This is a genomic window from Azospirillum sp. Sh1, from assembly GCF_008365135.1.
GTDB lineage: Bacteria > Pseudomonadota > Alphaproteobacteria > Azospirillales > Azospirillaceae > Azospirillum > Azospirillum oryzae.
Map to the genome: position 1 here is coordinate 222,638 of NZ_VTTK01000003.1, position 57,671 is coordinate 280,308.

The 57,671-nt window shown below is 65.1% G+C and carries 51 protein-coding genes (1 of these 51 cut by a window edge); 27 read left to right on the plus strand and 24 right to left on the minus strand.

The annotated features are described in order from the left end of the window. Positions 1–110: 110 nt before the first annotated feature. The 3 genes from FZ029_RS05550 to FZ029_RS05560 are packed head-to-tail and all read left to right on the plus strand — an operon-like array spanning position 111 to position 4,837. Entirely contained in the window at positions 111–1,142 is a 1,032-nt protein-coding gene (locus FZ029_RS05550; protein WP_211104095.1) for a hypothetical protein, read from the plus strand. A gap of 17 nt (positions 1,143–1,159) precedes the next feature. Further along, positions 1,160–2,053, plus strand: coding sequence for a hypothetical protein (locus FZ029_RS05555; RefSeq protein ID WP_149268321.1), 894 nt, complete (start codon positions 1,160–1,162; stop codon positions 2,051–2,053). 12 nt (positions 2,054–2,065) lie between these two features. Further along, positions 2,066–4,837 (plus strand): hypothetical protein, encoded by a 2,772-nt coding sequence (locus FZ029_RS05560; protein ID WP_149268322.1) that lies wholly within the window; start codon positions 2,066–2,068, stop codon positions 4,835–4,837. Positions 4,838–4,880: 43 nt separating this feature from the next. Here the strand turns inward: FZ029_RS05560 and lipA are convergent, their stop codons facing one another. From lipA to FZ029_RS05600, 8 genes are all read right to left on the minus strand, one after another. After that, complete coding sequence (lipA, locus tag FZ029_RS05565; protein WP_149268323.1) at positions 4,881–5,801, minus strand: lipoyl synthase; 921 nt, start codon at positions 5,799–5,801, stop codon at positions 4,881–4,883. Further along, positions 5,801–6,913 carry a 2,3-butanediol dehydrogenase gene (locus FZ029_RS05570; protein ID WP_247892157.1) on the minus strand — a complete coding sequence of 371 codons (1,113 nt, stop codon included), beginning with the start codon at positions 6,911–6,913 and terminating at the stop codon, positions 5,801–5,803. Before FZ029_RS05570 ends, lipA begins: the two co-directional genes overlap by 1 nt. Positions 6,914–6,960: 47 nt before the next feature. Then, the gene (locus FZ029_RS05575; protein ID WP_149268324.1) at positions 6,961–7,746 is read right to left on the minus strand and encodes a glucose 1-dehydrogenase; all 786 of its coding nucleotides are present in this window, start codon (positions 7,744–7,746) and stop codon (positions 6,961–6,963) included. 106 nt (positions 7,747–7,852) lie between these two features. Next, a complete protein-coding gene (locus FZ029_RS05580) occupies positions 7,853–8,977 on the minus strand; it encodes an acetoin dehydrogenase dihydrolipoyllysine-residue acetyltransferase subunit (protein ID WP_149268325.1) in 1,125 nt (374 codons plus the stop codon). A 166-nt stretch (positions 8,978–9,143) separates the two neighbouring features. Beyond that, a complete protein-coding gene (locus FZ029_RS05585; RefSeq protein ID WP_149268326.1) occupies positions 9,144–10,175 on the minus strand; it encodes an alpha-ketoacid dehydrogenase subunit beta in 1,032 nt (343 codons plus the stop codon). A 35-nt stretch (positions 10,176–10,210) separates the two neighbouring features. Then, entirely contained in the window at positions 10,211–11,194 is a 984-nt protein-coding gene (locus FZ029_RS05590; protein WP_149268327.1) for a thiamine pyrophosphate-dependent dehydrogenase E1 component subunit alpha, read from the minus strand. A gap of 37 nt (positions 11,195–11,231) precedes the next feature. Next, entirely contained in the window at positions 11,232–12,296 is a 1,065-nt protein-coding gene (locus FZ029_RS05595) for an NAD(+)/NADH kinase (RefSeq protein WP_149268328.1), read from the minus strand. A 192-nt stretch (positions 12,297–12,488) separates the two neighbouring features. Next, on the minus strand, positions 12,489–12,791 hold the full coding sequence (locus tag FZ029_RS05600; protein WP_149268329.1) for a hypothetical protein: 303 nt from the start codon (positions 12,789–12,791) through the stop codon (positions 12,489–12,491). A gap of 192 nt (positions 12,792–12,983) precedes the next feature. Between FZ029_RS05600 and FZ029_RS05605 the strand changes: the two genes are divergently transcribed. Then, a complete protein-coding gene (locus FZ029_RS05605) occupies positions 12,984–14,387 on the plus strand; it encodes an FAD-linked oxidase C-terminal domain-containing protein (RefSeq protein ID WP_149268330.1) in 1,404 nt (467 codons plus the stop codon). Positions 14,388–14,542: 155 nt separating this feature from the next. Continuing rightward, positions 14,543–14,815: a hypothetical protein gene (locus FZ029_RS05610; RefSeq protein WP_149268331.1), complete on the plus strand. Its 273-nt coding sequence runs from the start codon at positions 14,543–14,545 to the stop codon at positions 14,813–14,815. Positions 14,816–14,898: 83 nt separating this feature from the next. Here FZ029_RS05610 and FZ029_RS05615 read toward each other — a convergent pair whose 3' ends face one another. Then, a complete protein-coding gene (locus FZ029_RS05615; protein WP_149268332.1) occupies positions 14,899–15,378 on the minus strand; it encodes a YaiI/YqxD family protein in 480 nt (159 codons plus the stop codon). A 176-nt stretch (positions 15,379–15,554) separates the two neighbouring features. On the opposite strand from FZ029_RS05615, the gene ettA reads away from it, so the two are divergent. Next, on the plus strand, positions 15,555–17,231 hold the full coding sequence (ettA, locus tag FZ029_RS05620; RefSeq protein WP_149268333.1) for an energy-dependent translational throttle protein EttA: 1,677 nt from the start codon (positions 15,555–15,557) through the stop codon (positions 17,229–17,231). A 92-nt stretch (positions 17,232–17,323) separates the two neighbouring features. On the opposite strand, the gene FZ029_RS05625 is transcribed toward ettA, so the two are convergent. From FZ029_RS05625 to FZ029_RS05645, 6 genes are all read right to left on the minus strand, one after another. After that, complete coding sequence (locus tag FZ029_RS05625) at positions 17,324–18,484, minus strand: YsnF/AvaK domain-containing protein (protein WP_149268334.1); 1,161 nt, start codon at positions 18,482–18,484, stop codon at positions 17,324–17,326. A 5-nt stretch (positions 18,485–18,489) separates the two neighbouring features. Then, entirely contained in the window at positions 18,490–18,972 is a 483-nt protein-coding gene (locus FZ029_RS05630) for a YsnF/AvaK domain-containing protein (RefSeq protein WP_149268335.1), read from the minus strand. A gap of 19 nt (positions 18,973–18,991) precedes the next feature. After that, positions 18,992–19,129 carry a hypothetical protein gene (locus FZ029_RS32910; protein ID WP_174757320.1) on the minus strand — a complete coding sequence of 46 codons (138 nt, stop codon included), beginning with the start codon at positions 19,127–19,129 and terminating at the stop codon, positions 18,992–18,994. 159 nt (positions 19,130–19,288) lie between these two features. Next, positions 19,289–20,791: a pentapeptide repeat-containing protein gene (locus FZ029_RS05635; RefSeq protein ID WP_149268336.1), complete on the minus strand. Its 1,503-nt coding sequence runs from the start codon at positions 20,789–20,791 to the stop codon at positions 19,289–19,291. Positions 20,792–21,000: 209 nt separating this feature from the next. Further along, positions 21,001–21,630 carry an ABC transporter substrate-binding protein gene (locus tag FZ029_RS05640; RefSeq protein WP_149268337.1) on the minus strand — a complete coding sequence of 210 codons (630 nt, stop codon included), beginning with the start codon at positions 21,628–21,630 and terminating at the stop codon, positions 21,001–21,003. 172 nt (positions 21,631–21,802) lie between these two features. Further along, positions 21,803–22,591, minus strand: a complete 789-nt coding sequence (locus FZ029_RS05645; RefSeq protein ID WP_149268338.1) for a VacJ family lipoprotein — start codon at positions 22,589–22,591, stop codon at positions 21,803–21,805. Positions 22,592–23,059: 468 nt separating this feature from the next. Here FZ029_RS05645 and FZ029_RS05650 point away from each other — a divergent pair, with 468 nt between their 5' ends. The 13 genes from FZ029_RS05650 (at position 23,060) to FZ029_RS05715 (ending at position 35,150) form a co-directional block, all read left to right on the plus strand. Further along, entirely contained in the window at positions 23,060–24,055 is a 996-nt protein-coding gene (locus FZ029_RS05650) for a metalloregulator ArsR/SmtB family transcription factor (protein ID WP_149268339.1), read from the plus strand. Next, complete coding sequence (gene metF, locus FZ029_RS05655; RefSeq protein WP_149197370.1) at positions 24,052–24,957, plus strand: methylenetetrahydrofolate reductase [NAD(P)H]; 906 nt, start codon at positions 24,052–24,054, stop codon at positions 24,955–24,957. The genes FZ029_RS05650 and metF overlap by 4 nt, the downstream gene beginning before the upstream one ends. A 60-nt stretch (positions 24,958–25,017) precedes the next feature. After that, the gene (locus FZ029_RS05660; RefSeq protein ID WP_149268340.1) at positions 25,018–25,491 is read left to right on the plus strand and encodes a DUF29 domain-containing protein; all 474 of its coding nucleotides are present in this window, start codon (positions 25,018–25,020) and stop codon (positions 25,489–25,491) included. A 4-nt stretch (positions 25,492–25,495) separates the two neighbouring features. Continuing rightward, entirely contained in the window at positions 25,496–25,966 is a 471-nt protein-coding gene (locus FZ029_RS05665) for a DUF29 domain-containing protein (RefSeq protein WP_188051822.1), read from the plus strand. 5 nt (positions 25,967–25,971) lie between these two features. Further along, a complete protein-coding gene (locus FZ029_RS05670; protein ID WP_188051823.1) occupies positions 25,972–27,204 on the plus strand; it encodes an ATP-binding protein in 1,233 nt (410 codons plus the stop codon). A 4-nt stretch (positions 27,205–27,208) separates the two neighbouring features. Next, entirely contained in the window at positions 27,209–27,856 is a 648-nt protein-coding gene (locus FZ029_RS05675) for an RloB family protein (protein WP_149268343.1), read from the plus strand. 28 nt (positions 27,857–27,884) lie between these two features. Beyond that, complete coding sequence (gene metH, locus FZ029_RS05680; RefSeq protein WP_149268344.1) at positions 27,885–31,391, plus strand: methionine synthase; 3,507 nt, start codon at positions 27,885–27,887, stop codon at positions 31,389–31,391. Between the two features lie 67 nt (positions 31,392–31,458). Next, positions 31,459–31,791 (plus strand): nucleotidyltransferase domain-containing protein, encoded by a 333-nt coding sequence (locus tag FZ029_RS05685; protein ID WP_149268345.1) that lies wholly within the window; start codon positions 31,459–31,461, stop codon positions 31,789–31,791. After that, on the plus strand, positions 31,781–32,182 hold the full coding sequence (locus FZ029_RS05690; protein ID WP_149268346.1) for a HEPN domain-containing protein: 402 nt from the start codon (positions 31,781–31,783) through the stop codon (positions 32,180–32,182). The genes FZ029_RS05685 and FZ029_RS05690 overlap by 11 nt, the downstream gene beginning before the upstream one ends. 3 nt (positions 32,183–32,185) lie before the next feature. Further along, positions 32,186–32,518 carry a nucleotidyltransferase domain-containing protein gene (locus FZ029_RS05695; RefSeq protein ID WP_149268347.1) on the plus strand — a complete coding sequence of 111 codons (333 nt, stop codon included), beginning with the start codon at positions 32,186–32,188 and terminating at the stop codon, positions 32,516–32,518. Positions 32,519–32,920: 402 nt separating this feature from the next. Then, positions 32,921–33,406, plus strand: a complete 486-nt coding sequence (locus FZ029_RS05705) for a thioesterase family protein (RefSeq protein WP_149268349.1) — start codon at positions 32,921–32,923, stop codon at positions 33,404–33,406. 58 nt (positions 33,407–33,464) lie between these two features. Then, positions 33,465–34,001 carry a pentapeptide repeat-containing protein gene (locus tag FZ029_RS05710; RefSeq protein ID WP_149268350.1) on the plus strand — a complete coding sequence of 179 codons (537 nt, stop codon included), beginning with the start codon at positions 33,465–33,467 and terminating at the stop codon, positions 33,999–34,001. 120 nt (positions 34,002–34,121) lie between these two features. Continuing rightward, a complete protein-coding gene (locus FZ029_RS05715; protein WP_149268351.1) occupies positions 34,122–35,150 on the plus strand; it encodes a GGDEF domain-containing protein in 1,029 nt (342 codons plus the stop codon). Positions 35,151–35,171: 21 nt separating this feature from the next. Here FZ029_RS05715 and FZ029_RS05720 read toward each other — a convergent pair whose 3' ends face one another. Further along, a complete protein-coding gene (locus tag FZ029_RS05720; RefSeq protein WP_149268352.1) occupies positions 35,172–36,263 on the minus strand; it encodes a nitronate monooxygenase in 1,092 nt (363 codons plus the stop codon). A gap of 294 nt (positions 36,264–36,557) precedes the next feature. On the opposite strand from FZ029_RS05720, the gene FZ029_RS05725 reads away from it, so the two are divergent. Then, the gene (locus FZ029_RS05725) at positions 36,558–37,601 is read left to right on the plus strand and encodes a lipase family protein (protein ID WP_149268353.1); all 1,044 of its coding nucleotides are present in this window, start codon (positions 36,558–36,560) and stop codon (positions 37,599–37,601) included. 269 nt (positions 37,602–37,870) lie between these two features. Here FZ029_RS05725 and FZ029_RS05730 read toward each other — a convergent pair whose 3' ends face one another. After that, positions 37,871–39,493 (minus strand): ABC-F family ATP-binding cassette domain-containing protein, encoded by a 1,623-nt coding sequence (locus tag FZ029_RS05730; RefSeq protein WP_149268354.1) that lies wholly within the window; start codon positions 39,491–39,493, stop codon positions 37,871–37,873. A gap of 299 nt (positions 39,494–39,792) precedes the next feature. On the opposite strand from FZ029_RS05730, the gene FZ029_RS05735 reads away from it, so the two are divergent. After that, positions 39,793–41,022, plus strand: coding sequence for an MFS transporter (locus FZ029_RS05735; protein ID WP_149268355.1), 1,230 nt, complete (start codon positions 39,793–39,795; stop codon positions 41,020–41,022). 60 nt (positions 41,023–41,082) lie between these two features. On the opposite strand, the gene cysC is transcribed toward FZ029_RS05735, so the two are convergent. Genes cysC through FZ029_RS05750 form a run of 3 tightly spaced genes read right to left on the minus strand, consistent with a single transcriptional unit; the run spans position 41,083 to position 44,454 of the window. Beyond that, complete coding sequence (cysC, locus tag FZ029_RS05740) at positions 41,083–42,951, minus strand: adenylyl-sulfate kinase (RefSeq protein ID WP_149268356.1); 1,869 nt, start codon at positions 42,949–42,951, stop codon at positions 41,083–41,085. 1 nt (position 42,952) lies between these two features. Next, positions 42,953–43,750 carry a sulfate adenylyltransferase subunit CysD gene (gene cysD / locus FZ029_RS05745; protein WP_149268357.1) on the minus strand — a complete coding sequence of 266 codons (798 nt, stop codon included), beginning with the start codon at positions 43,748–43,750 and terminating at the stop codon, positions 42,953–42,955. Next, on the minus strand, positions 43,747–44,454 hold the full coding sequence (locus tag FZ029_RS05750; protein ID WP_149268391.1) for a phosphoadenylyl-sulfate reductase: 708 nt from the start codon (positions 44,452–44,454) through the stop codon (positions 43,747–43,749). The genes cysD and FZ029_RS05750 overlap by 4 nt, the downstream gene beginning before the upstream one ends. A gap of 263 nt (positions 44,455–44,717) precedes the next feature. On the opposite strand from FZ029_RS05750, the gene FZ029_RS05755 reads away from it, so the two are divergent. The 5 genes from FZ029_RS05755 to FZ029_RS05775 all read left to right on the plus strand — a co-directional run bounded on the left by FZ029_RS05755 (position 44,718) and on the right by FZ029_RS05775 (position 50,672). Beyond that, complete coding sequence (locus FZ029_RS05755; RefSeq protein WP_149268358.1) at positions 44,718–45,275, plus strand: NAD(P)-dependent oxidoreductase; 558 nt, start codon at positions 44,718–44,720, stop codon at positions 45,273–45,275. A 129-nt stretch (positions 45,276–45,404) separates the two neighbouring features. Beyond that, entirely contained in the window at positions 45,405–45,692 is a 288-nt protein-coding gene (locus FZ029_RS05760; RefSeq protein ID WP_085090623.1) for a DUF2849 domain-containing protein, read from the plus strand. A gap of 57 nt (positions 45,693–45,749) precedes the next feature. Further along, the gene (locus tag FZ029_RS05765) at positions 45,750–47,441 is read left to right on the plus strand and encodes a nitrite/sulfite reductase (protein WP_149268359.1); all 1,692 of its coding nucleotides are present in this window, start codon (positions 45,750–45,752) and stop codon (positions 47,439–47,441) included. After that, positions 47,428–47,928 (plus strand): DUF934 domain-containing protein, encoded by a 501-nt coding sequence (locus tag FZ029_RS05770; RefSeq protein ID WP_149197354.1) that lies wholly within the window; start codon positions 47,428–47,430, stop codon positions 47,926–47,928. The genes FZ029_RS05765 and FZ029_RS05770 overlap by 14 nt, the downstream gene beginning before the upstream one ends. 278 nt (positions 47,929–48,206) lie before the next feature. After that, on the plus strand, positions 48,207–50,672 hold the full coding sequence (locus FZ029_RS05775) for a hypothetical protein (protein WP_149268360.1): 2,466 nt from the start codon (positions 48,207–48,209) through the stop codon (positions 50,670–50,672). 70 nt (positions 50,673–50,742) lie between these two features. Here FZ029_RS05775 and FZ029_RS05780 read toward each other — a convergent pair whose 3' ends face one another. Beyond that, positions 50,743–51,378 carry a DUF882 domain-containing protein gene (locus FZ029_RS05780; RefSeq protein ID WP_247892158.1) on the minus strand — a complete coding sequence of 212 codons (636 nt, stop codon included), beginning with the start codon at positions 51,376–51,378 and terminating at the stop codon, positions 50,743–50,745. Positions 51,379–51,939: 561 nt separating this feature from the next. Between FZ029_RS05780 and FZ029_RS05785 the strand changes: the two genes are divergently transcribed. After that, entirely contained in the window at positions 51,940–53,244 is a 1,305-nt protein-coding gene (locus tag FZ029_RS05785) for a pentapeptide repeat-containing protein (protein ID WP_149268361.1), read from the plus strand. 41 nt (positions 53,245–53,285) lie between these two features. Here FZ029_RS05785 and FZ029_RS05790 read toward each other — a convergent pair whose 3' ends face one another. The 3 genes from FZ029_RS05790 to FZ029_RS05800 form a co-directional block, all read right to left on the minus strand. Further along, positions 53,286–55,004: a sensor histidine kinase gene (locus FZ029_RS05790; RefSeq protein ID WP_149268362.1), complete on the minus strand. Its 1,719-nt coding sequence runs from the start codon at positions 55,002–55,004 to the stop codon at positions 53,286–53,288. Positions 55,005–55,141: 137 nt separating this feature from the next. Then, positions 55,142–55,738, minus strand: coding sequence for a response regulator (locus FZ029_RS05795; protein WP_149268363.1), 597 nt, complete (start codon positions 55,736–55,738; stop codon positions 55,142–55,144). Beyond that, positions 55,735–57,671: the 3' portion of a PAS domain S-box protein gene (locus tag FZ029_RS05800; protein ID WP_149268364.1), read on the minus strand. The gene runs 244 nt beyond the window's last position; the window shows 1,937 of its 2,181 coding nt (coding positions 245–2,181); its start codon lies off the right edge, out of view; the stop codon is at positions 55,735–55,737. Before FZ029_RS05800 ends, FZ029_RS05795 begins: the two co-directional genes overlap by 4 nt.

The following is a 57,671-nucleotide window of genomic DNA, read 5'->3' on the forward strand; positions in this document are numbered from 1 at the left end:
GCGAGACAATCTGTTTTGAATTGCACTTCAGAAGTCGTATCATTCCCGGACTGACAGCCTAAAAGCTGCATGGGTTGTTTATGCCTGTCTTTTTTTGGGAACAATGGGAAATGAATATTGACGCTTGGGTAAGTAAAGCTGAATCATGCAGAGGCAGCGATAATATTTTCTACAATTTCAAATTTGAGACGCAAAAAAACATTGCAAATAAATCGACAATAAAAGCATTTGAAATGCATCTTTCTGGGTGTTCTGATAAAGATGATCATGCATTTATTCTTGAATATTTCTGCAGAAAATATGGATTGGTAAAAATGTCCGGTAGCACCGTGGACCATGCAAAATTTGGTCCACGCTTGTCCACCGTTGTAAAATGGTTTGTTGCTAAAGATACTTTGCTTTCGACGTGCGTGCATGATCCTTCTTTCGAAAGCCGATTGGAGTATCTTAGCTCTATCGATGATCATGATGAATACATTGAAGAGTTGGGTAAGCTTAGCCGGGAAGTTGACGAGTCTCTCAAGAGTGGCTCTGTCAAAGCCGGAAGCGCCGCCGCCGTTGTCGGTGTCGGGAGCGGCGGCAAGAGCTACGCGACGACGACGGTCACAATTGCTCCGCCCGACCTCAATCGGATTGGCGAACCTGAGACCCTGACGGTCTGCTGGCTCGCTCCTGAACGTGAGTTGAACGAGAAAATCGAATCGATGGTGGGAAAGGACGCAAGCCCGTCCAGGCGGCTGGCTGCAGCCATCAATGTGCTTGGGCTCAAGCCGGACCGGAAGCCCTATGACCTCCGGTTCGTGTTCACATTCGATGGGACGGCTTTTCCGGCTGAGGCGGTACGCCGTCCCACCATATTTGCGGGCGGCTTTCCGGACTGCTATCTATCCGCTGATAAAAGTGACGGATGGGGTCGAACTGAGCCGCTCAATGACGGCGTCGATATGCAGGCATGCGAGGAAGGGGTGCCCGAAGCAGTCTGCTCTGGTCTCCCCCTCCAAAGCGCTGCCAATATCAACTTGGTAGGATTTCTGACAGCCTCACAGTACAAGGACTGTGGGTGCCCAAAACCGGGTGTGGCTGCGAAAAGGCGCTTCGGAGAGGAATTCTGCCTCGAACATGACCGCAAAAGAACGGCTTAAGATAAGGATCCGATGCTATGGACAGGTGGGTGGAGCGAGGGGTTAGAGATTTCCGTCAGACAATCGAGCAGGGTAACTTAGGCGATATGCGTCGCGCCATGCATTCGTATTGGGCGCAGCGTGCCAGCCTCAGCCCATATCTCGTCTGGCCTGACGATGAGAAAACGTTTGCGGAATATTTCATTGATCTCGCAAAAGTGTTAAAAGAGACGGATGAGGCGAGTGAGCTTGTCCTACGTGAATTATTCTATACGTCGGCGCAAGAGTGGACGTGGACATCAGGATTTCAAGGATTGTCAGAAATAATTCAAATATTGAGATACTTGCGCGATGACGAATGCCATTATCTGTCGGTGAATAAAATAACTCGAAGCAATTATTTCATCGATATTCATTCTATGACAGCCGCTGATCTTTTTGATAGGATGTGCGGAAATATATATTCTGGAGGAAGTATTCCAAATTTATATGACAATATAACGGCATCGTATTTCTCGAATTCATGCCTTATTTTGTATTTTTCCCAGAAATACTTTCCAGCGGTCGGGAGCCCGTCCGAAAGAGTGGGCTTGGCACAATTCTGCTTACGGCTGCTGAATGAAATGGAATGGAAATCAGAGAGGATTGCGCCACAATATTTTGCAGGCCCCTACCTGTGGGGAGTTGGGGAATTGGCGCGAACGAAGGTGCTGGCGGCTGAGTTACCAAGATTTTGGCGCAAGATTATCGGTCAGGATTTTGATTTTTCCCAAATTGATAAATCACATAAATCGTCATCTCCATTCTACTCCTTCCCAAGAGCATGTGCACTCCTGGAGGAAACGTTTAATTTCCGGCATAAGGATATCCTGGTTCGACCGCCGTCTTTGGAAGCCAGTCGATCATCCATCAATGAACTTCTGGCTCTATAAGGAAAGATGCCCATGCGGAACCGGATTTGTTTTGGCAAGGGTGTCGTGGACGATGCGCGTGCTCGGATACTTGACGCCACTGAAAGCATATCTTACAAGCCAAACGACGCATTTGGAGAGTTCTATACGCTTATCCATTTGCGCGACGAGTTGCTGGATTTCCAGCGTGACCTGAACTGCATACTCCGCAACGGACACAGCGACAGGTCGGCTTTCGCGGTCGATGACGTTTCGCTCCGTTCCTTTGCTGAATTGGATGATAACGCCCGGCGATATTTCTCCTTTCCGATTCCGGTCGAAGGTGAAGAAAGACAAAAAATAATGGAGATCCGCGGAGCAGAATATCTGTTTCGTTTGGAAACCATGCTTTTTGGTCGAGATGCAAATCCTGTTCTGCTCCCTCCCAACGCTGAAAACTGTCGGGATCACATACAGTATTTCAGTTCAGGTCAGAGGAACAAAACGCTTTCTCTGAATTGGAATACACTGCGATCTCTGGTTACACCGGCTGTTGAGAAACTGGAGAATGACCGAGGGCTTTACGGGGAATGGATTGCCCAGAACCGCAACCTCCTGAATCGCGATCCACGCCTGATTTCGTTCAACAATCCGGTCGCTCAGGACGAGCTCCTCTCGGCATGGACCAGGGATGAGGCAAGCATTTCCGTCGGTCTGCTGGCCATCGCGAGCCTCGAGCATGGTGAACAGGTTCTGGAAAGATACCGTAAGCTCTTTGATCGGGAAGAAAGTCGGATTCGGTTCTTCAACGAAATCGATGCAACATGCATCTCGGAAAAGGTTAAAGATAAGGAAGGCTTCCAGAAAAGCCTCAGAAACCTCCAGCGCGAAGACGGCATCACGGAATATGTCGGAATCACCGAAGGCATCTTCGACTTGTTGTATACACTCGACGGCATCAACAAAACGCTGTCGAAGCACGGGAGTTCTCGGAACGAAGGCTATATGTGGCGCGCGGCGATGTCCGCCACCTATGTTCATGCCGTCAACGACCTGCTGGTCCAACATGGTGGCGAGTCGACGTTTCAACTGGTCACGCACAGGACGCTTCTGGGACGTGTCATCCGCACATTCCGCGAAGGCGAACTGCTCGTGCCGGTCCGGCATCCCAAGTTCCTCGCGGCTACCCTGCCGCTCAGCGTAGCGAAAGACGTCTATCCGTCCCTGGAGCGAATCAATTCAGTGCTTGGCGGTTTCGTGCGTGCGGCCTTGAACAGTCGGGAGGTCACTGTTGAAGAAATCCGGAAGATAGAAGATCGCATCAGCCCATCCTGGACTGCGCTGAAGAGAAAGATCTATTCCTCTGAAGCAGGATATGTTGCCGAGCGATTCAATGCCGAACAAAAGCAGCTTCGTGGCGGGAGAAATCCCAACTTGGAGAAGGCGCGAGCATATGTGGCTGTCCACGCGTTGGAAGACAGCGATCCGAAAACCGTTCTTCTTGCGTTTTTGCGCGAGAGAACCGATGCCTTGCTTCGCGACACCATTTTGTCGGCGTTGGCTCGAACCGAGTTGCAAGCGTATTACGTCCCGGAGCGTGAGCGGGAGCCAGCGCACTGGATGATCTTGCCGCGCGCAGGCAAGCTCAGATATGTGGTCAAGATCAATCCGCAGATGCTTGACGATGCCAGTACTGCTTCGGTCAAACATCGGAAGCTTGATCTCGAACGCCTACTGAGGGAGTCAGGTAGTGTCGGCGCCAACTCGTTGGCAGGACAACTCACGATTTTTGCGACTGCCCTCGCCGCAGCGATCGTTGGAAACTGGAATGTCGCCATCGATTATCTCGATAGGGATCGAATCGATGGGATCCGCGACAGGGATCTTAATGCTGAATGCCGCTTCATCAAGCATTTGGCTTTGCGGGGACTGGCGTCCCAGAAAAAGAGATTGCGTTCTCAGGTGCTCACCAACTTGAGCGACGCATCCGAAACCATCACACTTCTGAACCAGGAAAAGCCCAGCGATCTCCGTTTTCGGCTGGGCTGTGCGGGCACCATCCTTGAATGGCTGGTATTGGGCGACCTCAAGACCACCGACGCCCAAGATGCATTCGAGACCGTGTTTGGGTTTCCGCACTATCAAGCAACGCTGAAGGCTATGGAGTTATGCTTCGGGGTCACTCGTGAGATTGATGATAACTTAGCGGCGTGCCCGGATGCCAGCGAGTCGCAGAAGGTTTATTGGCACTATATAAAGGCGCGCAGCCTGCAAATCCTGCTCACTTTATACATGGCGGTTTGGGGAGAGGAAACACCCAATCCGCACCTTGACTACATACGGATTGCTATTGCCAAGGAAACGCGTGCGGAATGGCCAAACGTCTTCAAACAATATAATGACGTGTGGAACGTTCTGGAGAAGACGTGGGCAGATTTGCAAAATGGCGAACGCGATCACGCTGGTTGGAAGCGCACCGCCTTTCACCGCGACTGTGCCGTTGAGGAGCAGTACCCGGCCGCGACGCTAGCGTGGCATTTTGGAAAGCTGATATTTGATCTGAATGGAGGCAAGCTGTTCGACCCCAATGCCGGAATTTCTCCGATCGAGAAGCTGACAACTTTGTCCAGCAACATTCAAGATGTTTATTCCTGCCTCTCGGGGATCGAAAGCAGTTGCCTGAGACTCTCCTTCGATGGATATCCTCGACGGCTTTTCCGTACCGTTAAAAAGAAGCTGTATAAAGTCGTCGAGGACAACATCAACGATATAAATAAAGAAGCATTCTATGAGCTGACGGAGAGTATTCGCCGGACGGCACGTTAGTCCGTGGTGAAGGCAGGCAACTGGCCTTACAACTCCTGTCCGCTCAAACCCTCTCTCCCGCCCGCCGCCGCAACTCCTCGAAGTCGCGGCCGGCGTGGTGGGAGGAGCGGGTCAGCGGGGTCGCCGACACCATCAGGAAGCCCTTCGCCCGCGCCACCGTGCCGTAGCGCTCGAACTCCTCGGGCGTGACGTGGCGGGCAACCGGGTGATGGTTGGGGGTGGGGCGGAGATACTGGCCGATGGTCAGGAAATCGACGCCCGCCGCCCGCAGGTCGTCCATCACCTGCAACACCTCCGCCGGCTCCTCGCCCAGTCCGACCATGATGCCGGACTTGGTGAAGATGGTCGGGTCGCGGTCCTTAACGCGTTCCAGCAGGCGCAGCGACCCGTAATAGCGCGCGCCGGGCCGCACATCGGCATAGAGCCGCGGCACGGTTTCCAGATTGTGGTTGTAGACGTCGGGCCGGGCATCCGCCACCGTCTCCACCGCGCCGGCCTTGTTGCGGAAATCGGGGGTCAGCACCTCCACCGTCGTACTGGGGGCGGTGTCGCGCAGGCGGCGGATGCAGCGGGCGAAATGCGCGGCGCCGCCGTCCGGCAGGTCGTCGCGGTCGACCGAGGTGATGACGACATGGGCGAGGCCAAGCTCGCCCACCGCTTCGGCCAGCCGATCAGGCTCGTGGGGGTCGAGCGCGTCCGGCCGGCCGGTGGCGACGTTGCAGAAGGCGCAGGCCCGCGTGCACACGCTGCCCAGGATCATCACCGTGGCGTGACGCTTGCTCCAGCACTCGCCGATGTTGGGGCAGGCGGCCTCCTCGCAGACCGTGTTCAGGCCGTGGCGGCGGACGAGCGACTGCGTGTCCTCGAACGCCGCACCGCCGGGCGCGCGGGCACGGAGCCACGACGGCTTCTCTGCCCGATGCTCCGGGCGGGCGGGCTTCATGTGCATCGCGGGCAGGGCCATCAGTGAACAAGCTCCGGCTGTTCGGCCGCAGCAAGCGCCGCCTGCGGCTGCACGATGATCTTCACATTGCGGTCCTTGTGGGCGACCAATTCCTCGAAGCCGCCGCTGACGATGTCGTCCAGGGTGATGCGGCCGGTGATCAGCGGCTGCACGTCGATGCGGCCGTCGGCGATGAAGCGGATGACGTCGGCGAACTCGCCATTGTAGGCGAGAGAGCCGATGACCTGCTTCTCGGTGGCGACGATCTCGAAGAAGTTGAAGGAACTCGGCTCCTCGAAGATGCCGACCAGCACGGTCTTGCCGGCCTTGCGGATCACGTCGATGGCGAGCTTCGCCGTGTCGCGGTGGCCGATGCATTCGAACGACACGTCGGCGCCGTAGCCGCCGGTCAGCGCCTTCACCTCCGCCACCGCGTCGCAGTCCTTGGGGTCGAGCACGATGCTGGCGCCGACCTCCAGCGCCTTGGCCTTGCGGGCGGCGGACATCTCAAGGACGATGATCCGCCCGGCCCCCGCCGCCTTCGCGCACATGATGGTGCACAGGCCGATAGTGCCGGCGCCGACCACCACGACCGTCTCGCCGACGATGCTGCCGGCCTTCTTCACCGCATGCATGCCGACCGCCAGCGGCTCGATCAGGGCGCCGGCCTCGGTCGGGAAGCCGTCGGGCAGCTTGTAGAGCAGCTCGGCCGGGACATTGACCAGGCTGGCGAAGGCGCCGTTGTTCATCAGGCCGGTGAAGGCCAGCTTTTCGCAGATGTTGTACATGCCGTGCTTGCAGTAATAACACTCGCCGCAATGCTGGCAGGCGTCGGCCGCCACCCGGTCGCCGACCGCGAAGCCGGTGACGCCCTCGCCCAGCGTCGCGATCTCGCCGCTGAACTCGTGGCCCAGGATGCATTGGCCCTTCAGCCCGGTCAGCGGGTGGGGCGTATCGACGGGGATGAAGACCGGGCCGGCGACATATTCATGCAGGTCGGACCCACAGATGCCGCACCAATGCACCTTGATCTGCACCCAGCCGGCGGGCGGGGCGCCCGGCAGCGGCACGTCCTCGACCCGGATGTCCTTGCGGCCATGCCAGACGGCGGCCTTCATCGAAGTGGCACTCATGGTGTTGTCCTCCGGTTTTATCGTTGTGAGGCGAGCGGTCGGGACGATCAGGCGAACACCATCCCACCGTCGACCAGCAGGGATTGGCCGGTCATGAAGTCGCTGTCGGACGAGGCGAGGAAGCGGGCGACGCCGACCAGATCGTCGGGCCGCGACGGCCGGCCCAGCACGGCGCCGGCGGCGAACATGTCGAAGGCCTCGTTCTCCGACTTGGTGATGCCGGTGTCGCGGAAGCCCTGGTCGATGATCTTCCACATCTCGGTCGCCACCACGCCGGGGCAGATGGCGTTGGCGGTGATGCCGTCCTTGCCGAAGCCGCGGGCGGCGGCCTGGGTCAATGCCACGACGGCGAATTTGCTGGCGGAGTAATGGGCCAGCGGCTCATAGCCCTGCTTGCCGGCGATGGAGGCGGTGTTGACGATCTTGCCGCCGCCACCCTGCTTCTTGAACGTCTTGATCGCTTCCTGCATGCCGATCAGCACGCCCAGCGCGTTGACGTCGTTGACCGTGTGCCAGTCGTCCTCGGTGATGTCGAGGAAGGGCTTGGTCTGGGCGATGCCGGCATTGTTGAAGATGACGTCGAGCCGGCCATGGGTCTTCACCGTCTCGTCGATCATGCGGCGGACGGCGGCGCGGTCGCGGACGTCGACGGTGACGGCGATTGCCGCGCCGCCGACGGCACGGATGGCCTCGGCCACCTGTTGGGCGTCGGCCGCGTTGCGGTCGGCGATGGTCAGCTTGGCACCGTCGGCGGCCAGCGCCTTGGCGATGGTGGCGCCGATGCCGCGGCCGGCGCCGGTGACGATGATGCTCTTGTCCTTGAGATCAGGCATGAGCGGTCTCCTGCCGGCGTGCTGGCGGATAGCCTGCGCGCCGGTTGCGGGTGGATCGGGACGGAAGTAGGGGAGAGGCCGGCCTCGTTCTTTAATTTTGGCCGCCTCAGTTCGCCTTGGCGATGTGGTCCTTGAGCAGCGCGTTCACTTTGCCGGCCGCCTCCATCTGCACCATGTGGCCGGCGCCGGGGATGACGGCGACCTGTGCCGTGTTCGCCAGCGCCTGGGCGTGGTCGGCGGGGATGACACGATCCTCCTCGCCCCACACGACCAGCGTGGGCGTGCTGGCATCCGCGATCCCGGATGCCAGCACGCTGGCCTGCCGGCCGTCGGCGAACAGCGACGCCGACAACGCCCGCAGGGCCTCGTCAACGCCGTCCAGTCGCTTGTACTTCAAGAGGTCGTCAACCAGATTGCGGCTGACAAGGCCACGGTCGGCGAACAGCGTCTCCAGGACCGGTTTAAGATCGCGGCGCGATGTCGCACCGATGAAGCCCTGGATATAGCCGTGGTCGATCTGCTCGCCCAGGCCGGCCGACGCGATCAGCGACAGCGATGCCACCCGGCCCGGCGCGTCGAGCGCCGTGCGCATCGACACCGCTCCGCCCATGGAATGGCCGACGAAATGGGCGCGCTCCACCCCGACCGTGTCGAGGAAGCCCAATACCGCCTTCGACAGGCCGGACAGGCTGGCGTCGGCGATCTGCTTGGTGGATTGCCCATGTCCGGGCAGGTCGAGCGCGTAGACGGTGGCGTTTTCCGCCAGCGCGTCGATGGTGAACAGCCAGTTGTCGAGATCGCCGCCGAAGCCGTGGACCAGCAGGACGGTCGGCCCGCTTTCGCCGCGCTTGGCATAGCGGATGGTGCCGGCGGGGGTCTCGGCGGTGTGGTACTGCGGGCCGGCCTCGGCCTCGCCGTCGTCTTCGCTGGCCGGGACGGCATAGGCGCTGATGAAGGCGTCGATGTCGTCGTCCGGCACGTCGGGCTCGGCCAGCACGGCGATCAGCGCCTTGACCGGATAGACGGTTCCGGGTTCGCCCAGCACGCGGCGCAGGACGCCGGTCTCTCCCGCCTCGACCACGTTGGTGATCTTGTCGGTCTCGACCTCCAGCAGCTCATCGCCGATGGAGATGGTGGACCCCGGCCGCTTCAGCCAGCCGGTGACCTTGCCCTCCGACATGGACAGGCCCCATTTCGGCATGACGATGGGCTTGATGCGCTCGTTTAACATGTGATTCAGGCTCCTGGGAATGCTTTTTTTGATTGGCAGCGGGTGCCCCCTCCCTAACCCTCCCCCGCCTACGGCGGTGGAGGGGACTGCCGCCGCTTCGCAAAAGGCCCCCTCTCCCGCGAAGCGGGGGAGGGTCGGGGAGGGGGCATTCAGGCCGGCGCTTACCTCACGCCGCGATGCTGCGCGCCCCCTTGGGCGACAGCGTACGCCGCACGGCGCTGGCGATGCTGTCGGCGCTGGGGACGTACAGATCCTCCAGCGAGGGCGCGAAGGGCACCGGCGTGTGCGGCGCGGTCACCATCTGGATGCCGGCCTTCAGCGCCCCGAAGGCGTTCTGGCCGACGAAGGCCGCGATGTCGGTGGCAAGGTTGCAGCGCGGATGCGCTTCGTCCACCACCACCAGACGGCCGGTGCGCTCGACGCTCTCGACGATGGTGTCCCAATCGATGGGCGACAGGGTGCGCAGGTCGATCACCTCGGCTTCGGTGCCGTCCTTGGCCAGCGCCGTCGCCGCCTCCATCGCGCGGTGGACGGTCAGGCCATAGCTGACGATGGTCACGTCGTCGCCGTCGCGCAGCACGTTCGCCTCGCCGAAGGGGATGGCGTAGCTCTCCGCCGGAACCTCGCATTCCATGCCGTAGAGGTTCTTGTGCTCGCAGAAGATGACCGGGTCGTTGTCGCGGATCGACTGGATCAGCAGGCCCTTGGCGTCATAGGCGTTGCTGGGGCAAACGACCTTCAGGCCCGGAATGTGGGTGAACAGCGGGGTCAGCATCTGCGAATGCTGGGCCGCGGCGCGGAAGCCGGCGCCGACCATGCCGCGGATCACCACCGGTGTCTCCGCCTTGCCGCCGAACATGTAGCGGAACTTGGCGGCCTGGTTGAAGATCTGGTCGAAGCAGACGCCCATGAAGTCCAGGAACATCAGTTCCGCCACCGGACGCAGCCCACAGGCGGCGGCACCGATGGCGGCGCCGATATAGGCGGATTCCGACAGCGGCGTGTCCATCAGCCGGTTGCCATGCTTGGCGTAGAGCCCCTTGGTGACGCCCAGCACGCCGCCCCAGGCGTCTTCCTCGCCGTGGGCGCCGGTGCCGCCGACGATGTCCTCGCCCATGACGATGACGGTGGGGTCGCGGCGCATTTCCAGGTCCAGGGCCTCGTTGATCGCCTGCTTCATGCTGATCTTGCGGGACATGTGTTTCCTCCGCGTTTGGCGTTTCTTGAATGGGCTCAGTAGGAGACGTAGACGTCGCGCAGCAGGTCTTCGGCCACCGGCAGCGGGGCGGCCTTGGCGGCGCGCACGGCGTCTTCGATCAGCGCGTTCACGTCACGGTCGATGGCCTGCAACTCGTCGCGGCCGATCACCCCGGCCTCGATCACCCGTTCCGACAGGATGGTCAGGCAGTCGCGTGACGCACGGATCGCCTCCAACTCGCCCTTGGCGCGGTAGGTCTGGGCGTCGCCTTCGAAATGGCCGTAGAAGCGGACCATGTTGCATTCCAGCAGCGCCGGACCGCCGCCGTCGCGGGCGCGGCGGATGATCTCGCCCGCCGCCTCGTACACCGCGAAGAAGTCGGTGCCGTCCACCGTGACGCCCGGCATGCCGAAGCCGGTGGCGCGGTCGACGTAGCTGTCGCAGGACACCGCCCATTCCATCGCGGTGGATTCGGCATAGCCGTTGTTCTCCACCACGAAGACCACCGGCAGGTTCCACACCGCGGCGAGGTTCAGGCTTTCCAGGAAGGTGCCCTGGTTGGACGCGCCGTCGCCGACGAAGGTGATGCCGACGCCTCGGTCGCCGCGCACCTTGGCGGCCAGCGCCGCGCCGCAGATCAGCGGCGCGCCGGCGCCGAGGATGCCGTTGGCGCCCATCATGCCCTTGGACAGGTCGGCGATGTGCATCGACCCGCCCTTGCCCCGGCAGGCGCCGGTGGAACGGCCATAGATCTCAGCCATCATCGCGTGGACATCGACGCCCTTGGCGATGCAGTGGCCGTGGCCGCGGTGGGTGGAGGCGATGCGGTCGTTGTCGTTCAGGTGCATCATGATGCCGGTGGCGCAGGCCTCCTCGCCGGCATAGAGGTGGACGAAGCCGGGGATGTCGCCCTTGGCGAAATCGACGTGCAGCCGCTCCTCGAACTCGCGGATCGTCCGCATGGTGCGGTAGGCCTTCAGCAGCTCGTCCTTGCCGAGGGGGAAGGGATTCTGGGCCATGAGGTGTTTTCTCCCTGGTTGATTTGGGTTGTGGTTGTCAGAAGGCGGCGACGGGCACCGGGGTGCCGGTCAGCAGCCGGTTCTGGCCGGCGTGCCGCATCACTGCGGCGACGTTGACCGTGCGGAAGGCGTCGTCCCGGAGCGTCAGGGACAGACGGTCGCGTTCGGAGAAGGACAGTTCGCGCTCCCCATCCAGCGCGATGGAGCCGGCGGTGACCTCCGGCACGAAGGCCACGTCGGCCGGCATGCGGCGCCAGTCGGTGATGCCGACCCGGGCCATCATCCCCGGCGCGATGGGGGCGTGGAGCGTGGTGGCAGCCTTGCGGCAGTCGCCGTCCGGTGACAGCCGCACCATCAGGCCGCCGCTCTCGTCGCGGCCGACGGGTTCCAGCAGGCCGGCGATGGCCGACATGCCGATCACCTCCGGGTCGGCGAAGGTGACGTAGAGTTCGCGGAAATTCTCGGTCCGCCACAGGGCGCGGGCGCCGATGTAGCGTTCCGTCACCAGGGCGACGTCGACCAGCGCCATCTCGGTGACGGCGCCGCCGTTCGCCCCGTTGATGAGTGACACGTCGATGCTCTTGTTGGCGGCGAAGGCGATGTGCGGCGGCACCCGGCCGGTGACGGCCAGCCCGGTGGCGAGCCCGGTGATGGTCGGCTCCCGGTGTTCGGGGAAGGCGTTGTTGGTCCCGGTGGAGATGCCGGCGATGGGCACCGTCCCGCATTCCGCCGCCACCGCCCGGTGGGTGCCGTCGCCGCCCAGCACCACCAGGGCCGACACGCCGGCCCGCCGCATCTCGGCGGTGGAGCGGTGGGTGTCGGCGACCGTGCCGGTGACCGGCATGGAAACGGGGTGGAGAGCGGGATAGATGTCCTCGCCGCGTGAGCGGGCCCGCATCATGCCGCGTTCGACATGGGCGCGGATGCCGCCATTCTCCGGCATCATCAGAACGTCGCGGACGCCGCAGGCATGCAGCGCCGCCAGCACCCGCAGCAGGATGTTCGCCCGGTCGGCGATCTGCAGGCTGGTGGCGTTGGCGACGACCCGGCGGATATCGCGGGCGGAAACCGGATTGGCGACGATGCCGACGACCGGAGCCAAGATTGCGCCTCCCCCTCGTTGCGGCGCGCCGTTGATCGACGCGCGGTTCGAAGGGGTAAGAGCAACTGCCGTGCCAGATGGTCAGTTCAGCGGATTTTCTTGATTTTCAACGGTTCGGGGTGGCGCGGCGGGGTGGGGCGTTGCAACAGGTGTTGCATGGACTGTTGCGCCGTCGGTGCAACAGGTGTGGCGTCACTCCGCGGCGGGCGGCACCGCGGCGATGCGGGTTGGGATCATGGCGTTGATGGTCTGCCGCTGTTCGTCCAGCCGGGCGCTGACGACCTTCAATTCGGTGCGCAGTTCGACGTGCCTTTCCTTCTGAACCTCCTGGAAAGTCTGCATCTCGTTCTTGAACGTAGTCATCTCGCTCTTGAAGTCGCGCAGGTCACGTTCCAAGCGGTCCAGCCGCTCGGTGTTGGCATCCAGCTTGACGCTGAAATGCCGCCCCATGTCGGCGATCGCGTTCAACACATCGGTGAGCGTCGGTTCGGCCATCTGCCACTCTCCATTCGATTGAGCGATGATGGATCCCACTCGCGCGTGAGTCAACGGCCGCCCACCCTTGTATTCACCCTCCGCGCCCCGGCATTCCACCCCTGCGCATCGCCCGTCTTGCCAAGGGTTCGCCTGCCGCTTTAGCCTCGCTTGGTCATACCAATGAACCATCGACCGGGGAGGACAACACCCATGACCGTCATCGCCACCACCCAGCCGCGCGCGGCCCTGACCGAGGAGGCTCGGGCCGAGCTGACGGCTCTGCTGGGCGACCGGTTCACCACCTCCCTGCCGGTGCGCGAGCATCACGGCAAGGACGAGTCCTACCACACCCCCTGTCCGCCGGATGGCGTCGCCTTCGCGAACTCGACCGAGGACGTCAGCGCGATCGTGAAGATCTGCGCGAAGCACAGGCTGCCGGTCATTCCTTTCGGCACCGGCACTTCTCTGGAGGGCGGCATCGCCGCGCTGGCCGGCGGCATCACCATCGACCTGTCGGGCATGCAGCAGATCCTGCGCGTCAGCCCGGAGGATCTGGATGTCACCGTCCAGGCCGGCGTGACCCGCAAGCAGCTGAACGAGCATCTGCGCGACACCGGCCTGTTCTTCCCCATCGATCCCGGCGCCAACGCCTCGTTGGGCGGCATGACGGCGACGCGGGCCAGCGGCACCAACGCCGTGCGTTACGGCACGATGCGCGAGAATGTCCTGGGCCTGACCGTGGTTTTGGCCGATGGCCGCGTCATCAAGACCGGCGGGCGGGCGCGCAAATCGGCGGCCGGCTATGACCTGACCCGCCTGTTCGTCGGCTCCGAAGGCACGCTCGGCATCATCACCGAGGTGACGCTGAAGCTCTATGGCATTCCGGAGGCCATCTCGTCGGCCGTCTGCGCCTTCCAGTCGATCAAGGGCGCCGTCGACACGGTGATCCAGACCATCCAGGTCGGCGTTCCGGTCGCCCGCATCGAACTGTTGGACGAGGTCCAGATCGACGCCGTCAACAAATACTCCAAGCTCGACTACGCGGTCGCTCCGACCCTGTTCTTCGAATTCCACGGCACCGAGGCCGGCGTGAAGGAGCAAGCGGAGATGGTCGCGGCCATCGCGCAGGAACATGGCGGCATGGAGTTCGCCTGGGCCACCCGGCCGGAGGACAGGTCGAAGCTGTGGCAGGCCCGGCACGACGCCTATTACGCCGCGCTCGCCCTGCGTCCGGGGTCGAAGGGCTGGCCGACCGACGTCTGCGTGCCGATCTCGCGTCTGGCCGATTGCATTCTGGAGACCAAGCAGGATCTGGCGGAGTCCAACATGCTGGCCCCGATGGTCGGCCATGTCGGTGACGGCAACTTCCACCTCGTCTATGTCCTCGACCCGGAGAACCCGGCCGAGTTGGCCGAGGCCCAGCGCCTTGCCGACAAGATGGTGACCCGTGCGCTGGAGATGGGCGGCACCTGCACCGGCGAACACGGCATCGGCTATGGCAAGATGGCGTTCCTGGAACAGGAGACCGGCGAAGCGTTCAACGTCATGGGCGACCTGAAGCGCGCCTTCGATCCAAACAACCTGCTGAATCCGGGCAAGGTGGTGCGGGTCTAATCACAAGCAAGTCTTCGCGTGCCTATGAACTACGCCTTATTTCTTAAGGCGTAGTCTTTTCTTGTGAGGCTCTGATTATCGCTCTTACCATCGGGGGTGCCGACTGTCGGCGCGGTGCGACCATTCCGTCGCGCCCCCCAATGTGGAGCCCGGTCATGAAGTTTGCTGCTCTCGCTCTTTCTCTTGGTGTCCTGTCGTTCGTTGGGCTGGCGACGGGTTCGCCGGCCATGGCGGACGACAACGCCAAGTGGGTGGCCCAGTGCATGAAGGACAACGCCGACGCCAAGGTGCCGGAGGCGGTGGTTAACAAATACTGCGTCTGCATGAATGAAAAGATGGACGACAACGAAACCCGGACCATCACCCAGTGGGAAAAAGCCAATCCCCAGGCCCGCAAGGCCTGCGAGAAGGCCGCCGGCTGGGAGTGAGCATCAAGCCATCGGTGCTCCTATCCAGCAAGAAGGCCCGGTTCCAATGAGGACCGGGCCTTTGCTCTGTCGCTGCGCATTCCTCACCGGAATTTCGGCCGGCGCCCCGCCTTCAGCGCCTGCACCGCCTGGTCCAGCGTCTGCAGGAACTGCGACTTGTCGCGCTGGCTCATCGGCGCGTTGCCGCCGCCGACCACGCCCATGTCGCGCAAATCCTGCATCAGTGCGCGGGTGGCGAGCGCCGAGCCGACGCTGTCCGGTGTGAAGGGGCGTCCGGTCGGGCCGATCACCACCGCATTGCGCTTCACGCAGCGGTCGGCAAGCTGGATGTCGGCGGTCACCACGATGTCGGTCGAATCCGCATGTTCGGCGATCCAGTTGTCTGCGGCGTCGAAGCCGTCGCTGACCACCACCAGTTCCGCCATGCACTCCGTCGGCAGGCGCAAGGGCGCGTTGGCGACGATCCACACCTTGCAGCCGGTGCGGCCGGCGACCTTGTAAATCTCGGCCTTGACCGGGCAGGCGTCGGCGTCGACGTAGATTTCGACTTCGGGGCTGACCAATCCTTTTCCTCCTGCCTATTTCCCGCCGATACCGCCCGATCCCGGCGGGTCGGCTCAACAAGGTTTCATGCACGGCCCTTATGCGCTAAAACCGGACCCTAGCGACAGGGTGCCGTGGAACCGCAAGGAATGGGCGGCGCCAATTCTCACATCTTTTCGGAAGGTCGGAGCGGCGCATGGCGTCCTACCAGTATGTCTATGTCATGAAGGGCCTGAGCAAGGTCTATCCTGGCGGCAAGAAGGTTCTCGACAACATCTGGCTGTCGTTCCTGCCGGGTGTGAAGATCGGCGTGCTCGGCGTCAACGGCGCCGGTAAGTCGACCCTGATGAAGATCATGGCCGGTCTGGACAAGGACTACTCCGGCGAAGCCTGGGCGGCAGAGGGCGCCAAGGTCGGCTACCTCTCGCAGGAGCCGCAGCTGGACCCGACCAAGAACGTCCAGGAAAACGTCATGGAGGCGCTGAAGGAGACGAAGGCGCTGCTCGACCGCTTCAACGAAGTGTCGAACATGATGGCCGACCCGGATGCCGATTTCGACGCGCTGCTGGCCGAACAGGGCGAGCTGCAGGAGAAGATCGACGCGGCCGACGCCTGGGACATCGACCGCACGGTCGAGATCGCCATGGACGCCCTGCGCTGCCCGCCGGGCGACGCCGACGTGACCAAGCTGTCGGGCGGTGAGCGCCGCCGCGTCGCGCTGTGCAAGCTGCTGCTGGAAAAGCCCGACCTGCTGCTGCTCGACGAGCCGACCAACCACCTCGACGCCGAATCGGTCGCCTGGCTGCAGAAGCACCTGGAGGACTACAAGGGCACCGTCGTGCTGGTCACCCACGACCGCTACTTCCTGGACAGCGTCACCGGCTGGATCCTCGAACTCGACCGTGGGTCGGGCATTCCGTGGGAAGGCAACTACTCGTCCTGGCTGGAGCAGAAGCAGAAGCGCCTGGAGCAGGAAGGCCGCCAGGAGGAAGCCCGGCAGAAGCAGCTGGCGACCGAACTGGAGTGGATTCGGCAGTCCCCGCGCGCCCGTCAGGCCAAGAGCAAGGCGCGTATCACCGCCTACGAGACGTTGCTGGCCGAAAGCGCCAAGGAGCAGGGCGGCGAGACGCGGATCGTCATTCCGGTGCCGCCGCGGCTCGGCAACGTCGTCATCGAGGCGGAGAACATCGCCAAGGGCTTCGGCGACCGCCTGCTGATCGACGGCCTGACCTTCCGCCTGCCGCCGGGCGGCATCGTCGGCGTCATCGGCCCGAACGGCGCCGGCAAGACCACGCTGTTCCGCATGATCACCGGGCAGGACGGGCCGGACGCCGGCACCTTCCGGGTTGGCGACACGGTGAAGCTTGGCTATGTCGACCAGAGCCGCGACAGCCTGGACGCCAAGAAGACGGTGTGGGAGGAGATCTCCGACGGGCTGGATCTGGTCGAGCTTGGCAAGAAGACCATGCCCAGCCGCGCCTATGTCTCCAGCTTCAACTTCCGCGGTCCCGACCAGCAGAAGAAGGTCGGCCAGCTGTCGGGCGGTGAGCGCAACCGCGTCCACCTCGCCAAGATGCTGAAGTCCGGCGCCAACGTCCTGCTGCTCGACGAACCGACCAACGACCTGGACGTCGATACGCTGCGGGCGCTGGAAGACGCGCTGCAGGCCTTCGCCGGCTGCGCCGTGGTCATCAGCCACGATCGCTGGTTCCTCGACCGCATCGCCACCCACATCCTGGCCTTCGAGGGCGAAAGCCACGTCGAATGGTTCGAAGGCAACTTCCAGGATTACGAGGCCGACAAGAAGCGCCGCCTGGGCGCCGACGCCGACCAGCCGCACCGCATCAAGTACAAGCCGCTGGTGCGCAGCTGATTGCAGGGATGATCCTGTAGGCGGAACGAGAAAGGCCGCCCCCTCCGGCTGGAAGGGGCGGCCTTTTTCTTGCCCGTGAATGGTCGGGACGGTCAGCGGGTCACGTCGTCCGACCGGTCGGTGTGGCGGTCGGGCTGGTTTTTGTCCCGCGTGTCCTCGATTTCCACCTCGGTGCGGCGGACGGTGTCGCGGACGCTCTGGGCGCGTTCCTCGACATCCTTGCGGACCACGACCGTCTCGCGGACATGGGCGGTCTTGCTGACCACCGCTTCCTCGTCGGTCTCCGTCACCTCGATGGTGCGCTCGCGGAAGGCGTCGGCCGGAACGTCCGCGCTGCCCCCCAATCCGCTAGAGGCCATGCCGCCGGGGCGGCGCTCGACGGTGACCGTCTCGTCGCGCAGGCGCACCTGTTCCTCGACCGGGGTCTCGACGACATAGGTGCGGACGCGGACGCCGCCGCGCTCGACGGTGCGCTTGCCGATGTTCACCTGCTCCTCGACGATCGGGATCTGCTCCTCGCGTTCGGAGGTGCCGCTGCGGGTGGTTTCGGTGTTCACGTCGCGCATGGCCGCCGCGGCACCGGTCAGGCCGGACGTCGTGACGGTGGTGCGGCCCGGCGAATAGCGCAGCCGCTCCTCTTCGGCCGAGCGGTCGTCATAATAGTCGGCGGTCTCATCGTAGCCGGTCCAGCCGGACTCGCGATAGGCGCTGCCGCGTTCCTCGACATCCACCACATTGCCGCGCTCCAGCACCTCCATGGCGCGGTCGACATCGTCCTCGTCCAACCGGACCTTCAGCAGCGAGCCGCCGCGGCGAACGCCTTCGGCATAGACCTGCGCATCCTGGTTCGGCACGCCCCAGCCGGCGAGGCGGGTCAGCATGCCGCCCGAACCGGTGCCGGTCGTGGTGTCCGTGTAGCCCGTGGTTCCCGCCGCCGCCGCGCCGGTCCCCATGCCGCCTCCGGCACCCAGCCCCATGCCGACGGGCGGCACCGTGTTGGGCGAGGCGACATAGCCGGTGGACAGGTCGGTGCGGGCGGTGCCGCTCGCCGCGCCCAGAGAGGCGTCGCCGGTGGTGGTGCCCATGCCGGTTCCGGTCTCCGACGTGCCGCCGCCGCTCCAGCCGCCGCCGGTCAGATCGCCGTGCGACAGGATTTCGATGGCGCTGGACTCGAAGCCGGCGGCCTGCAGATCGCGCGAGGCGGTTTCGGCGTCGGATCGGTGGTCATAGAGGGCGATGATGGTCTTGGTCATCGGCGTTACTCCTCGGACTTGTTCTGATTGGGGGACCGGACGGGTGCGGTCGGGGCTGTGACCCGCTCCACCACCGCCTCTTCGGAACGCAGGGTGACGGGCTGCTCGACCTCGACGATCTGCCGGGATTTGCGGATGTGCAGTTCTTCACGCAGAATCAGGCGGCGCTCCACCACCAGCACCTCCTCGACCAGTGGGATCACCGTCACGTCCCCCTCCTGGCGGATGCCGGGATGGGCGTCGATCTCTCGGTCGATCGGAACGCGGGTGACCGTGGCCTCTTCGTGCTCCAGCGCTTCGCGGACCATCTCTTCGTGTTCGGATACACGCGTGGTGACGCGGACGCGGCTTCGTTCCACCCTCTGCTTGCCGACGGTTACCGACTCGTCGTGCAGGGGAATGACCGCATCGCCCTCTTCGATGGTCCTGGACTCGATGCTCTTGGATTCGATGGTCCGGGCGGGAGGCGGTCCGTTGTCGGCCGTCATGGCGGCGGGTGCCGCCGGGTCAGCGGAACAGGAGATAGAGGACGATCGCGACCACGATCAGGCCGATGATGATCCACATCCAGTTCATGCCCGAACTGCCGGCTCCGGTCACGGAGTCATACACACCAACTTTCCTGGGTTTCTGTTCGTCTGCCATGGGAGCCTCCTTCGGGTGTCGACCGGCGCGGGTCGTGCCCCCATCCGGCGTGCTCCCATCAAACAGGAGGCCCTTCGGATCGTTCCCCCTATTCGTTTCGGAGAATCAACGATCCTGTGTTTTCGAATGGTTCGGCGGAAGGCGGAGTGACTGCCGGCCTCAGCCCACCATCTTCTGGTGCTCCAGGAAGGCGGTCTTCAGCAGCATCTTCAGGTCGTCGCCATACTGATGGAAGCGGACGGACAGCTGCCCGCGCTCCTCATCACGATGCAGGACGACCAGGTTGGCGACGGCGGCCACCTCCTGCCGGTCGGCCAGGACGACGCGGGCCTGGAAGGTCTGGCCGCGCTGGTAGGGCTGGTTGACCGCCAACAGGCAGAGCCCGCCCACCGACCAGTTGCGGGCGGGGAAGCTGCCATGGTCGGTGTGGACGACCATGCCGGGCCGGACGAAACGCTTCTGCCGCCGCCGCTCTTCCGGTGGGGGAGGGGGGAAGGGGCTGGATGCGCCGGCGATGTCGATGCCCGACCGGTCGGTCAGGGCATTCTGGAACACGGCACCGCGCACGATCGCCGGTCCCATGGTGGAGTCGCGCAGGTCGGAGTCGGAGAAGTCGGCGCCTTCGAAATTGGCGGGCCAGTCGCGGCCGCCGGCCAGCGGCACCGGGCGGGCGTCCACCCCGGTCATCAACGTGTGTGCCAGATAGGCGCGGCGCAGGGTGGCTCCGCGCAGCACGGCGTCGCGCAGGTCGGCCTCGTCCAGGTCGATGTAGGACAGCTCCGCCATTTCCAGGCTGGCCTTGGTCAGGCGGGCGCCCGGCAGGCGGCAGCGGCGCAGCCGGGCCGCCGCCAGCGTCCGCCCATGCAGGTCCGCCCCGGCCACCGACACGAGGTCGAGGTCGAGCCGCGCCCCCTCCGCGCCGCCGCTGTCGACCCAGTGCTCGTGCCGCTCCACCAGTTCCAGGAACTCGGCGACCGGCATCGCGGTGTAGCTGGGCCGGACGATGGCGTCGGGGGGCAGGGCGAAGGGGATGAAGGTGCGGGTCAGGGTGGCGTGGTCCATCACCGTGTTGCCGAACACGGCCCCGTCCAGGTTGGCGCCGCAGAAATCGGTGCCCATCAGCACGGCCGAGGTCAGCTCCGCCCCGGTCAGGTCGGCATCGTTCAGGTCGGCGCCGGTCAGGTCGCAGCCGGAGAAGTTGGCGCCGGCCAGGATCGACCGCTCCATCTTCGCTTCGGTCAGCCGGGTGGTGCCGGTGCCGCGGGCGGCCTTCGGCCCGCCGTCCTGAACACCGCCGCTGTCCACCAGCTCGCCCGCGCGGAAATCGGCGCCGCGCAGGTTGGCGTCGGTCAACAGCGCGCGGTGCAGGTTGGCTCCGCGCAGATCGGCGCCGGTCAGGATGGCGCCGGTCAGGTTCACCGCCTCCATATCGGCGCCGAACAGATCGGCCTGCGACAGGTCGGCCTTCACCATCCGGGTATTGCCGAGGTTAGCGCCAGCCAGCTTGGCGCCGGCCAGCGACACGCGCTCCAGGTTCAGCCGCGACAGATCGCGGAAACTGAGATCGGCGCGCCGGCCGCTGGACGGACGCTTTAGCCACGCCTGATGCGCCTGGATGATCGTCCGGAGTTCGTCGATCTCTTTCGGATCGCGTTCGGCCATGGCGTCGGGTTCCCGGATCCACCGTATGACGAAAGACAGCAGCGTCGGTGCAACGATAGCCCGTTCGGGCAGGCGCGTCACGGATTCTGAACGGCCGGCCAACATCGGGGCCGGCAATCCTGACAAGAAAAGGCCGGACAAGAAAAAGGCCGCGTCCCCTCGGGGAAAGCGGCCTTTTACGGATTGTTGTCTGCCCTGCCGCCCGGCTGTCAGCCGGCGCGGCCGACCTTCTGGCGCAACGCCTGGATCAAGCCATCGACGCGGCCGCCATTCTGTTCGATGACGGAGGCGAATTCCTGCCGCTGGGTCACGCCCATGCTGACATTCTCCACCACCACGTCGATGATCTTGTAGTCGGCGCCGACCTTGCGGACGCGCCAGCTGACATTCACCGGCGGGCCGTTGGGGCGGACGATCTGCGTCGTCACCATGCTGTCCGATTCACCGGCCGGGGCGACGCCGGCGATCTTGAAGGTCTCGCCCGAATATTCGACGAAACGCTCGGCATAGGTGTTGACGATCAGCTGTTCGAACAGCTTCTGGTACTCGGTCCGCTGCGCCTCGTTGGCGCTGTTCCAGTAGCGGCCCAGCACCCAGCGCCCGATGTACGGCACGTCGAAGCCGGCGTACAGCAGCTTGCGGAAACGCTGGATCGCCTGATCGCGCGACAGGCTCTTGTCCGAGAAGGTTGCGATGGCGTCGTTCCCCAATTTCTGGATGAACGACGCGGCCCCCTGGTCCGCGCTCTGCGCGGCGGCGGGAGAGATGAGAGAGTGCCCGGCCCAACCGCTCACCGCGAGCAGGGCAGCGGACGCGACAAACTGGCGGCGTGTCAGCATGATAGGGCGAAAAGTGGCTGTTGCGGCGACTTTGTCAACGGTCATCTGGCCTTTGGGCGGCATCTGAACGCTTTTGGGGCGGCCCCTGCCGGTTGGCTGCCCACGTCCGCGGGACCGGCCGCCGCTCCCGACCTGACGGACAGGGCACGGCGGTTCCGGCGCGACCGAAGCCTCAGGGCTTCGGCTGCTGGGTGGAGAAGTCCGGGAATTCCGGCGTGGCCGGCGCCTTGTTGTTGTTGATCGCCGCGCGGCGCTGCTGCTGGTAGAGGCTGCGCACGGTGGCGTAGAAGTCCAGCGAGTTGCGGCGCAGGTCGTCGACCTCCTTCAGCACCTCCGACCGGCGGTCGATGGCGCTGACGATGCCGCGGGTCATGTAGACGCCCTTGTGGTCGTTGGCATAGGCCCAGATGCGGACCGGGTCGCCGACGGTGTCGACGGCATAGCCGGCGGTATCGCGCAGGTTCGACGGGCCGAGCAGCGGCAGGACCAGATACGGGCCGTCGCCGACGCCCCAAACCGCCAGGGTCTGGCCGAAATCCTCCGGCGCGTGCGGGATGCCGGCCTGGGTGGCGACGTCGGCGAGACCGCCCACGCCCAGGATGGTGTTGGTCATGAAACGGCCGGTGGCGTTCGTCGCCCCTTCGACATTGCCCTGCAGCAGGTTGTTGGCGATGTAGAGCGGCGCCATCAGGTTGTCGATGAAGTTGTGGATCGCGTCGCGAACCGGATCGGGCACGATCCCCACATAGACCTCCGCCGCCGGGCGGATCACCAGGACGTCGGCCGCCTCGTTGGCGGCGAAGACGAAGCGGTTGGGGATTTCCAGCGGATCGCTGACCTGATAGGCCGCATCCGACGCACCCGAGTCGCCCGGATTGGTCGCGCAGGCGGTGGCCGTCAGGGCAAAGGCCAGGACGGTGGCCGAACGGAGGAGGGAGCGGGAAAGGCTGGCCAGCTTCATGTGCGACGGCTCTTTATCTGTGGGCTCGACTCAGGTGCGGGGCGTCGCATGTCCTGTCCACAACCGAAGACTCCGATGGCCGAAGTCCTCAACCCTGGCAAGGTGGCTACGCGGTCGGGGGGAAGATTGGGCGAGATATCGCAGAATTTCCACCGTTTCCTGACCTAACACAGGCTTGGCCCTTTGACCAGCATGCGCGGGCCTGACCTCCGGAACGGCGCGACGATTGTGGCGGCTTTGCCGCAGAACCGCGGGAAAGTTTGCGCAGGCTCGGTTCGGATCGCGGAACCGCACAGCGGAAGCGGCCCGGCGAGGCCGTTTCGCGGCCATTGCCGCTGCCGTTCGCGAAAAGCGGTTTACGACGCATAAAGATATCTTTATATCTGTATCAGGAGCGGCCGGGCATGGTGCATCGGCTGGCCACCACCCTCTCTGGCCCTCCCCCTGGCCCGAATCGGACGTGAGGCGATGGACGATCTGCTTGCGACGCTGAAGGCGGCGGCCGAAACGACCAGGCTCAGGCTGCTCGCGCTCTGCGCGCATGGCGAACTGACGGTGACGGAGCTGACCCAGATCCTGGGGCAGAGCCAGCCGCGCGTCTCGCGCCATCTGAAGCTTCTGTGCGACGCCGGCCTGCTCGACCGCTTCCGCGAGGGCACCTTCGCCTTCTACCGCCTCGCCGAGAAGGGGCAGTCGGCCGAGCTGGCGCGGGTGCTGGTCGCCGCCATCCCTGCGGACGATCCCACCCTGATCCTGGATCTGGAGCGGCTGGACGCCATCAAGCGCGCCCGGTCGGAGACCGCCGCCGCCTATTTCCGTGAGAATGCCGCGCGCTGGCACGAAATCCGCTCCCTTCACGTTGCGGAAGGCGAGGTCGAGGCCGCTCTGCTGCGCCTGTTCCCGAAGGAGGGGGTGGAGGAGCTGCTTGATATCGGCACCGGCACCGGAAGGATGCTGGAGGTGCTGGCCGGGCGCGTCCATCGCGCGATCGGGGTAGACCAGTCGCGCGAAATGCTGGCCGTCGCCCGCAACCGGCTGGAGGAGGCGGGCTTGCGCCACTGCCACGTCCGTCAGGCCGACATGTACCAGCTGCCGTTCCCCTCCGGCTCCTTCGACGCCGCGGTGATCCATCAGGTGCTGCATTACACCGAATCGCCGGCCGGTGTCCTGGCCGAGGCGGCGCGGGTGCTGCGCCCCGGCGGCCTGCTGCTGGTCGTCGATTTCGCCCCCCATCATCTGGAAGCCCTGCGCGAGGAGCATGCGCACCGCCGCCTGGGCTTCTCGGACGCCGAGGTCGCCGGCTGGTGCCGCCAGTCCGGCCTCGACTGCGGTCCGGTGGTGCATCTGCCGGGCGATCCCCTCACCGTTTCGATCTGGCCGGCCACCCGTCTTGCGGCCGGTGTCCAGATTTCGTCCCCGCAAATCCAAAAGCCCGCCCACTCGCTCAGCGGAGTCCCGTCATGACCGCGCCCATTTCTTCGCTGCCCTCCATCAGCTTCGAGTTCTTCCCGCCCAAGTCGGAGAAGATGGAGCAGAGCCTGTGGCAGTCGATCCGGCGGCTGGCCCCGCTGTCGCCCAGCTTCGTGTCGGTGACCTACGGCGCCGGCGGCTCGACCCGCGAGCGCACCCACGCCACCGTCTGCCGCATCCAGGCGGAGACCGGCATACCGGCCGCCGCCCACTTCACCTGCGTCGGCGCCACCCGCGACGAGATCGATGCCATCGCCCGCACCTATTGGGACGCCGGCATCCGCCATCTGGTGGCCCTGCGCGGCGATCCGCCGGAGACCGCCGGCGGTGTCGGCGGCCGGTACGAGCCGTTTCCCGGCGGTTATGCCTATGCCGCCGATCTGGTCGCGGGGATGAAGCGCATCGCCGACTTCGAGATTTCGGTCGCCGCCTATCCGGAATCCCATCCGGAGGCGCCGAGCGCCCAGTTCGACCTGGACAACCTGAAGCGCAAGGTCGATGCCGGCGCCACCCGCGCCATCACCCAGTTCTTCTTCGACAACGACGCTTACTTCCGCTTCCTCGACCGCTGTGCCGCCGCCGGCATCCATGTGCCGATCGTCCCCGGCATCCTGCCGATTACCAACTTCGCCCGCGCGGTGGAGTTCGCCGGCAAGTGCGGCGCTTCGATGCCGGCGAAGCTGGCCGAGACCTTCGAGGGCCTGGACGACGACCCGGAGACCCGCCAGCTCGTCGCCGCGACGGTGGCGGCGGAGCAGTGCCAGGCGTTGCAGGCGCAGGGCGTGAACGACTTCCACTTCTACACGCTGAACCGGTCGGACCTGACCATCGCCATCTGCCGCATGCTGGGCGTGAAGGCGAAGGCCGCGCCCGCCGCCGCGGCGGTGGCGGGGTAGGGCACCGGACGCCGCCCTGTGCTATGCTGGGGCGGCGAATTATCGCGGAAGGTCGATGCCATGGACAGCCGGATCGGACACGACACGGACTTCTACGCCTGGACCCGGGAACAGGCGCGGCTGCTGCGCGAAGCGGCGACCGAGCGCTCCAACTCGCCCATCGACTGGGAGCACATCGCCGAGGAACTCGATATCATGGGCGGTCAGGTCAAGGACGCGATCCGCAGTCATCTGGCGACGGTGATCGAGCATCTTCTGAAGCTGGAGCATTCGCCCGATCCCTACCCGCGCCGGAAGTGGCGGATCTCCGCGACCAAGGCCCGCCGCCATCTGCAGGACAAGCTGGATGAACATCCGAGCCTGCAGCGCTGGCCCGCCGAGATCCTGGAGAAGGCGTGGCTGGACGGCCGCGACGACGCCTGCCAGGACGACAGCATCGCCATCGACACGCTGCCGAAGGAATGCCCATACGCCCTGGAGGACCTGCGAAATCCCGACTGGTGGCCGGTGAACCGCCATGGGCTGGAGGGCTGACGCCATGGACAGCCGGATCGGATACGACACGGACTTCCTCGCCTGGACCGAGGAGCAGGCGCGCCTTCTGCGCGAGGCGGCCGGAGGGAAGGTGTCGTCGTCCCTGGATTTCGCCAATCTGGCCGAGGAGGTCGAGAGTATCGGCCGGCGGGATGTGCGTGATGCCAAACAGCACCTTCGCCAAGTCATCGCCGGACTGTTGCGATACCAGTATATTCCTGATGCTGACAGCGACCGTGAGTTCCGCTCTTCGATCCTGTATGAGCGCTTCCGCGCCGAACAGATCCTCAAGGACAGTCCAAGCCTGCCGGCCAGGGTCGATCCGGCCGAGCTTTACGAAAGCGCGGCGCAACTTCTGTCGGATGACATCGCTCAAACGGGAAGCGGCCCCTTGCCGGCCGAATGCCCTTACACGTTCAAGCAAGTCCTGGCGACCGACTGGTGGCCCGTGAAACTGCATCGATTGGAGACTTGAGGGTCATGCTGCTCCGTTTTGCTTGCTCCAATTTCCGCTCCATCAAGGAGAAGCAGGAGATCCTGTTCACTGCCGCCAAGCATGTGAAGGAGCATGACGAGGCTGCACGTACTGTGGATGGCCTGTCGAAGGAGCGTGTCCTGCCGGTGGTAGCGTTGTATGGAGCGAATGCCTCGGGCAAGTCCAATATGTTGAAAGCACTAGAATTTTTTCAGAGGGGAGTTCTGTTTTCTCAGTTTGAGTGGAATTCGGGAATCAATCGACAGCCATTCCTATTGGATTTTGCTTTGAAGGATCAGGCGTCGTCGTTCGAAATCGATTTTTTGGTGGGAGGTGTTCGTTATCACTACGGCTTTGTCTGCGATGATAAGGCTGTGCTTGAGGAGTGGCTCATAGCAACTTCCAAAAGCGGTCCCCGTGTATGGCTTCATCGCGATGCAGAAGGTACCTCCCAATACCGGGGGAAAATCAGAGATCAAGGGCAGGCGATTAAAAAAGCAGGATTCGAGCGAGAGAATGTTCTTGCGTTAACCCTGCTTATGCAAGGAAAGAACTCCGAAATGGAGGGGATACACAATTTTTTTTCCAGAAAAATTGATTTCAATTATCCGGATCAGGAAAGCGACGAAACCCTTTCGCTTGCTTATGATGAGGCGATATGGAGTGACGTTAATAAGCTTCTTGCAAATGCCGATTCGGGCATTGAGGACATAAAAATCGAACGGACCACATCAACATACTTTAATGTATTTGATGAGTCAAAAAACTCAACGTCATATCGGCAGGAGCCGATCTTTCGCCATACCATGGCAAAGCCCGACGACTATTTCAAAAAGAATCAAGAAAGTCATGGGACGATTCGTTTGTTTAATTTATCGGGTCCTGCTCTAATGGCGCTTCGAACAGGATCATGTCTTTGTATTGACGAGCTTGATGCCAGTCTGCATACCATGTTGTCACGTGCGATCATCCGCCTCTTCATGGATCCGAAGACCAACCCCAAAGGTGCTCAGCTTCTATTCACCACACACGACACGAACCTGCTATCAACCGATGTGCTTCGGCGCGATCAAGTTTGGCTCACCGAGAAGGACAAGGGCGGGGCAACGCACTGCTACCCGTTGAGCGACTTCAAGACCAAGCCGACCGACGACATCGAAGCGGGCTATCTGGCGGGGCGCTTCGGCGCCATTCCCTTCCTGCCGCCCTGGCGGTCCCTGATCGGTGGGGAGGGTTGAGGCGATGGTGCCCAAACGCTCGCTGCCCGCACTCGGCAGATCGGCCGCAAAGGTCACGCCGGAGAAGACCATCGTCGTCTTCTGCGAAGGTGAAAGGACGGAACCGGACTATCTGCGCTCCTTCGCCGATACCTGGAGGAACCCGCGCATCCAGGTCGAGGCGCGTGGCGGATTGGGCGATCCCAAGGATCTGGTGGAACTCGCAAAGAATCGGCGCGACCAGATTCGTAGGCAGGCCCGGCGGGATTCGCTGCGCGCCAATGACGAGGTCTGGTGCCTGTTCGACCGGGACAGCCATGAACGGGTGCATGACGCCCGCAAGCAGGCGCGCGACCTGGGCATTCCCGTCGGCTTTTCCAATCCGTGCTTTGAGATCTGGGCGTTATTCCATTTCCAATGGTACGACAGCCAGATCGACCGGCATGCACTACAGAAGATGTTGCGCAACCATCTGCCCAAATATCACCACAGCGACAATCCGGTGTTCGACCATTCGCTGATGAAAGAACGCTACGATACCGCTAAGAAGAATGCCGAACGCAGTCTGCGTGAACGTGAGGGTGAGGGAAAAGCGAACGGCAATCCCTCCACCGACGTTTTTGTGCTGCTGGAAGAAATTCGTGGTTCCGACCGAACCGTCACCTGCCGCTGAACCTTGCTCCTTGAGGAATTAGTTTCCCATGCCCCACATCCTCGACACCCTGCGTGACCGCGTTCTGCTTTGCGACGGCGGGTTCGGCAGCCGCATCCAGGCGCTCGACCTCGACGTCGAGAAGGATTACTGGGGGCACGAGAACTGCACCGACATCCTGCCCCTGTCGCGCCCCGACATCGTCCGCGATATCCATCGCGGCTATTTCGAAGCCGGCGCCGACATGGTGGAGACCGACACCTTCGGCGCCTCGCCGGTGACGCTGGGCGAGTTCGGCATCTCCGAGAAGGCCTTCGAGATCAACCAGCGCGCCGTCGAGCTGGCGCGCGAGGCGGCGGAAAGCTTCAAGGACGGCCAGCCGCGCTTCGTCATCGGCTCCATCGGGCCGGGCACCAAGCTGCCCAGCCTGGGCCACATCGCCTACCAGCCGGCGGAGGACAGCTTCTATGTCCAGGCCGCCGGCCTGATCGCCGGCGGGGCCGACGCCATCCTGGTGGAGACCTGCCAGGATCCCCTGCAGATCAAGGCCGCCGTCAACGGCATCAAGCGCGCGCGGGCAGAGGCCAAGTCCGACACTCCCGTTTTCGTGCAGGTCACGGTGGAGACCACCGGCACGTTGCTGGTAGGCACCGACATCGCCGCCGCCGCCACCGTCATCCAGGCGCTGGACGTGCCGCTGATGGGGCTGAACTGCGCCACCGGCCCGCTGGAGATGAGCGAGCATGTGCGCTGGCTGTCGCAGAACTGGCCGGGCCTGATCTCGGTCCAGCCGAACGCCGGCCTGCCCGAACTGGTGGACGGCAAGACGCATTACCCGCTCCGCGCCGACGATTTCGCCCATTGGCTGGAGCGCTTCGTGTCGGAGGACGGGGTGAACCTCGTCGGCGGCTGCTGCGGCACCAACGTGCCCCACATCGCCGCGGCGAACCAGATGCTGCGCAAGCTGGCCCCGGCCGGCTCGCACCGCCCGGCGCCGAAGGGCCGCACCGTCCATTGGGTGCCGGCGGTGGCCTCGCTCTACTCCCAGGTCACGCTGCGCCAGGAGAACGCCTTCTTCGCCATCGGCGAGCGCTGCAACGCCAACGGCTCCAAGAAGTGGCGCGAGCTGCAGGAGAAGAACGACTGGGACGGCTGCGTCGAGATGGCGCGTGAGCAGGTGAAGGAGGGCAGCCACTCGCTGGACGTCTGCACCGCCTTCGTCGGCCGCGACGAGGTGGCGGAGATGAACTCGGTGATCTCCCGCTTCTCCGGGTCGGTGACGGCGCCGCTGGTGATCGATTCGACCGAGTACAAGGTGCTGGAACAGGCGCTGGCGCTCTATGGCGGCAAGGCGATCCTGAACTCGATCAACTTCGAGGACGGCGAGGAGCCGGCGAGGCTGCGTCTGGCGCTTGCCAAGAAGTTCGGCGCCGCCGTCATCGCCCTGACCATCGATGAAGAGGGCATGGCGAAGACGCCGGACCGCAAGCTGGAGATCGCCAAGCGGCTCTATGATCTGGCGGTGAACGAGTACGGCCTCGCCCCGTCCGACCTGCTGTTCGACCCGCTGACCTTCACCATCGCCACCGGCAACGAGGACGACCGCAAGCTCGCCATCTGGACGCTGGAGGGCATCGAGGCCATCGCCCGCGAGATGCCCGGCTGCCAGATCATCCTGGGCCTGTCCAACGTCTCCTTCGGCCTGAACGCGGCGGCGCGCCATGTGCTGAACTCGGTCTTCCTCGACCATGCGGTGAAGAAGGGGATGACGGGCGCCATCGTCCATGTCTCCAAGATCCTGCCGCTGCACCAGATCCCCGAGAAGGAGGTCAAGACCGCCGAGGATCTGATCTTCGACCGCCGTGCGCCCGACAATGGAGATGGCGGCTACGACCCGCTCCAGGCCTTCATCGCCCTGTTCGAGGGCCGCAAGGCTGCCGACGCCAAGAAGAAGGCCCGCGCCGAGACGGTCGAGGAGCGCTTGAAAGAGCGCATCGTCGACGGCGACCGCACCGGCCTGGAGGACGATCTGGCCGAGGCGATGAAGACCCATCCGCCGCTGGAGATCATCAACACCTACCTGCTCGACGGCATGAAGGTGGTGGGCGAGCTGTTCGGCGCCGGCAAGATGCAGCTTCCCTTCGTGCTGCAGTCGGCCGAGACGATGAAGGCCGCCGTGGCGTGGCTGGAGCCGCACATGGAGAAGGTGGAGGGCCAGCAGAAGGGCACCCTGGTGCTCGCCACCGTGAAGGGCGACGTCCACGACATCGGCAAGAACCTCGTCGACATCATCCTGACCAACAACGGCTACAAGGTCGTCAACCTCGGCATCAAGCAGCCGGTGACCGCCATCATCCAGGCTGCCAAAGAGCACAAGGCGACCGCCATCGGCATGTCCGGCCTGCTGGTGAAGTCCACCGTGGTGATGCGCGAGAACCTGGAGGAGATGACCCGCGAGGGGCTGGAGGTGCCGGTCCTGCTCGGCGGCGCCGCCCTGACCCGCGCCTATGTCGAGGGCGACTGCGTGGCGTCCTACGGCTCCGGCCGCGTCGCCTATGCCGGCGATGCCTTCGACGGGCTGACCCTGATGGACAAGGTGGTGGAGGGCAGCTTCGACCAGCAGCTCGCCATCCAGCAGGCCAAGCGCGCCGGCAAGGCGACCAACCGCCGCCGCGTGCTGGGGCAGGCGACCAGCGCCGCCACCGGACCGGTGGACAAGGACGCCGTCCGCGCCCGCCGTCACCGGCTGGCCGAGGGCGTGCCGGTGCCGACCCCGCCCTTCTGGGGGCCGAAGCTGATCGACCATGTGCCGCTGAAGACGCTGGTCACCTATCTGAACGAGCGGATGCTCTACCAGCTGCAATGGGGCTACCGGAAGGACGGCAAGTCCTTCGAGGAATTCAAGGAGTGGTCGAAGAAGGAGCTGCGGCCGGTGCTCGACCGCATCCTCCAGATCGCGGCGAAGGAGGAAATCCTGCGCCCGACCGCCGTCTACGGCTATTGGAAGGCGGCCGCCGACGGCAACGACGTCATCCTGTTCGAGGAGGACGGCACCACCGAGGCCGCCCGCTTCTCGCTGCCGCGTCAGGCCAAGGAGGATGGCGAGTGCATCGCCGACTTCCTGCGCGACGTGACCGATCCGGAACGCGACGTGCTCGGCCTCCAGGTCGTCACCATGGGCCAGCATTGCGCCGAGGTGGCGCGCGAGTGGTTCGCCGAGAACCGCTATCAGGATTATCTCTACCTGCACGGCCTGTCGGTGGAGATGACCGAGGCGATGGCGGAATATGTCCACGCCCGCATCCGTGCGGAACTGGGCTACGGCGCCGAGGACAGCCGCGACAAGGAGAAGCTGCTGCAGCAGTCCTACCGCGGCAGCCGCTACAGCTTCGGCTATCCCGCCTGCCCGAACCTGAAGGACCAGGAACAGCTGCTGAAGCTGCTCGACGCCGGCCGCATCGGCATCGAGATGTCGGACGAGGACCAACTGCATCCGGAGCAGAGCACGTCCGCCATCGTCCTGCACCACCCGCGGGCCAAGTACTTCTCGGTGTGACGCCCACTGCCTGAGGGATGATCCTCCGCCGCCCGTTCCGTGTTAGGATGGGCAGCGGAGGATTTCCATGGGCACGGTCGACGCACGGAACGACGAAAAGCTGCAACTCCTGCTGGACCGGATCGTCCCGGCCCTGGAGCCGGAAGCCGTCTACCTGTTCGGCAGCCGGGCGCGCGGCGATTTCCATGAGGACAGCGATTACGACCTGCTGGTGATCGTGCCGGACGATGCGCCGAAGGAACGGCGGTCCATGGCCACCGCCTTCGAGGCGAGCCGGCAATCCCGGGTCCCGGCCGACATCATTCCCTGCTCCCGCACCGGCTTCGAACGCTACAAGAATTCGGTGGGGACGCTCTGTTACGAGGCCAACCACTTCGGGATGCAGGTCTATGGTCGATAGGGTGGTCGCGGCCTGGCTGGCGGTGGTGGACGAGGATATTCGCGCAATCCGCGCCTGCCTCGTCGGCTCGGCGGTCAAGTCGGCGGCCTACCATTGCCAGCAGGCGGCGGAGAAACTGGTCAAGGCGGTCTTGGTCTCGCTCGGCCGCCATCCGCGCAAGCAACACAGCATCGTCGCATTGTTGGACGATGTGCCGCCGGACCACCCCTTGCGTGCGACCTTGCTGCCGTTGGAGCGCTTCACCATCTTCGCCGCGGTCTTCCGCTACCCGAGCATGGATATTTTCGACAGCCCACCGGACGAACCCGATCCCGACGATGTATCCCGCTGGCTGGCCGAAATCGAACAGGCGCGTGCAACGGTCGCCGCTTTTCTGGAGGCGAGGGCATAGACGATGGCCACCTTCGACGCACGGAACGACGAAAAGCTGCAACTCCTGCTGGACCGCATCGTGCCGGCCCTGGAGCCGGAAGCCGTCTACCTGTTCGGCAGCCGGGCCCGCGGCGACTTCGACGAGGACAGCGATTACGACCTGCTGGTGATCGTGCCGGACGATGCGCCGAAGGAGCGGCGGTCGGCCGTGTTCGCCCATGCGGCCAAGTCCGGGACCGGTATTCCAGCAGATATCGTGCCATGCCGGCGTTCTTTTTTCGAAGCGAACAAGGATCAGGTCGGCACGCTGAGTTACAAGGCCACGCATGAAGGGGTGCGGGTCTATGGGGCTTAGGGTTGGGCCCGACGCATGGCTGGAATCGGCATCTGTCGACCTGCGTGCCGGCCGTGCTTGCCTGTCCGTCCCCAACCCCATCGTCACAGCTGCCACGTACCATTGTCAGCAGGCTGCGGAGAAGTTGGTCAAGGCGGTGTTGGTCTGGTTGGACCTGGACGTGCCCCGTACCCACGATATCGATGCACTCGTCATGCGCATTCCGCGTGATCTGCCAATGCGGCCAATCCTATCGACTCTCGGGCGCTTCACCGCCTTCGCCACCTTGTACCGATATCCAGGCGAAGCGGGCGACGTGTCCGATGAGCCGACTACCGCGGAGGTACTCGGGTGGTTGGATGAGATAGAATCGACGCTGCATAGCGTTTCTCTTTTCCTTTCAGCCGGTACCGGATCTCCTCCATGGCCCCCACCACCCCCCTGACCCTCCACCACGAGACCGTCCGCCCGGAGTGGATCGACTACAACGGGCACATGAACGTCGCCTATTACCTGCTGGCCTTCGACCATGCGACCGACGCCGTGCTCGACCGGTTCGGGATCGGCAAGGCCTATGTGGCGGCGGAGAACCGGTCGGTCTTCGTCGTCGATGCCCACCTGACCTACGCCCGCGAGGTGACGGAGGGAACGCCGCTGCGCTTCGGGTCGCTGCTGCTCGGCACCGATGCCAAGCGTCTGCACCTGTTCCACGAGATGCGGCATGCGGAGGAAGGGTGGCTGGCGGCGACGGCGGAGTTCATGCTGCTGCATGTCGACCTCGGCACCCGCAAGACCGGCCCGTTCCCGCCCGCCGTCGCCGCGGCGCTGACCGAACAGACCACGGCCCATGCCGCCCATCCCCGGCCGCCGCAGGCCGGACGGGCGGTGGCCCGGCTGGAGGGGCCATAGACCGGTCGATGGCGTCCGGGTGGTTGAGTTGACGGTTGCTGGCCCCATCTATCGAAGAATGAAGACCGCATCCGTCCAGCCGATCCGCCCCCGTCACCGTTCCGGCATCCTCTTCGCCGCAGCCGCCGTCCTGGCCGTCCTTTCCGCCGGGCCGGCGCTGGCCGATTGCACGGAGGCGGCGAAGCCGAAGGTCAATTGGCGCCGCTGCTCGCTGGAGGGGCAGACGCTGACCGGTGTCGACCTCAGCGGCGCCATGCTGCGCGATGCGACCTTTCAGCGCGCCACGCTGGGGGAGGCGAAGCTGACCGACGCCGACGGCTATCGCGCCAAGTTCATCAGCACCACGGCCCCAGGCGCGGTGTTCGACAAGGCACGGCTGATCGAGGCGGACTTCACCCGCGCCGACCTGACCGGCGCCAGCTTCCGCGAGGCCGACCTGCGCAACGCCAAGATGGTGGGCGCATCGCTGGCGCGGGCCGACCTGACCGGTGCCCGATTGTCCGGCACCGACCTGCGCCATGCCGACCTGTCGGGCGCCCGCTGGACCGACGGCACGCACATCTGTGCGGAAAGCTCGGTCGGCCAGTGCAACTAATCGGATGATGTGCAATCAAACCGTTTGCATCATCTCGTCGTGCCGCCAAAAACCTTCTTGCCGTAAGGGCTTGCGCCGCGTACCGTTCGAAACCGAATGATTTTTGAACGGACGGCAGTCGTGGCAACCGCGGAGGATTTAGAGCGTTCCAGCGGCCTCGCCGCAAAGGCCATGGAGCGGATGCTGTCCGACGGGCTGCCGCCCACCCCGGAAAATTTCACGCTGTGGTACGTCTATTTCAGCGGGAACAACCCCGATCTGACCCGCGCCGTCGATGTGGCGCGACGGGACGGGCTGGCCGTTTCGCAAACCCTGTGCGACGAGCTGTATAAGCGCTTCTTCGCCACCGATGCGGAAGCGCAGGCGATCCGCGAGACCTCCGACAAGGCGCGTTTCGCGTTGGGCCGCATCCTGGAACAGCTGGGCAATGTCGGGTCGGAGACGGAGCGCTACGGCAACGCCCTGTCCGGTTTCCGGGAAGAACTGGACCAGCCGCTCAGCCTGCCGGAACTGCGCGCCATGATCGCCGCCATCGCCGCGGAAACCAGGGAGATCGTCGACCGCCAGGCCGCCCTGCAGTCCCAGCTTCAGGAATCGAGCCAGCAGTTGGCGGAGATGCGGGTCAGCCTGGACAGCGCCCGGCGCGAGGCGCTGACCGACGGGCTGACCGGCATCGGCAACCGCAAGGCCTTCGACCAGATGCTGCAGGAGGCGATGGAGGCCTCCGTGCGCGACGAGCAGCCGCTGTCGCTGCTGATGGTCGACATCGACCATTTCAAGGCCTTCAACGACACCCACGGCCATCTGGTCGGCGACCATGTGCTGAAGCTGGTCGCCCGCATGCTGACCGAATGCATCAAGGGCCGCGACACCGCCACCCGCTATGGCGGCGAGGAGTTCGCGATCATCCTGCCGCGCACCAGCCTGGAAAACGCCATCAAGCTGGCGGAGCAGGTGCGGACCTTCGTCGGCGGACGCCAGATCGTGAACAAGGCGCGCAACGCCAATTACGGCACCGTCGCCCTGTCGGTCGGCGTCGCCCAGTTCCGCCCCGGCGAACCGGCGATGACGCTGGTCCGCCGCGCCGATCAGGCGCTCTATGCCGCCAAGCGCGGCGGCCGCAACCGCGTTTCGGTCGAGGCCGGCTGAGCAGCCCCGCTCGACAGGCGGTCAGCCGGCCAGCTGCCGACGTACCGCCTCGGTCCCGCGCAGCAATTCCGCCACCAGTTCCCCGGCCGGCCGCCGCCGCGCCAGCCCCAGCCCCTGACCGGCCCACAGCGACAGGAACTCCGCCCGGCCGGCCTTGCCTGCGGCGGTGCGCAGCGGCCGGGTCAGCGTGTTCTGCAAGGGGAAGGGCAATACCGCGTCGGGCGCGTCCGGGTCCTCCACCGCCTCCATGAAGCGGTTGACGATGCCGCGCGCCGGCCGGCCGGAGAAGGCGCGGGTGATGCGGGTCTGGTCCTCCCGCGCCGCCAGGATGGCCGCCTTGTGCGCCTCCGGAATGCCGGCCTCGTCGGTGGTCAGGAAGACGGTGCCCATCTGCACCGCCGTCGCACCCAACGCCAGCGCCGCCGCTATGCCGCGCCCATCCATGATGCCGCCCGACGCGATCACCGGCACGCCCACCGCATCGGCCACCTGCGGCACCAGCGCCATCGTGCCGACCAGATTGGCCCCCCGATCCTCCCAGGCATCGCCCATGAAGCTGCCGCGATGCCCGCCCGCTTCGCCGCCCTGGGCGATCACCGCATCGACGCCGACCCGTTCCAGAGCCACCGCCTCCGCCACCGTGGTCGCGGTGCCCAGCACCCGGATGCCGCGCGCCTTGGCCGCGGCGACGCTGTCGGCCGGCGGCAGCCCGAAGGTGACGCTGTAGAAGGCCGCCCCGCTGTCCAACACGGCCGCCATCTGCCGGTCGAACGCATCGCCGGTGTAAGCGGGTTCCTCCGCCTCCGGCAACCCAAGCTCGGCGTGGAAGCCTGCCACGCGGGCCATCGCCTCGGCCATCATCGGCGCTGGTCCGGGCGCCGGCGTCGGCGCGAACAGGTTGATACCGAAGGGCAGGGCGGTGCGGTCGCGGATGTCGCGCGCCCGCTCGGCGATCTGTGCCGGGGTAAGATAGGCGGCGCCGACGAAGCCCAGCCCGCCGGCCTCGTTGACCGCCGCCACCAGCGCCGCGGTGTCGCCACCGCCTGCCATCGGCGCCTGGATCACCGGCGACCGCAGCCCCAGCCGTTCAAGGAAGTCCGTGTGAGAGGGCATCTCCGCCTCCGTCGCTTCGACAAGTGAGGTGATGCTACGCCCTGGCGTCCTTCACGACCAATGACTTGTTCTGAAGGGGGCGTTCACTTGGAGTGAAGGGAAGCGCGTCCGGACAGGGGACAAGGACAATCCCATCCATCAATTGGTAGCGGGAAAGCCGATGAGAAGTGGCTAGCGACTGTTGCTTGGCGCAAATGATCGATGAAGCGAATTGTAGAGGCCGCAAACTAGGTTTATAAATAGCACATCATTATCTCGCTATAGGTGTTCTATATCTGAATAGGGGGCCAAAAGATGGTAAAAACCTGGAAAGCCTTACCCTCCGTTCTCGCCATCGTCGTGGCTGGATGCGCTGGTATACAGCAACCGACAATTCCTCCTGACGAAAAGGTTGAGATGTTGAAAAATTACAACAACGTCTCTGAGGAAATTAACCATCATAAAACGCTCGCGGCTGCGACATATGATGCAAATTGTCAACAAAACCCGTATGGTGCTCAACGGATACAAGTTCATTGTGTGGATATCATACCTAAACGAGGCTATCAGGGCCTCTACATTATTGAGACGGATGACGTAGAAAAGCGGCAAACGATTGCGATCCGTGGTACAAATTTAAACGATCCAAATAGGCTTATACCTGGTGATGTGTTGACCGACATCGGGACACGCCACCCAATTGATCCGTATCTCAATGTGCCAGTGCACGTTGGATTTCAGAAGTACGCCCAAGCTGTCTATCATGACCTTTTGCCGCGTATGAAGAATGGCTATTCACTTACATTTACCGGCCATTCGATGGGAGGAGCTGCGGCATTGCTTGTGAGTATGTACGTTTATTCACGCAACGACCATCCGCCCGAGAAATTCAGCGTATACACCTTCGGGCAACCAAAGCTGTTTACAAACCAGACTGTCGTCGGCTGGAGCCATTTTGCCGATAAGCGGGTCTATCGGATCGTCAATTGTGATGATGTCGTTCCCATCCTTCCCACCAAGGAAAACATTCTAAAGTCGCTGATCAGAGTTGAGTTCTTCGATGGAACCGCGACTGATGACTATCAGCATCTCGGCCGACCGGTCTTGCTGATGGATAGCGGTAAATTCTGGATGACGACAGGAGGTGTGGATATTGAAAGGAAATTTCTGCCAATCTTCGTCGATACCTTGAAAGATGCGTTCGGCAAAAAGGACATTGGGCATGCCATGCTGTCTTATGATAGACGGCTTGTCACTTTGTCCAAACATCCGTCTCCCTTTTTCCCGGATGCATCTTCATGCCGGCAGGATGGGAACGACAAGTCGCTGTTGATCAGTGAGAACATCAGCACGCAGTGAGTTCCCGGAGCAGCCGAGCCATCCAAGGTTCTTTGGGAGCGACAGGCAGATCGTGGTTGTTTGTCGGGGCAAGCGAGCTTCCCACCAGCAAACCTATGCTGATCTCTGATCCGTGGGACACAGCAATGGTATCGTTTGCCTGGAGTTCGTCAGGTGTCCACCAAAGCGCCAGACGAACTCCAGGCATTGATTTTTCCGTGTGCCGCACCTTCCTCGTCATTTTGCCGGCATGGTGGCCCGCCCGCAGCGGGGCGTGACGCTCCTCTCAATCAGCTGCGCAGTCCCGGTGCCTCCTGCCCGGTGCGCTCCACATATTCGGTGTAGCCGCCGCCATACTGGTGGATGCCTTCCGGCGTCAGTTCCAGCACGCGGTTGGACAATGCCGCCAGGAAATGGCGGTCGTGCGACACGAACAGCATCGTGCCCTCATACGCCGCCAGCGCCTGGATCAGCATCTGCTTGGTGTCGAGGTCCAGGTGGTTGGTCGGCTCGTCCAGCACCAGGAAGTTGGGCGGGTTGAACAGCATGATCGCCATCACCAGACGGGCCTTCTCGCCGCCCGACAGCACCCGGCACTTCTTCTCCACATCGTCGCCGGAGAAACCGAAGCAGCCGGCAAGCGCACGCAGCGACCCCTGGCTGGCCTGCGGGAAATGCGCCTCCAGCGATTCGAAGATGGTCTGGTCGCCGTCCAGAAGCTCCATCGCATGCTGCGAGAAATAGCCCATCTTGACGCTGCCGCCGACGGTGACGCTGCCGCTGTCCGGTTCGGTCGCGCCGGCGATCAGCTTCAGCAGGGTCGATTTGCCGGCGCCGTTGACGCCCATCACGCACCAGCGTTCCTTGCGGCGGATGGTCAGGTCCAGCCCCTCATAGATGGCGCGGCTGCCATAGCCCTTGTGGACGTTCTTCAGAACCGCCACGTCGTCGCCGGAGCGCGGGGCCGGCGGGAAGTCGAAGGTCACCACCTGACGGCGCTTGGGCGGCTCGAAGCGTTCGATCTTGTCCAGCTTCTTCACCCGGCTCTGCACCTGGGAGGCGTGCGAGGCGCGGGCCTTGAAGCGCTCGATGAACTTCAGCTCCTTCGCCAGCATCGCCTGCTGCCGTTCGAACTGCGCCTCCTGCTGCTTCTCCTTCAGCGCCCGCTGCTTCTCATAGAAGGCATAGTCGCCGGAATAGCTGGTCAGCGTTCCGCCGTCGATCTCGATGATCTTGGTGACGATGCGGTTCATGAACTCGCGGTCGTGCGAGGTCATCAGCAGGGCGCCCTCATACCCCTTCAGGAAGCCTTCCAGCCAGATCAGGCTTTCGATGTCCAGATGGTTGCTGGGCTCGTCAAGCAGCATGGCGTCGGGGCGCATCAGCAGGATGCGGGCCAGCGCCACGCGCATCTTCCAGCCGCCCGACAGGCCGCCGACGTCGCCGTCCATCATCTCCTGGCTGAAGCTGAGACCGGCCAACACCTCGCGCGCCTTGCCCTCCAGCTCATAGCCGCCCAGCTCGTCGAAGCGGGCCTGCACCTCGCCGTAGCGTTCGATGATGGCGTCCATCTCGTCGGCGCGGTCGGGGTCGGCCATGGCGGCTTCCAGCTCCGCCAATTCGGCGGCGACGACGCTGACCGGGCCGGCGCCGTCCATCACCTCCGCCACGGCGGAGCGGCCGGACATCTCGCCGACATCCTGGTTGAAATAGCCGATGCTGACCTGCTTCTCGATGGCGACCTGACCGCCGTCCGGCTGTTCCTCGCCGGTGATCATGCGGAACAGGGTGGTCTTGCCGGCACCATTCGGACCCACGAGCCCGATCTTCTCGCCGCGATTGAGCGCCGCGGAGGCCTCCAGGAACAAGATACGGTGGCCGTTCTGCTTGCTGACGTTATCGAAGCGGATCATGGGCGACAGGGGTCCTTGGGGCGTGTAGGCGGCCCTTATGCCACAGGATAGGCGTCGCGGCAGAGTCCAGAGTCGCTTTGCTCCCGTCCAGTTTGCCTTCTTGGTGCCAGGAAGCTGGCGAGGTGGTGCGCCAACACCTCCTCCCCACTAGATCGTGAAACTTCCGCAACTCCAGCATTCATGTCACCCGATCATTCGAACCATGCGGACAAACCATTTCTGTTGATGCCGCCGCGCCGCTAATGCTGGGGCGGCCGACCCGTCGGCGCCACCCGCCGCCGCGTCGTCCGAGGAGCCCCATGTCGCAAGCCGAAGCCACCGCCCGGATCGAACCTGCGTCCCAGGTCCCCCAGGCACATGAGTTTGGCAACATCGCCCGGCTGGTGATCGCGCAGGCGCTTGCCGGTGCCAACGCGATCGTCGTCTATGCGACCGGCGCCATCGTCGGCAACACGCTGGGCCCCAACCCGGCGCTGGCGACCCTGCCGATCTCCATCTTCGTGGTGGGAATGGCGGTCTGCACCCTGCCGGCCGGGACCATCGCCCGGCGCTTCGGCCGTCGTGCCGCCTTCCTGGCGGGGACCGGATGCGGCGTGCTGGTCGGGTTGCTGTCGTCGCTCGCCATCCTGCTCGGGTCGTTCTGGCTGTTCTGCGCAGCGATGATTCCCGGTGGAGCCTATGCCGCCGTGGTGCTGTCCTTCCGCTTTGCCGCCGCCGACTGCACCTCGGCGGAGCGCCGGCCGCGCGCCATGTCGGCGGTGATGGCGGGGGGCGTGGTCGCCGGGGTGGTCGGGCCGCAACTGGTCACCCACACCATGACTCTGTGGCCGCCCCACCTGTTCGCCGCGACCTACATCGCGCAGGCCGCCGTCGCGGCGCTGTCGGCGCTCGTCCTGATGGGCGTCCGTCTGCCGAAGCCGACCGCGGCTGAGGTCGCCGGCGGCCGGCCGCTGGGCGCCATCCTGCGCCAGCCCCGTTTCATCACCGCGGTGATCTGCGGCGTGGTGTCCTACCTGCTGATGAACTTCCTGATGACGGCCGCTCCGCTGGCGATGCGGCTGTGCGGCCTGCCGCAGGAATCGGCCAACCTCGGCCTGCAATGGCACGTCATCGCCATGTACGCCCCCAGCTTCTTCACCGGACGGCTGATCGGCCGCTTCGGCTCCCCGCGGATGGTCGCCGCCGGACTGACGCTGATCGCCGCGGCCTCGGCCGTCGGGCTGGCCGGGCAGGACGTCGCTCATTTCTGGATCAGCCTGATCCTGCTGGGGGTGGGGTGGAACTTCGGCTTCCTCGGGGCGTCCGCCCTGGTGCTGGACTGCCACCGGCCGGAGGAGAAGACGCGGGTGCAGTCGCTGAACGACTTCCTCGTCTTCGGCACCATGGCCTTCGGCTCCTTCGCCTCGGGCAGCCTGCTGACGAGTTACGGCTGGGACACCGTCCTGCGCATCTCCTTCGTGCCGCTCGCGCTGGCGACCGTGGCGCTGATCGTCACGGCGGTTTGTCGCCAGGACCGCAAGGTAGCTTGAAAACACTTCGGGCGCGGTCTTTCCCCCGCGCCCGAAGCTTCACCTTGTGGCAGCCGACCCTCAGATCACATAGGTCAGCTCTTTCTCCGACTTCAGGCTGTTCTTTCCCAAGGTCTCATCCACATAGTCCAGCAGCTGGGCCAGTGCCTCGCTGCGGCTCAGCGTGTCGGTGTCGATCACCAGTTCGGGCTGGTCCGGCGCCTCGTAGGGAGCCGAGATGCCGGTGAACTCGGCGATCTCGCCGGCGCGCGCCTTCTTGTAGAGGCCCTTGGGGTCGCGCTCCTCGCAGGTGGCGAGGTCGGCGGCGACATACACCTCGTGGAAGCGTTCGCCGCCGATCACCCGCGCCCGCGCCCGGTCGGACTTCAGCGGCGAGATCAGCGAGGCGATGACCACCATGCCGGCGTCGGCGAACAGCTTCGCCGTCTCCGCCACCCGGCGGATGTTCTCCGCCCGGTCGTCGGCCGAGAAGCCCAGCCCGGCGTTCAGGCCGTTGCGGACATTGTCGCCGTCCAGAACGAAGGTCTGCCAGCCGCGGTCGAACAGCGCGCGTTCCAGCGCCATCGCCAGCGTCGACTTCCCGGCGCCGGACAGGCCGGTCAACCAGACGATGCCGCCCTTGTGGCCGTTGGCCTGGGACCGTTCCTCCACCGAGACGGTGTGCGACACCTCGGTGATGTTGGCCGCCGCCGCGTCCTCGATCTCCACCACCAGGCAGCCGCCGACCACGTCGTTGCCGTCGATCAGCGCGCCGCGCCCGGTGCGCGGCAGGTCCGACGCCAGATCAAGCGCGATCGGCGAGCGGGAGCGCAGCACCACCTCCGCCACCTCGTTGCGGCGGACGGCCTTGCCGGGGGTGCTGGACAGATCCTCCACATTGATGACCGCCGTCACCTGCTCCACCGTCACCCGGTGCTCGGCCGTCGCGATCTTCAGCGTGTAGGTCTTGCCGACCACCAGCGGGTCCGACACCAGCCAGAACAGCCGCACGCTCAGCCGGTGGGCCAGCGTCGGGGCGTCGGCCTGATGGTGGGCGATGTGGCCGCGTTCGGCGAAGATGCGCTTGTCCAGCGTGATGCCGATGCTCTGCCCGGCCTGGGCCGACAGCACCGCCTCGGGATGGTTCCACGCCTCGATGCTGACCACCTTGGCGCTGGCACCCGTCGGCGAGAAGTGCAGGGTGTCGCCGACGCGCAGCCGTCCGCTCTCGATGCGGCCGGCCAGGATGCGGCGGTCGTCCGGCTTGTAGACGTCCTGCAGCGGGAAGCGCAGCGGCTGGTCGGGCGAGGTCTGCTGCGGACGGAAGGCGTCCAGCTGCTCGATCACCGTGGGGCCGAGATACCAGTCCGACTGCTCGCTGCGGCTGACGATGTTGTCGCCGTTGCGGGCGGACACCGGGATCACCGCCTTCGGCTGCAGCCCCAACTCGGCCAGATAGTCCTTGATCTCCTGCGCGACCACCTCATAGCGGCGGCTGGAGAACTCGACCTTGTCCATCTTGTTGACGACGACCGCGACCTGACGCACGCCCAGCAGATGCAGCAGGAAGGCGTGACGGCGCGACTGTTCCAGCGCGCCCTCGTCGGCGTCGATCACCAGCAAGGCGGCGTCGGCCTGGGACGCGCCCGTCACCATGTTCTTCAGGAACTCGGTGTGGCCCGGCGCGTCGATGATGACGTAGGGGCGCTGCTTGGTCTTGAAGTGGATCTGCGTGGTGTCGATGGTGATGCCCTGGTCACGCTCGGCCTGCAGCGCGTCCATGACGAAGGCCCATTCGAAGGGCATGCCGCGCTTGCGGCTCATCTCGCGGACCTGCTCCACCTTGCCGTCGGGCAGGCTGCCGGTGTCGTTCAGCAGGCGGCCGATCAGCGTGGACTTGCCATGGTCGACATGGCCGACGATGACGATGCGAAGTTGAGAATGCGGCATCTTACATGTACCCCACGCTGCGCAGGCGCTCGAAGCTGTCTTCGGATTCGTTGTCCATCGCGCGGCCGGCGCGTTCCGGCACGCGGGTCACCTGAAGCTCGGCGATGATCTCGTCGATGGTCGAGGCAGTGCTGTCGACCGGGAAGGTGATGTTCTTCTCGCCCAGCGAGCGATAGCGCTTGCCGTCCTTGGCGAAGTACAGCGGGACAATGGGAATCCCCTCGCGCTGCGAATAGCGCCAGATGTCCAGCTCGGTCCAGGCCAGCAGCGGGTGGATGCGGACATGGACTCCTTCCGGGAAGCGCGTCTTGTAATGGTCCCAGAACTCCGCCGGCTGGTCCTTCACGTCCCAGTCGCCTTCCAGCGAGCGCGGCGAGAACACGCGTTCCTTGGCGCGGGTCGCCTGCTCGTCGCGGCGGATGCCGACCATCACGCCCTGGTACGCATGGTCGCGCAGCAGGTTCTTCAGACCTTCCGTCTTGCGCGCGGCGGCGCGGGTCAGCGGCGGCAGGGTCTGGTCCATCTCCTCCTCGGGCGGGCACTGCTCCACCTTCAGGTCGAGGTCCCATTCCTTGGTGATGCGGTCGCGGAACTCGTAGACCTCCGGCAGCTCCATGGCGGTGTCGAGCTGCACGACGGGGAAGGGGATGCGGCCGAAGAACGCCTTGCGGCAGAGCCAGAGCAGAGCGTTGCTGTCCTTGCCGATCGACCAGAGCATCGCCAGCTTGTCGATGCGGTTGTAGGCCTCGCGCAGAATATAGATGCTCTGGTTTTCGAGCTGGTCGAGATCGGCGCTCATCGGGCGATTCCAATCATGGTGGTGTGTATGCCGCATTCGGTCTTGGCGCTGCCGGCCCAACGGCCGGAGCGCGGGTCGGCACCGGGCGCCACTCGCTCGGTGCAGGTGTAACAGCCGATCGACAGGAACCCGTCGGCCTCCAGCGGGTGGCGCGGCAGGTCGCGCCGGGTGAACTCTTCCTCCAGCCGGTCCTTGTCCCAGTTGGACAGCGGGTTGACCTTCACGCGGCCCCCCTCCGCCTCGAACAGGGGCAGGGCGGCGCGGGTCGCCGACTGGAAGCGCTTGCGCCCCGTGACCCAGGCCTCCAGCCCGGCGGTCGCCAGCGCACGGTCCAGCGGCACCGTCTTGCGCAGATGGCAGCAGGCGTCATAGTCGCGACGGAACAGCATGCCGTCCTTGTCGCCGGCGGCGAGGTCGTCGGCGGTCGGCCCGATCTCCCGCACGTCACGCAGGCCAAGCCGCGTCACCAGCTGGTCGCGGTAGCGCAGCGTCTCGCCGAACAGCTTGCCGGTATTCACAAACAGAACCGGGAAATCCGGCGTCGCCTCGGCGGCCAGCGCCAGAAGCACCGCGGATTCGGCGCCGAAGGACGACAGCAGCGCGATCCGCCCGCCGAACACCTCATGCATGGCGGCCAGCAGGGACGCGCCTTCCAGCGTGCCGTAGCTGTCGGTCAGATGCTTCACCCGTGTTTCCGCGTCCATCATCGGCTGCCTTTCGCGGTGGCTCGTTAAATCTACCAAATAGGTAGGTAATGCGTTTGTGTTTGCACATTATCACCGGCGGAAAACCAGTGCAACTTAAATACATTCTCTACTTGTTTAATAGGCTTGTGCTTTGCTGCAATCGCTTGTGTGAAATATGTTGATTGTCGTGTGGCGGCTGGGCTAAATACCGCCATGCACAGCATCACCCTGATAGGCGTCGCGATCCGCCGCTCCATTCCGTCTAATCCGGCGGGGCTGCGATGATTCCGCTGGCGCTCGACCCGACGCGGGTGGTGATCGCGCTGGCCGGCAATGGCCCGCTCGCGGTGCGCCGCCTGACCCAGCTGCGCGAGGGCGGGGCGGACCCGCAGGTCTTTTCACCGGAACCGGATGGGGAATTCGCCGCACTTGCCGGCGACCGTCTGGTGCGGGCCCTGCCTGTTGCCGCCGATATGGACAAGATCGGCGTGTTGTATGTCATGGGACTGGGGACGGAGACCGAGACGGCGCTTGCGGAGCTGGCGCGGCAGCGCCGGGTGCTGGTGAATGTCGAGGACGTCATCCCCTTGTGTGATTTCCACTCGCCCTCCGTGGTGCGGCGTGGCGATCTGGTGATGACGGTCTCCACCGGCGGCCGCAGCCCGACTCTCGCCAGCCTGCTGCGCCAGCGGCTGGAGACCCTGTTCCCGGCGGAGTGGGCGGAGCATCTGCGCACCATCGCCGACTTCCGCAACCGCCGCCGGGCAGAGGGGGCGTCGATGTCGGAGGTCGCCCGCGAGACCCGCGAGCTGATCGACCGGGAAAGATGGCTGCCATGAACGGCACGCCTGCCGCCCCGCCGAATTCACTGCCGGACCATCGTCGGTTCGGGTAAGACACCACCGCTTTAGAGAACGACCAGCCAGGAGAGCCAGATGTCGGCCAAGGATCGATCGAAGGAAGGGTCGATGAAAGCCATCACCGCCAACCGCCTGCGCGACGGGGAAGTCGTGTTCCTGGGCGAGGGCGGCCGGTGGGTCGAATCCTTCGCCGAGGCCGCGCTGTTCCCGCGCGCCGAGGCCGACGCCGTGCTGGCCCCCGCCAAGGAGAAGGCGGAGCGCGAGCAGTTCGCCGTCGACATCTACACTTTCGAGGTGGTGGAGCAGGACGGCGTCCCGGTCCCGGCGACGATGCGCGAGCGCATCCGCACCGCCGGCCCGACCGTCCGCCTCGATCTGGGCAAGCAGGCCGCCTGAGTTAACGCCAGATTTAATAAACGCTGGCCGTTCCGGCGGCCATGAGGGTTTATCGACATGAACCACATCGCGCCCGGCGCCCGTGCCGGCATCTATCATTACGACGAGATCGACCGGCAGTTCGTCGCCGAGCGCGTCGAACAGTTCCGCAAACAGGTCGACCGCCGCCTGTCCGGCGAGCTGACGGAGGAGGAGTTCAAGCCGATCCGGCTGATGAACGGCCTCTATCTCCAGCTTCACGCCTACATGCTGCGCATCGCTGTGCCCTATGGCGTGATGTCCGCCACCCAGCTGCGCAAGCTGTCGGCCATCGGGCGCAAGTACGACCGCGGCTATGGCCATTTCACCACCCGCCAGAACCTGCAATACAACTGGATCAAGCTGGAGGACACCCCGGCGATCCTGCATGAGCTGGCCGAGGTGGACATGCACGCGCTGCAGACCAGCGGCAACTGCGTGCGCAACGTCACCACCGACCCGTTCGTCGGCGCCGCCAGGGATGAAGTCGTGGACGGCCGCGTCTATGCCGAGATCCTGCGGCAGTGGACGACGATGCACCCCGAGTTCACCTATCTGCCGCGCAAGTTCAAGATCGCCATCTCCGGCGCCGAGAGCGACCGCGCCGCGGTGCGCATCCACGACGTCGGCCTGCTGGCGCGCCGCAACGACAAGGGCGAACCGGGCTTCTCTTTCTATGTCGGCGGCGGTCTCGGCCGCTCGCCCTTCGTCGGCAAGCTGGTGCGCGAGTGGGTGGCCCAGGAGGATTTCGTCGCCTACCTGGAAGCCATCCTGCGCGTCTACAACCAGTATGGCCGCCGCGACAACATCTATAAGGCCCGCATCAAGATCCTGGTGCACGAGCTGGGGCTGGAGAAGTTCACCCAGGAGGTTGAGGAGGAATTCGCGCGGCTGCGCGGCCCCAAATACCGCCTGGACCCGGAGATCGTCGACGGGATCCGTCAGCACTTCGCCGCGCCGCCCTTCGAGGAGCTGCCCGACCATTCCGAAGCGCTGGAGCGCGCTAGGGCGTCCGACCCGGCCTTCGCCAACTGGCTGGCGGTCAATGTCGCGGAGCACAAGGCGCCGGGATATGCCATCGCCACCATCTCGCTGAAGCCGGCCGGCGGCATCCCCGGCGACGCCACCTGCGACCAGATGGACCTCGTCGCCGATCTGGCCGAACGCCACAGCTTCGGCGAGCTGCGCGTTACCCATGTCCAGAACCTCGTCCTGGCGCATGTGAAGAAGGACGAGCTGTACGACCTGTGGAAGCAGCTGGACGCTGCTGGTCTCGGCAGCGCCAATGCCGGGCTGATCGGCGACATCATCGCCTGCCCGGGGCTGGATTACTGCGCGCTGGCCAATGCCCGCTCGATCCCGCTGGCCCAGGCGATCTCGGCCCGCTTCGCCGATCCGCTCCGCCAGCGCACCATCGGTGAACTCGGCATCAAGATCAGCGGCTGCATCAACGCCTGCGGCCACCACCATGTCGGCGCCATCGGCATCCTCGGCGTCGACAAGAAGGGCACCGAATATTACCAGATCACCGTGGGCGGCGACCCGACGCTGACCACGGCCATCGGCGACATCCTCGGCCCGGCGGTGACCGAGACCGAAGCGGTGGACGCCATCGAGGCGATCGTCGACGTCTATCTCGCCAACCGGTCGGACGAGAGCGAGCGCTTCATCGACACCCTCAAGCGCGTCGGCCATGCCCCGTTCAAGGAGAGAATCTATGCCGCTGATTGAGAATGGGCGCATCGGCGAGGATGCCTGGAGCTTCATCCCCGACGGGGAGCCGGTCCCCAACGACCGCCCGGTCATCATCAGCTTCGAGCGCTGGCAGGCGGAGCGTGACAGCTTCGAGGGCCGCAACGCCCGGCTGGGCGTGCGGCTGAAGAGCGGCACGCTGGCGGGCGCCATCGCCGCCGACCTCGACCGCTTCTCCCTGGTGGCGGTGGAGTTCCCGAAATTCCGCGACGGCCGCGGCTTCTCGACCGCGCGCGAACTGCGGGAGCGCTATGGCTACACCGGCGAGATCCGCGCGGTCGGCCATGTCATCCCCGACCAGTATCTCTATCTGGTCCGCACCGGCTTCAGCTCGGTCGAGGCGCCGGAAGGCACCAACCCGGAGAGCTGGGCCAATGCGCTGACCGAGGTCACCATCGCCTTCCAGCCCAGCCTGGACGACACCGCGCCGCTGTCCCTGCTGCGCCGCAAGCTGAAGGTGGGGTAGGGCGGTTCCGCCGGCATCGGCCGGTGGCCGATCACGAGGATGAAAAGGGGCGCCGGATCCTGACAGGTTCGGCGCCCCTTCGCTTTTTGGCACGGGAATGGTGTGGACAGGCTGCGTCCCCCCATCGCCGGAGGAAACAATTACAAAGAGAAAATACTTTGACTCATATCGTCAGATAACCGCGATTGCGTTTTTATGCAATCGGAAGGAGTTTTCCCCCGGTACAACTTGCGCGGCGAGGCGCTACCCGCCGCTTCAATGTGACGGGGGACATTCCAATGGGTGCAGGAACCGAGGCTGCCGACAAGACCATCTATCTCGGCCTTGCCATGTCCGGGGCGATCTCCGCCGGTGCGTATTCGGCCGGCGTGCTGGATTTTCTGGTGGAAGCACTGGAGGAATGGGAGGCGGCGAAGCGGAGGGACATCGCCAACGGCACCCGAACGGTGCCCCATCACAAGGTGGTCATTGCGGCGATGACCGGTGCGTCGGCGGGGGCGATCACCAGTTCCATCGGTTCGCTGTGCGCCGGCATGGGCGCTCGGCCGCCGAAGGCCGGCGGGCCGAACGACCCCGCTTATGTCGCGCGTGACAAGCCCGGCTCCGCCGGGAAGATTCCCTGGCATGTTCTGCCCGAACTCTATCAAGCCTGGGTGGACGGTCCGGCCTTCGTGAAGAGCGATGCCGATGAGGCCGCGGCAAAGCAGGCGAAAGGCGGGACGCCGTCGATCCCCGGGCTGCTGGACAATGCCGATCTGCCTGCCGGCACCAAGCTGGGCGACGTGTACTCGCTTCTCAACGCCCAGCCGCTGATGAACATCGGACGCAAGGCGCTGGCCGACCTGGAGGTGGCGGCGAGCGCCCCCGATCGTCAGCCGCCGCGTCCCTACATCGCCGAAAATCTGCATGTGCTCCTGACCCAGACCAACACCCGCGGCATCCCTTACAAGATCGAGGTGCGTGGCGGCATGGGCGGGTCGGCCTACGGCATGATGAACCATCTCGATCACGCCCATTTCGTCCTGAAGGGCCTGGGATGCGCGTCATTCGTCAGCCACTGGGCGCAGTCGGACGCGGCCTACAGCTACACCGTCGATTCGAACGCCGGCGGCGCTGCAGCGCGGAACAAGGGCTCGCTGTGGTTCGAGAGCAATGACGGGGAGAAGCCGAAGGATTATACGCAGCCCAACAGCAAGCGGCTGGTCAAGAACACGCTCGCGTCCGGGGCCTTTCCGATCGGTCTCTCGGCCCTGGATCTGGTGACTCCGCTGTCCCACTACGACCAGCGGGCCTGGCCGATGAGCATCCCCCCCGTTCGGTTCAAGGACATCAAGCCCCAGTGGCCGTGGGGGAACGGCTCCTCCGGCAGCGGAATGGTCCTGCAGCCGCCGGATAATTACCGGTTCGCGGCGGTGGACGGCGGCGCCATCAACAACGATCCCTTCGACCTCGCCCGTTATGCGCTGATGGAGAATCCGCCGGAACCGTCGCCGAGCGATGTGGCGGAGGTCAACCGCATCGTCGTGATGATCAGCCCCTTCCCCGAGGCGCCGACCATCGACGGCCTCAACCCGGATGGGAGCGCGAACACCCGGCTGACCAAGATCGTCTCGAAGATGATCGGCATGTTCGTCGAACAGAGCCGCTTCCGCCCCGACGTGCTGATGCGTGCCCTGGACAACACCGGGGCTGACCTGTGGCGTATCTCCCCGTCGCGCTTCGTCGGCACTCAGCCCCAGTCTGCGGCCATCGCCTGCGGCCTGTGGGGCGGCTTCGGCGGCTTCCTCGACATCGAGTTCCGCCGTCACGATTACGAACTGGGCCGCCGCAACTGCCAGCGGTTCCTGCAATCCTGGTTCGGCCTGCCCGACAACAATCCGCACATCGACGCGGTGGGCGAGCCGATCAGCCGGGTGATGAAGACCGACGAGGCCGGCGAGGAAATCCGTTACCCCATCATCCCGCTCTGCGGCACCGCGCTCATCGAGGTGAAGCCCCGCGACTGGCCGACGGTCACGCCTCAGATCTATCAGGGATTCGTGGATGCGGCCATGGCGCGCTACGACCGGCTGGTCGATCTCGGATGGAAGCAGCTTCTGGAATCCCTCAGCACGGCCGAAGCCGCCGTCACCCGGTACAATGTCCTCACCTGGGCCGTGTTCAAAAAGGCGCGATCGAGCACGCTGAAGGCCATCCGGAAATTCACCTTTCCCGATCTGGTCCACCGCGACCAGATCCTGCAGGAAGACCTGCGCCGGGTGCTGGAATGCTGCATGGGCGACAAGCCGTCGCCCTACATCCTGACCATGCGCCTGCTGAAGGTCTTCCCCGACCTGAGAGGCAGCAAGAAGGTCATCTTCGACGTCATGCGCGGTACGGCCTCGCTGCCGACCGACGTCATCGCCGACAACATCTGCCTGCTGCTGACGAACGCGATCGACAAATGCCCGGTCAAGGTGGAGCACGTCGCCGCGCTGTTCGCCAAGGATGCTCCGGTCTACCGTTCGGCGGACAGCGTCCTGGACGAGCTGCGGCTGGCCTACGCCGATATCTCGCCGGATGCCAGGGCCGACGACGTGGCGAAACTCATGGAGAGGTTGCAGGGGTACGGCTACATCGCCATAGAACAATGGACCGGCGTCGGCACCGGCAATCCCAGGAAGGCGGACTGGATCGGGTGGAGCAAGACCACTCCCGCCTACCGCTACGCCTACCGTGACGACGGCGACACGATCGACATCTGATACCGGTATCGGGAAGTTCCGGCTCTCCGACCCAGGTACCTCCCGCGACCGCTGTCCGGCGAAGGCCCGCTCACCAATGGCGCAGCGGGCCGACGTCGACATGGACGAAGTTGCTGTCGGGGTAATAGCCGACACCGCCGCCGCGCAGGCTCAGCGCGGCCCGCTGCAACTGGCGGGTCGACATGTTCGGCACCCGCAGGTCGATGGCCATGCCGCGCATGTGGAAGCTGTTCTGGGCGACGCCGCTGTGGTCGGCCTCGCGCAGCATCGCGTTGGTCTCCGGCGAGCGGTAGCCGGACACGATCTCGATCGGGCCGCGGCGGCCGATCTTGCGGCTCAGCGCATGGACCAGATCCAGCAGCTTCGGGTCGATGGCGTGCACCGAGTTGTTGCGGTGGTCGCGCAGCAGATGGTTGACCGCCCGCATGGCGTCGCGCACATAGCGGCCCTTCGACCAGTATTCGGCGTGGAGCTTCTCGCCGGTGTGCAGGTTCACCAGGGTCAGCACCCGCGGCGGGGCGCGCAGGGAGGCGGCCTCCGCCTCTTCGCCGGTGAACAGGGTTCCCCCGGCCGAGGCTGCCGCCGCCAGTCCCAGGCCGGCGCGCAGAAGATGGCGGCGATCGAGATGACGGCGTTCGGTGGCGTGGCTCTCGCCAGCGCTCGGGCGTGCGGTCGTGATCGACCGGGCGTCCGCATCCTTCATCATTCTTCCTTCATATCCCGTTTTTCCGCTCCGGCGCCCCGGGATCCGTCCTCTGGAGCCCATCGTTCCGGTTACGGCCAAAGTCACACCCCGGCTAAGGTCAAGGCGCGCTGCGGTGCGTTATTCCGAAAGGTGGGACACTTTTAGGATGCCCGTGGCCTTTTCTGTCAAGAAACCATTGCTTAACCGATGCCGGTTTTTCGGTGACTCCAGGGTTTCCGCCTGCTCGGCCGTCGGTGGCCCCAGCAGCCGAGTCGAAGCTGTTCGCGACTCGTTCGCAGGTGGTTCGATTACAGAACCGTAACGTGCGCGACTCGGGGCCATTGCCGTATCATCACCGCCAGAAGCAGGGACGGGCCTATGGCCGCGCCTATGGCCAAGCGTCTGTTTTCCATATTCATCCCGCCGGACCCTGCCGGCGCATCGGCGGGGAGCCATAGCGGCGGGCGGCCGAAACGCATCCCCCGAAAGGGGGTGCGCAAAAGGGGGATTCATTCAGCCTTCGGTAAGGAATGAATCGCATGATTGTCGCGATGTAACCATTTTCACGGCGACAACTTGTCCGTGCCAACCACCATACCGACCGCCTCTACCGTGTCCTTCTTCCGGCCCGACCAACTGGCCGAGGTGCTGGACCGGCACGCCCGCTGGATCAAGGGCCAGCCGGGTGGTGCCCGTGCCAACCTCGCCATGGCCGACCTGGAGGGTGCGGACCTGTCGCAGCGTGACCTGCGCGGCGCACGTCTGGTCGGTGCCCGGCTGGCGCGCGGGCGGCTGAACGGCACCAATCTGGCCGGGGCCGACCTGTTCGGCGTCGATCTGCGCGATGCGGACATCAGCCGCGCCAACCTGATGCAGACCGATCTGCGCGGTGCGCGGCTGCGCGCGGCCGATTTCTCCAACGCCAACCTGAAGGGCGCCGACCTGCGCGCCGGCACGCTGGAGCCGGGCGGCACTGCGCGGCGCGGTGCCGGGCCCGATGCGCAGGACGCCGAAAGCGCCCGCCAGATCCACAAGGCGGCCCTGGCCCGCCTGCAGAACGGCCTGACGGCGGAAGGCGGCATTCCCACCGACCTGACCGGCGCGGTGCTGCGCGGCGCCAACCTTGCGGACGCCGACCTCAGCGGCGCGATGCTGCAGAACGCCGACCTGTCGGGGGCGGTGCTGAACGGGGCGGACCTGACGGGGGCTCGGCTGAACGGCGCCAACCTGTCGGGCGCGGCGCTGGACGGCACCCGCTTCGACAAGGCCGACATGGTCGGCACGCGGATGGCCGACTGCGACCTGTCCTCCACCCGGATCGCCACCGCGCAGATGACCCGCCCCATCGACAGCATGGGGTCGGAGATCCAGCGCGCCATCTTCGACCATGAACGCTGGATCGACAGCTTCGGCCAGCGCGGCCAGAGGGCCGACCTCGACGGCACCGACCTCAGCCGCGCCGACCTGCGCAACGTCAACCTCAGCGCCGCAAGCTTGCGTGGGGCGAACCTGTCGGCGGCGGCGCTGACCGGCGCGCGGCTGATGATGACCGACCTGTCCGGCGCCAACCTGGAGGGCGCCAACCTGATGGGCGCCGACCTGTCGGGCGCCAACCTCAGCTATGCCGTGCTGACCGGCGCCGACCTGACGCGGGTGCGGCTGGGTCCGGCGGCGATCAAGGATCCTTCGGGCCGACCCACCGGCCGTTCCTGGGCCGCCAACCTGATGGGGGCAGACCTGCGCGGCGCCCTGATGGTCGGCACCTGTCTGGTGCAGGCCAACCTGTCCGACGCGAATCTCGACAGCGCCGAAATGGACGGCGCCGACCTCGCCGGCGCCAAGCTGCAGCGCGCGATGCTTCCCGGACGCCCGCCCCGCCGGGGGTGAGGCAAAGCCCTACGGCAGCCTGTCCTTACGGCAGCCTGCCCCTACGGCAGCCTGATGGTCACCGCGGTGCCGACGCCGGGGCTGCTGTCCAGGGTCAGGGTGCCGCCATGGGCCTCGATGAAACGGCGGGCCAGCGGCAGGCCCAGGCCGGTGCCGGCCTCTGCCTTGGTCAGGTAATTGTGGACCTGACGGAACGGCTCCATCGCGATCAGCAATTCGTCCGCGGTCATGCCGACGCCGGTGTCGGCGATCACGATGACCGCGCCCGTGCCGCCGGGACCGGGGGCCGCCTCAACCCGCACGGCGCCGCCCGGCGGGGTGAACTTTATGGCGTTGGAGAGGACGTTCAGCACCGCCTGACGCAGGCGCACGCCGTCCACGGTGACCCGCAGGTTCTTCGCGATGGCGCCGCCGGTCAAGGTCACGCCCTTGCGCAGGGCCAGCGCCTCCACCAGCCCCAGGCAGTCGTCCAGCAGCTCGTCCAGCGCGACGTTGGCCGGGTACAGCTCCAGCCGGCCGGCTTCGATCTTGGCCATGTCCAGCAATTCGTTGACGAGGTCCAGCAGGTGGCGGCCGGACTGGTGGATCGCCGACAGATATTCGACATGCTTGGGCGGGGCTGGGCCGAAGATGCCGGACATCAGCGCCTCGGCGAAGCCGATGATGGCGTTCAGCGGGGTTCGCAACTCGTGGCTCATGTTGGCCAGGAAATCGCTTTTGGCCCGGTTGGCCGCCTCGGCATGCTCCTTCTCCGATTCCAGCCGGCGGCGCTGTTCGATCAGCACCGCCTCGCGGGCGCGGCGAACCTCCTCCTCGGCGCTGCGGCGGCGGCGGTAGGCGCGCGACACCAGCAGGGCCAGCATCAGCGTCGCCGCGCAGGCCAGGGCGCCGCCGCCGACCACCGTCATCCGGGTCGCGTTCAGCTGTCTCTGCACGATGTCGGAGGGCACGCCCAGCACCACCGACCAGCCGGTTTCCGGGGAGCGGTGGATGACGGAATTGACCTCCACCCCGTCCCTGGTCCGCCCGAGGAACATGTCGTTGCTGCCGGTCCGGATCCGCGCTTCCAGGTCCGCAAAGACTTTTTGGCCCAGATAGGCGGCGGCATCGCGCGAGCGGGCGGCGATCAGCATGGTCGGGTCGATCACCGCGACCGTCCAGTCCGGCGGAGTGTCGCGGGTTCGCAGCGCGCCGCTCAGCCCTTCCAGCCCGACAGCCAGCGACAGGACATAGCGCACCCGTTCGCCTTGGCGCACCGGGTCGAACCGCATGATCGGCGCGCGCAGGATCAGCGACGGACGGCCCGGCGGCCCTCCGGGCGGCAGCACGCCGCCGATCACCGCCCGGCGGCTTTCGATGACATGACGGGTGATCTCGTCCAGCCGCGGCGGCGGCAGGGGCTGGACCCCCAGCGGGTAATGGGTGTGGAAGACGAAGCGGCCGGTGTCGGCGTCGATCAGCCCCATCGCCAGCCAACCGGGCTGGCTGTGGGTGGCGGTGGTCGTCTCCTGATACAGGGTGCGCAGGTCGTCGACGTTGGGCTGCAGCAGCGATGCCAGCAGTTCCAGCGGCCGCAACTGGCTCGCCAATTCGCGATCGATCGCCAGCGACAGCGATTGCGCCACCGATTGCAGCGCATCCTCCGTCTCCGCCCGCTCGCGCATGTCCAGCTGCCAGATCATAACGGCGCCGAACAGCAGCAGCGGCGCGATCACGGCAAGGCCGATGGCTAGGAAGGAACTGGGCAACCGAATGCGCAACCGCCGATGCTCCGAACCGCAGGGAAGAACCACCGGAGTGGCAGGGCAGAGTAGTACGTGATCCGTACCGGCTCCAGTGACGACCGCGGTCCTACCGGGTTTCCCCCAATCGCCGGGCGGCGATCGGCAGGCGGCGATCAGGAGGCGCCGGACAGCAGCCGGGTCAATTCAACCGCTGTCTTCACCCGCATCTTCTCGAACACATGGCTGCGGTGGACCTCCACCGTCCGCATGCTGATGCCCAGCTCGTCGGCGATGACCTTGTTCAGCCGCCCGGCGACGACCAGTTCCATCACCTGCCGCTCGCGCTGGGTCAGGGTGGACAGCCGGGCCGCCAGCCCCGCCTGTCCCGCCTCGCGCTCGCGCTGTTCGGCGTCGGCGGCCAGCGCCTCGATCACCCGGTCGACCAGTTCGTTGTCGTTGAAGGGCTTTTCCACGAAATCGCGGGCTCCCTTCTTCAGGGCGCCGACGGCGATCGGCACGTCGCCGTGGCCGGTCAGGAAGATCACCGGCATGCGGCAACCCTTGGCGAGCAGCCGGTCGAACAGCTCCAACCCGCTCATGCCCTCCATGCGGATGTCCAGCAGCAGACAGCCGGCGGTGTCCGGCCGCCACGCCTCCAGAAAGGCTTCGGCGGACGGCCAGCCGGCCACCGGGACGTTGCGCGACTGGAACAGCCAGCCGAGCGCGTCGCGGATGGCCTCGTCGTCGTCGACGATGTGGAGCGTGGTCATTCGGCGGCCTCGGCAGTGTGATCGGGAGCGTTGTTGGGGGAAGCGTGGCCGGCAAGACGGTTCGGGACCGGGGCATGAACGGGCAGGGTGAACAGGAAGCGCGCCCCGGCGGGAGCCGCCTCCGCGCCGTCCACGTCCGCCACCGCCTCGAACCACAGCCGGCCGCGGTGGTGCTCGACGATGGAGCGGCAGATGTTCAGGCCCATGCCCATACCTTCGCGCTTGGTGGTGAAGAAAGGGGAAAACAGCCGGTCGGCGACATCCGGTGCGATTCCGCAGCCATGGTCGCGGATCTCCGTCAGCAGCACGCGGCCGTCCCCGTCCCCGGCCTGTCCGCCGTCATCGCCGCCGGCCAGACGGACGGTGACGGTCAGTCGGCGGTCGGCGCGCGGGGTGCGGGCCATCGCCTCGATCCCGTTGCGCATCAGGTTCAGCACCACCTGCTGCAGCAGGATGCGGTCGCCGGTGACCGGCGGCAGATCGGGCGGGGCGTCCAACTCCACCCGCACGCCCAGCCGCGCCGCATCGCTGCCGGCCAGCCCGACGCAATCCTCCAGCACGCGGGCGAGCGAGCAGGGGGCGACTTTCGGATCGCGCTTGCGCACGAAATCATGGATGCGGCGCACCACCAGCCCGGCGCGCTTGGCCTGGGCCGCCAGCTTCTCCAGCGCCGCCGCCACCTCTTCGGTGTCGCAGCGGTCGGAGCGCAGGCGGTTGAGGCAGCCGGTGCAATAGCTGGCGATGGCCGACAGCGGCTGGTTCAGCTCATGCGCCAGGGTGGAGGCCATCTCGCCCATGGTGATCAGGCGCGAGGTCTGCTGCAGCCGCTCCTGCTGCTGGCGGGCCAGTTCCTCGGCGCGCTTGCGCTCGGTGATGTCGAGGACGGAGCCCATCCAGCCGGTCTGGCGCCCGTTGGCGTCGATCAGCGGCGCCTCGTAGATCAGGGCGTCGAAGCGCTCGCCGTTGGGGCGCTGGAACCGCATCTCCAGCCCGTTCTCCGGCGCGCGGCCGGCCAGCACGTCCTGAAAGGCGGCCTCGGCCTGGTCGATCTCCTCCGGCAGCCAGTAGGGGGCAGGCGGGCCGCGTCCGATCAGGTCCTCGGCCTCCAGTCCGACCATCTTGCAGAAGGCCGGATTGACGTAGGTGATCCGCCCCTCCAGGTCGCGGGCACGCATGCCCACGGTCAGGCTGTCTTCCATCGCCTTGCGGAAGGCGTGCTCCTCGCGCAGCGCCTCCTCGGCGCGCAGGCGGCCGGCGATGTGGCGGCGCAGCGACCACAGGCTCCACATCGCCGATCCTGTCAGCGCGAAGATCGCCGCCACCAGCACGGTGCGCATGACGTTCGAATCGCTGGGATAGGCGGTGGCGACCAGCGCCAGCCCGTGGCCGGGCGGGTCGAACGGGATGACGTGGCTGCGCGTCGGGTCCGGTGCCGGGCCGGCCATCGACCCCGGCACCGACATGCGGGACTTCGACCCCAGCACCGTCCCCCTCGCGTCGATCACCTCCAACTGGTAGCGCTGGGCGAACCACCAGGGGACATGGTGGGTCAGCATCGCCTCGAACGAGAAGGCGCCGACAAGCGCGCCGGCGAACTTGCCGTCGCGGAACAGCGGGAAGGCGACGTCGAAGCCGTGGTTGCCTGCATCGACCCGATAGGGCGCGCTGTGGGCGCGAAGGCCGGAGGAGCGGGCGATGCGCACGGCGTCGATCCGGTTCAGTTCGCCCAGTCGGCTGTCGTCCCCGTCCGCATTTTCCCCGGCCGTCGCGCCGTTCCCCGGCAGCGGCGGTTCCGCCAGTTGCGTGCGCCCCTGGGCGTCCAGCCACAGCACCCGTTCGATCGCCGGGTTGGTATTCACCACCAGCCGGGCCATTGCGGCGAACTGCCGCATATCGACCTCGGTCCGGCCCAGCGTCTCCGCCAGCCGCTCCA

Bases quoted from the DNA above. Each gene is read 5' to 3' on its own strand.
- FZ029_RS05550 (WP_211104095.1), top strand. From the start codon at position 111: ATGAATATTGACGCTTGGGTAAGTAAAGCTGAATCATGCAGAGGCAGC.
- FZ029_RS05555 (WP_149268321.1), top strand. From the start codon at position 1,160: ATGGACAGGTGGGTGGAGCGAGGGGTTAGAGATTTCCGTCAGACAATC.
- FZ029_RS05560 (WP_149268322.1), top strand. From the start codon at position 2,066: ATGCGGAACCGGATTTGTTTTGGCAAGGGTGTCGTGGACGATGCGCGT.
- lipA (WP_149268323.1), bottom strand. From the start codon at position 5,801: ATGGCCCTGCCCGCGATGCACATGAAGCCCGCCCGCCCGGAGCATCGG.
- FZ029_RS05570 (WP_247892157.1), bottom strand. From the start codon at position 6,913: ATGAGTGCCACTTCGATGAAGGCCGCCGTCTGGCATGGCCGCAAGGAC.
- FZ029_RS05575 (WP_149268324.1), bottom strand. From the start codon at position 7,746: ATGCCTGATCTCAAGGACAAGAGCATCATCGTCACCGGCGCCGGCCGC.
- FZ029_RS05580 (WP_149268325.1), bottom strand. From the start codon at position 8,977: ATGTTAAACGAGCGCATCAAGCCCATCGTCATGCCGAAATGGGGCCTG.
- FZ029_RS05585 (WP_149268326.1), bottom strand. From the start codon at position 10,175: ATGTCCCGCAAGATCAGCATGAAGCAGGCGATCAACGAGGCCCTGGAC.
- FZ029_RS05590 (WP_149268327.1), bottom strand. From the start codon at position 11,194: ATGGCCCAGAATCCCTTCCCCCTCGGCAAGGACGAGCTGCTGAAGGCC.
- FZ029_RS05600 (WP_149268329.1), bottom strand. From the start codon at position 12,791: ATGGCCGAACCGACGCTCACCGATGTGTTGAACGCGATCGCCGACATG.
- FZ029_RS05605 (WP_149268330.1), top strand. From the start codon at position 12,984: ATGACCGTCATCGCCACCACCCAGCCGCGCGCGGCCCTGACCGAGGAG.
- FZ029_RS05610 (WP_149268331.1), top strand. From the start codon at position 14,543: ATGAAGTTTGCTGCTCTCGCTCTTTCTCTTGGTGTCCTGTCGTTCGTT.
- ettA (WP_149268333.1), top strand. From the start codon at position 15,555: ATGGCGTCCTACCAGTATGTCTATGTCATGAAGGGCCTGAGCAAGGTC.
- FZ029_RS05625 (WP_149268334.1), bottom strand. From the start codon at position 18,484: ATGACCAAGACCATCATCGCCCTCTATGACCACCGATCCGACGCCGAA.
- FZ029_RS05630 (WP_149268335.1), bottom strand. From the start codon at position 18,972: ATGACGGCCGACAACGGACCGCCTCCCGCCCGGACCATCGAATCCAAG.
- FZ029_RS32910 (WP_174757320.1), bottom strand. From the start codon at position 19,129: ATGGCAGACGAACAGAAACCCAGGAAAGTTGGTGTGTATGACTCCGTG.
- FZ029_RS05635 (WP_149268336.1), bottom strand. From the start codon at position 20,791: ATGGCCGAACGCGATCCGAAAGAGATCGACGAACTCCGGACGATCATC.
- FZ029_RS05640 (WP_149268337.1), bottom strand. From the start codon at position 21,630: ATGCTGACACGCCGCCAGTTTGTCGCGTCCGCTGCCCTGCTCGCGGTG.
- FZ029_RS05645 (WP_149268338.1), bottom strand. From the start codon at position 22,591: ATGAAGCTGGCCAGCCTTTCCCGCTCCCTCCTCCGTTCGGCCACCGTC.
- FZ029_RS05650 (WP_149268339.1), top strand. From the start codon at position 23,060: ATGGACGATCTGCTTGCGACGCTGAAGGCGGCGGCCGAAACGACCAGG.
- metF (WP_149197370.1), top strand. From the start codon at position 24,052: ATGACCGCGCCCATTTCTTCGCTGCCCTCCATCAGCTTCGAGTTCTTC.
- FZ029_RS05660 (WP_149268340.1), top strand. From the start codon at position 25,018: ATGGACAGCCGGATCGGACACGACACGGACTTCTACGCCTGGACCCGG.
- FZ029_RS05665 (WP_188051822.1), top strand. From the start codon at position 25,496: ATGGACAGCCGGATCGGATACGACACGGACTTCCTCGCCTGGACCGAG.
- FZ029_RS05670 (WP_188051823.1), top strand. From the start codon at position 25,972: ATGCTGCTCCGTTTTGCTTGCTCCAATTTCCGCTCCATCAAGGAGAAG.
- FZ029_RS05675 (WP_149268343.1), top strand. From the start codon at position 27,209: ATGGTGCCCAAACGCTCGCTGCCCGCACTCGGCAGATCGGCCGCAAAG.
- metH (WP_149268344.1), top strand. From the start codon at position 27,885: ATGCCCCACATCCTCGACACCCTGCGTGACCGCGTTCTGCTTTGCGAC.
- FZ029_RS05685 (WP_149268345.1), top strand. From the start codon at position 31,459: ATGGGCACGGTCGACGCACGGAACGACGAAAAGCTGCAACTCCTGCTG.
- FZ029_RS05690 (WP_149268346.1), top strand. From the start codon at position 31,781: ATGGTCGATAGGGTGGTCGCGGCCTGGCTGGCGGTGGTGGACGAGGAT.
- FZ029_RS05695 (WP_149268347.1), top strand. From the start codon at position 32,186: ATGGCCACCTTCGACGCACGGAACGACGAAAAGCTGCAACTCCTGCTG.
- FZ029_RS05705 (WP_149268349.1), top strand. From the start codon at position 32,921: ATGGCCCCCACCACCCCCCTGACCCTCCACCACGAGACCGTCCGCCCG.
- FZ029_RS05710 (WP_149268350.1), top strand. From the start codon at position 33,465: ATGAAGACCGCATCCGTCCAGCCGATCCGCCCCCGTCACCGTTCCGGC.
- FZ029_RS05720 (WP_149268352.1), bottom strand. From the start codon at position 36,263: ATGCCCTCTCACACGGACTTCCTTGAACGGCTGGGGCTGCGGTCGCCG.
- FZ029_RS05725 (WP_149268353.1), top strand. From the start codon at position 36,558: ATGGTAAAAACCTGGAAAGCCTTACCCTCCGTTCTCGCCATCGTCGTG.
- FZ029_RS05730 (WP_149268354.1), bottom strand. From the start codon at position 39,493: ATGATCCGCTTCGATAACGTCAGCAAGCAGAACGGCCACCGTATCTTG.
- FZ029_RS05735 (WP_149268355.1), top strand. From the start codon at position 39,793: ATGTCGCAAGCCGAAGCCACCGCCCGGATCGAACCTGCGTCCCAGGTC.
- cysC (WP_149268356.1), bottom strand. From the start codon at position 42,951: ATGCCGCATTCTCAACTTCGCATCGTCATCGTCGGCCATGTCGACCAT.
- cysD (WP_149268357.1), bottom strand. From the start codon at position 43,750: ATGAGCGCCGATCTCGACCAGCTCGAAAACCAGAGCATCTATATTCTG.
- FZ029_RS05750 (WP_149268391.1), bottom strand. From the start codon at position 44,454: ATGGACGCGGAAACACGGGTGAAGCATCTGACCGACAGCTACGGCACG.
- FZ029_RS05755 (WP_149268358.1), top strand. From the start codon at position 44,718: ATGATTCCGCTGGCGCTCGACCCGACGCGGGTGGTGATCGCGCTGGCC.
- FZ029_RS05760 (WP_085090623.1), top strand. From the start codon at position 45,405: ATGAAAGCCATCACCGCCAACCGCCTGCGCGACGGGGAAGTCGTGTTC.
- FZ029_RS05765 (WP_149268359.1), top strand. From the start codon at position 45,750: ATGAACCACATCGCGCCCGGCGCCCGTGCCGGCATCTATCATTACGAC.
- FZ029_RS05770 (WP_149197354.1), top strand. From the start codon at position 47,428: ATGCCGCTGATTGAGAATGGGCGCATCGGCGAGGATGCCTGGAGCTTC.
- FZ029_RS05775 (WP_149268360.1), top strand. From the start codon at position 48,207: ATGGGTGCAGGAACCGAGGCTGCCGACAAGACCATCTATCTCGGCCTT.
- FZ029_RS05780 (WP_247892158.1), bottom strand. From the start codon at position 51,378: ATGATGAAGGATGCGGACGCCCGGTCGATCACGACCGCACGCCCGAGC.
- FZ029_RS05795 (WP_149268363.1), bottom strand. From the start codon at position 55,738: ATGACCACGCTCCACATCGTCGACGACGACGAGGCCATCCGCGACGCG.